The organism is Streptomyces thermoalcalitolerans (assembly GCF_039525155.1).
GTDB classification, from domain to species: Bacteria; Actinomycetota; Actinomycetes; order Streptomycetales; family Streptomycetaceae; genus Streptomyces; species Streptomyces thermovulgaris.
This window is the reverse complement of record NZ_BAAAHG010000053.1, coordinates 1-43,028: the sequence shown is the minus strand read 5'-3', so window position 1 is coordinate 43,028 and position 43,028 is coordinate 1. Positions and strand designations below refer to the sequence as shown.

Below are 43,028 nucleotides of genomic sequence, written 5' to 3'. Positions count from 1 at the left end.
GTCGGCGCCGTGCGCCGCGCCCCGGCTCTCGCCGCCACGGCCGCCGCGACCGCCCCGGCCGCCGGTCTCGCCCAGGTCCTCCAGCTCCTCCGCGTCCAGCCCGGCGCGAGTGCGCTCCGAGCGCGGCAGGACGCCCTTCGTCCCCTCGGGGATGCCCAGGTCCGAGAACAGGTGCGGGGAGGTGGAGTACGTCTCCACCGGCTCGTGGAAGTCCAGCCCCAGCGCCTTGTTGATCAGCTGCCAGCGCGGGACGTCGTCCCAGTCGACGAATGTGATCGCCGTACCCGACGCGCCCGCACGCCCCGTACGGCCGATGCGGTGCAGGTACGTCTTCTCGTCCTCGGGCGACTGGTAGTTGATGACGTGCGTGACGCCCTCGACATCGATGCCACGCGCGGCCACGTCGGTGCAGACCAGGACGTCGACCTTGCCGTTGCGGAAGGCGCGCAGCGCCTGCTCGCGGGCGCCCTGACCGAGGTCGCCGTGGACCGCGCCGGCGGCGAAGCCGCGGCGCTGCAGCTGCCCGGCGATGTCGGCCGCCGTGCGCTTGGTCCGGCAGAAGATCATCGCCAGCCCGCGGCCCTCGGCCTGCAGTATGCGGGCCACCATCTCCGGCTTGTCGAGCGAGTGCGCGCGGTAGACGAACTGCCGGATGTTCGCGACCGTCGCGCCCTCGTCGTCCGGCGTGGTGGCACGGATGTGCGTGGGGTGCGACATGTAGCGGCGGGCCAGCCCGATCACCGCGCCCGGCATGGTGGCCGAGAACAGCATGGTCTGCCGCTTGGCCGGCAGCATGTCGATGATCTTCTCGACATCGGGCAGGAAGCCCAGGTCGAGCATTTCGTCGGCCTCGTCGAGCACCAGGCACTTCACGTGCTTCAGGCTCAGCTTCCCCTGGCCGGCGAGGTCCAGCAGCCGGCCCGGGGTGCCGACGACCACGTCGACGCCCTTCTTCAGGGCCTCCACCTGCGGCTCGTAGGCCCGCCCGCCGTAGATCGAGACGACCCGCACATTGCGCACCTTGCCGGCGGTCAGCAGGTCGTTGGTGACCTGGATGCACAGCTCGCGCGTGGGGACGACGACGAGCGCCTGCGGAGCGTCGGTGAGGGCCTCGGGGGCGGCGCGCCCGGCCTCGACGTCGGCGGGGACGGTCACGCGCTCGAGGAGCGGGATGCCGAAGCCGAGCGTCTTGCCGGTGCCGGTCTTGGCCTGGCCGATGACGTCCGCGCCCGTCAGGGCCACGGGCAGCGTCATTTCCTGGATGGGGAAGGGGGTGGTGATGCCGACGGCTTCCAGGGCCTCGGCGGTTTCGGGAAGGATCCCGAGCTCTCGGAACGTCGTAGTCAGGGTGCTGCCTCTTCCGTGTGTGCGGCGCGAGGCGAGCGCGGGGGTCGTGTCACCTGACCGTGCCGGGGACGTCGGCCACCCTCACGGGGCGGACGGTGTGGCACGGGACCACAGCCGACGCTCCAGCGCTCGTACCGCTTGGAGGTTCCCTCCGGCCGTCGTACGCACAAAGCCGTACGGTCGGAGAGGGCTGTCGGGTCGGAGCCGATCGGGCCACCGACCGGGCATCCTCATACATGCGGCCTGTCGACGTACGCCGTTGTCACGGCGGCGTACTCAGCAGGCGCAATACCACCATACCCCGGAAACGCGCACACGCGATGGCTGATTCGGTCACGTAGTCGTCGTCACACTGGTCGTCCGGGTCCTTCGCCCGCACGGAGAGCGGGCTATTGTGCGCTTCATGACGAGCTCTGACAAGTCTGGCAACACCTCCGACACCTCCGACGCAGCGGCCGGACGCACCGGGATCGCCGCCCAGGACTGGGCGACGGCCGCCGCCGACCCGCAGTACCGCGCCGCGGTCGTGGACCTGCTCGGCGCGCTCGCGTACGGGGAGCTCGCGGCGTTCGAACGGCTCGCGGAGGACGCCAAGCTGGCCCCCACCCTCGCGGACAAGGCCGCGCTGGCGAAGATGGCGTCGGCCGAATTCCACCACTTCGAGCGGCTGCGCGACCGGCTCGCGGAGATCGGCGAGGACCCGACCGCCGCGATGGAGCCGTTCGTCGCCGCACTCGAGGGCTTCCACAAGCAGACGGCGCCCTCGGACTGGCTGGAAGGGCTCGTCAAGGCCTATGTCGGCGACTCGATCGCCAGCGACTTCTACCGGGAGGTGGCCGTCCGCCTGGACTCCGACACGCGGGAGCTCGTCCTCGCCGTCCTCGCCGACACCGGGCACGCCGACTTCGCGGTGGAGAAGGTGCGCGCGGCGATCGACAGGGACCCGCGCGTGGGAGGCCGGCTCGCGCTGTGGGCGCGGCGTCTGATGGGCGAGGCCCTGTCGCAGTCCCAGCGGGTCGTGGCCGAGCGGGACGCGCTGTCCACGATGCTCGTCGGTGGCGTCGCGGACGGCTTCGACCTCGCCGAGGTCGGCAAGATGTTCTCCCGGATCACCGAGGCGCACACCAAGCGGATGGCCGCTCTGGGACTGGCGGCGTAGGGCCCGGCCCCGCTCGGGGAACGCACCGCCCCCGGCGCCGGATCAGGCCGGGGCCGAGCGCCGGCTCAGTCCCCCCGAGGGACGCACCAGCAGCGACAGGGCGGCGGTCGAGACGGCCGCCGCGCCCAGCAGGGCCGGCAGCAGACCGCCGGAGCCGAGCGCGCTGTGGGTGACGAAGGCGCCGAAGAGGGCGCCGGCGACACCGGTCGACTGCACCAGGAGGCGGGACGGCAGACGGTGGGCGAGACGGTGGAACGCGGTCCAGCCGAGCAGCAGGCCGATCAGCGCGGAGCCGAGCGTTTCCCAGAGCATGTGACGGTTCCCTCCCACACGGTCGGCCGGTGCTGACGGTCGTAGCCCGTCATACCCCTGCCCTGCGGGAGGCAACCCTCTTCGCGAGGGGATTGTGCGCCACCCGTGGAGCCCGTGGAGAAACGCGGGGGAAGACAGGGAAACAACGCGGGGAAAGACGGAGAAGAACAGAGGAACGCGGCGAAGCGCGGAGAGACACGAGAGGGGCACGGCGGTCCCGTACCGCCGTGCCCCTCTCGCATTTCCTGTTCTCGTCCGCGGACGCCCGCAGGTGTCCCGGAAGCCGCCGGTGGCCGCTGGTGGGAAGCCGTCGGCCGTCGCCGCGGCCTGCGCCGCGGCGCAGGCTCACAGCGCGCCGAAGCCCACCCTGCGCGGGGCCGGCTCACCGACCTCGACGTACGCGAGACGGTCGGCCGGGACCAGCACCTTGCGGCCGTGCTCGTCCACGAGGGTCAGCAGCTGCGACTTCCCGGCCAGCGCCTCGGCCACCGTCCGCTCGATCTCCTCGGGGCTCTGGTTGCTCTCCAGAACGATCTCGCGGGGCGCGTGCTGCACGCCGATCTTGACCTCCACGGCTATGTCCCTCCGAACGGTCGGTGAAGTGCGCGACCTTCCGCGCCATACCCGCACACATTAGCCCGGTGAGGGGACGAGCACGGAGCGCCGGGGCTCGCCATGAGCGAACAGCCCGCGGCTCAGCGGTCCCGCTGCTCGCTCCCGTGCAGCGGGAAGCCCGCGATGCCGCGCCAGGCCAGGGAGGTCAGCAGCTGGACCGCCTGCTCACGCGGGACCTTGCGGTCGCTGTGCAGCCAGGAGCGGGCCACCACCTGCGCCAGGCCGCCGAGGCCGGATGCGAGCAGCATCGACTCCGCGCGCGAGAGGCCGGTGTCCTCCTCGATCACGTCGCAGATCGCCTCGGCGCACTCGTTGGTGACCTTGTCGACGCGCTCGCGCACCGCCGGCTCGTTCGTCAGATCCGACTCGAAGACCAGCCGGAAGGCACCGCCGTCGTCCTCGACGTACGCGAAGTAGGCGTCCATCGTGGCGCGCACACGCTGCTTGTTGTCGGTCGTCGACGCCAGCGCGTTCCGTACGGCCTGGATGAGTGCCTCGCAGTGCTGGTCCAGCAGGGCGAGGTAGAGATCGAGCTTGCCCGGGAAGTGCTGGTAGAGCACCGGCTTGCTCACGCCGGCGCGCTCGGCGATGTCGTCCATGGCGGCGGCGTGGTAGCCCTGCGCCACGAAGACCTCCTGGGCGGCGCCCAGCAGTTGGTTCCGCCGGGCACGGCGCGGCAGGCGCGTACCTCGCGGGCGTGCCGCCTCTGTCTGCTCGATGGCTGTCACGCCGCCTCCCAAAGTCGTCCATATGCGGTGTACGCCGCGCCGCCATCGTACTTTTCGGTAACCGCGCCGTGCGCGGTGCGAACGCAGAATTTCACGGACTGGACAGCGGCGAAAGCGGCGCAGAAGGTTGTGAACACATTCATTCCAGGCATGGCGCTGCGTTGTTCCTGGCCGACGACTTCTTCCGCGGGAGGCCTCGAACGTCTATTCGCATATCGCCGTGCGCCTCACCGGTAGTCGTCCTCGTCGAGGGAGACGATCCGCGCCTGTTCGATGAGATCCGCCTCGCTGGCCTGAGTCGGATCCCCGAGGGGAAGCTCGTCCTCCTCCGGTGTGATGTCCGCCTGCTGCTCGACGGCGTCGTGCTTCGGGGTCTCGACGTCGATCTCCGGGACGTCGTCGTTCTCGATCGTCTCGGGGTCGATGGGGTCGAATGTCATGCCGGGCTCCCTTCGTGCGACATGTCCCTGCGGGTGTCCCTGACGGAGGCAGGGGCCGAATGCGGGTGCCCTGTGTACGAGCGTAGGGGACACCGTGTACGAGCGTAGGAGACACCCGAAATGGACGCTATGCGATCCGTGGTCCGGGGGATGCGCGATCTGTGACAGCGGACACAGAGTCGCCGTGTGATCGCCTCGTAACATTGCCGCATGTCTTCGACCGAGCTGCCCTCCGCGCCGCCCGCCAATGTTCTTCCCAGGGTGACACCTGCCGGGGCCGAAGAGGGAGAGCACCTCCGCTCGGTCGAGCTTCCCGGGATCACCTTGGCGGTGCGCTCGCGCCCGCCCGCGCGGGAGGGACTGCCGCCCGCCCTGTACGTGCACGGCCTCGGCGGCTCCTCGCAGAACTGGTCGGCGCTGATGGCACTGCTCGACGACGTCGTCGACGGCGAGGCGCTCGACCTGCCGGGCTTCGGGGAGTCCCCGCCGCCGGACGACGGCGACTACTCGGTCACCGGGCACGCGCGCGCGGTGATCCGCTTTCTCGACGCCTCCGGCCGCGGGCCCGTCCATCTGTTCGGCAACTCCCTGGGCGGCGCCGTCTCCACGCGGGTCGCGGCACTGCGTCCCGACCTCGTGCGCACGCTCACCCTCGTCTCGCCCGCGCTGCCCGAGATCCGGGTGCAGCGCAGCGCCGTGCCGACGGCCCTGCTCGCGGTGCCGGGCATGGCCTCCCTGTTCACCCGGCTCACCCGGGAGTGGACGGCGGAGCAGCGGGTCCGCGGGGTCATGGCCCTGTGCTACGGCGACCCGAGACGGGTGACGCCGGAGGGGTTCCGCAACGCGGTGCGGGAGATGGAACGGCGGCTGCAGCTGCCGTACTTCTGGGACGCGATGGCGCGTTCCGCGCGCGGAATCGTGAACGCCTACACGCTGGGCGGCCAGCACGGGCTGTGGCGCCAGGCCGAGCGGGTCCTCGCGCCCACCCTCCTGATCTACGGCGGCCGTGACCAGCTCGTCGGCTTCCGCATGGCCCAGCGCGCGGCCCGGGCCTTCCGCGACTCCCGTCTGCTCGCCCTCCCGGACGCCGGGCATGTGGCCATGATGGAGTACCCGGATACGGTGGCGACCGCATTCCGTGAACTGCTGGCGGACACAGGCGAGTTGGAGGGCAGAGCGATGAGACGCACGAACGCGGCCGGGCAGGCCGCCGACAGGACGTCCGACGCGACCACGGGGGGTTGAGGGACCAGGTGGGACGCCACAGCCGCCGCGGGCCCGCCCCTCGGGGCAACACCGCGGACACGACCGCAGCACAGGACGGCCGCGAGCTGCGGCAGGGACGCGAGCCCGGGGGCGGCTCCGGGGAGGCGTGGGACCGTCCGGATCCCTGGCGCGGTCCCGGCGGCCGGCCGGGGCCGGGCGCGGTGCCCGGGGAACCGGCCGGTGCGGGGGGCCCGGTGCACGGGACGTCCGCCCGGGCGCCGTACTTCGGGGACGGGACCCCCGCCCGGGGCGTCCCGCGGTTCCCGGACGGCACTCCCGCGCACGGGCCCTACGGGGCGCCGGCTCAGGGCGCTCCGTGGCCGCCCGGCGGGACGCCCGCGCACGGGATGCCGACGTCCGCCGACGCGGCGCCCGCGTGGGACGCCCCGCGGGCTCCGGACGGCAGGCCGGTCCCCAGCGCCCCCGAGGTGCGGGGCGGACACCCCGAGCAGCGGGAGGCCGGGGGCGGCTGGGGACAGTGGGAAACAGGTGGCGCCGCGGCGCGGGGAGCGGAGGCCACCGGAGCCGGGGCCCCGGGGGGCATGGACGCCCTCGCGGAGGCCCGCGCCCCCGTCCCCCGGCAGCGGCAGTCGCCTCCCGCAGGACCCCGGCAGGAGTATGTGAACGCTTTTGACGAGGGCGCTCCCTTAACGCCCCGGCCCCGCGGGGGCGCGCCGTCCGCGCGCCCGGCCGCGGTGTCGTCCGTGCCGTCGGACGGGCAGGGCGCCGGGACCGGGCGCGGCCCGGGCACCACGGGCACCAAGGGGCGGACGTACACCGGCATCGCGGCCGCCGCCGTCACCACCGCGCTCGCCGTCGTCGTCGCCGGACAGGTCGCCGACGGCCGCTCCGGCACCGATGTGCGGGCGCACTCCGTGCCCGACCGCACGGGCCACGGGGCCGCGGACGTCGCGGCCGTCGACGGCAAGCCGGCGGAACCGCCGCCGAGCACGCGGGCGCTGACGTACGGCCAGAAGATGAACATGAAGTACGAACTCAGCCCCACCCTCAAGGGCCCGGGCGAGTTCGAGACGGTCCCGGGCACCGCCAGGGCACCCGGCAAGGGACGTACGTACGGACGCACGTACACCTACCGTGTCGACGTGGAGAAGGGCCTCGGCCTCGACGGCGAACTCTTCGCCGAGGCCGTGCACAGGACGCTCAACGACGACCGCAGCTGGGCCCACGGCGGCCGCCGTGCCTTCGAGCGCGTCTCCTCCGGCAGGCCCGACTTCGTGATCACGCTGGCCAGCCCCGGCACCACCGCCGTCTGGTGTGCCAAGTCCGGCCTGGACACCACCCAGGAGAACGTCTCGTGCGACTCGGCCTCCACCGAGCGCGTGATGATCAACGCCTACCGGTGGGCGCAGGGTTCGGAGACCTACGGCGACAAGATGTACGCCTACCGGCAGATGCTGATCAACCATGAGGTCGGTCACCGGCTCGGCTACGGACACGTCACCTGCGACAAGGACGGCGCCCTGGCCCCCGTGATGCAGCAGCAGACCAAGTTCCTGGAGTACAACGGAATCCGCTGTCTGCCCAACCCCTGGCCCTATCCCGGGAGTTGATCGCGGATCCGGGTGCGGTGCCCCGCACCCGGCCGATCTCCCAGGGCGTCGAACGCGTCCCGCGCGGGAAAGTTACGCCTCTTCACCCCTTTTGATGGCGCGATGGACAACCGTCCATCGCGCCACCCTCATGTCCGCATACGTTCGTCCCGCTGCGAGCCGTCGCACGACGGGCGGCTTCCCGCACGGAGGGAACGAGAGGGAACGGGGGTGCACGCGTGCGCATCGGACTGGTGACGGAGGGTGGCTATCCGTATGTGGACGGTGACGCCGGACTCTGGTGCGAACGGCTCGTGCGCGGGCCCGGGCAGCACGAGTTCGACCTCTACGCGTTCAGCCGCGACCGCCGGCAGGAGAAGGCGGGCTGGGTACCGCTGCCACCCCAGATCGGCCGGGTCCGTACCGCACCCCTGTGGGCGGCCGAGGACGACGGCATCACCCATGGACGGCGTGCGCGCCGGCGCTTCGCCGAGTGCTACGGCGAACTGACGTCGGTCCTGGCCGCGATGGGCGGCAGCCCCGGTGACCGCGCCGAGACGGCCGGCCGGGACCGTACCGGCGACGAGGCGGACCGTTTCAGCAGGGCGCTGTACGGGCTCGCCGAACTCGCCCGCGACGAAGGGGGACTGGCGGGCGCACTGCGCTCGGAGACCGCCGTACGCACGCTGGAGCGCGCCTGCCGCGCACCCGGCGCATCGCGTACGGTGCGCGAGGCCCGTGTCCCGGACCTGCTCGCGGCCGCCGGGCACCTGGGACGGGCGCTGAGCCCGCTCACGGTCGACTGGTACGAGGACGACGGCCTCGGTGCCGCCGACCTCTGCCATGCGGCGGCCGGCGGCGCCGCCGCCCTGGCCGGGCTGCTCGCCCGCCACTTCACCGGTGTCCCCCTGCTGGTCACCGAGTACGGCCCGCACCTGCGCGCGCACTACCTCGCCACCGACGCCGGCAGGACCGCCCCGGCCGTCCGCGCCCTGCTCGCCGCCCTCCACGGAGGGGTCGCCGCCGAGGCGTACCGGCGGGCCGCCCTCGTCACCCACGGCAATGCGCACACCCGCCGCTGGCAGGAGCGCTGCGGCGCCGACCGCGCCAAACTGCGCACCGTCCACCCCGGCATGGACGCCACAGGCTTCACCGAGGTCGGAGAGTCACCGGAGGCCGCCGACCCGGACACGCTGGTGTGGATCGGCCGCATCGAGCCCGCCAAGGACCTGGTGTCCCTGCTGCACGCCTTCGCCCAGGTGCGCACGCGGGAACCGAGGGCACGGCTGCGGATCGTGAGCACCGCGATCGGCTCCGACGGAGCGGCCTACCTGAGCCACTGCCGGGCGCTCGCCGCCCAGCTCTTCCCTGACGAGGCCGAGGGCCCGCACACCGTCGGCGACAACCCGGTGTCCTTCGAGGAGATCGGCACCCCGGAGGCCCCGACACGCGCCGAGGTGTACGCCTCGGGCGCCGTGATCGTCCTGTCGAGCGTCGTCGAGGGCTTCCCGGCCGGTCTCGTCGAGGCGATGTTCTGCGGCCGTGCGACGGTCTCCACGAACGTCGGCGCGGTCGTGGAGGTCATCGGCGGCACCGGACTCGTCGTCCCCCCGCGCAATCCGCGGGCGCTCGCCGAGGCGTGCGTGGCACTGCTGCGCGACCCCGAGCGCCGTGTGCGCCTGGGGGCCGCCGCCCGCGCCCGCGCGCTCGAACTGTTCACCGTCGAGCAGAACGTCGCGGCGTTCCACGACATGTACCTCGAGATCGTCTCGCGCTCCCCGGACCGGCGCGTCGCGCTCGGCGGGACCGACGACCCCCTTCCGTTCGCCACTCCGGCCGAGGCGCACCTGCCCGGCAGCTGGACCGGGCTCCCCGTCCGCGGCGCGGATCCCCCGGAGGCCGGCGCACCGGCACCCTGCCAGACCCCTGTGACCACCCTGGAGGTCTCCGGATGAGCGGCCCGGTGAGCGGCCCTGCGAGCGGCCTGGAAGAACTGGAAGAACGGGGGAACCGGGGAGGACTGGAAGACCGGGGGGACCGGGGAGAACGGGGAGAACGGAGGGACCGGGGAGGAGACGACCGCCCCGGCACCCCGGCCGTCCCCGCTCGTGCGGCCGGGGGTCCCGGCGAGCCGCCGGTTTCCGGCCGGAGCCCGTCCGGTCCCTCCCGGCGCGGCGCCGCCGACCCGGTCAAGACCCTGATGCACCGGCACCGCGACCTGTGCGAGCAGGCCGTCGACCCCCTGGAGATCGCCGCCGGCCTGGAGGCGCACGGCGTCACCGACCGCACTGCCGCCCGCTTCCGCCACCGCGACGTCTTCTCGCTCGCCGAGGAGATGTACGCCCGGATCTCCCGCGACACCGGGACACCTGTGCGCCACGAAGCCGCCGCCGCGCCCCCGATGGGCCTCGGCCCGGTCGCTCTCGGCCTGCTGCCCGGCGTCCTGGGCGCGGCCACCGTGGCCGGACTGCGCCTGACCGAGGGCCAAACGCGCCTGGCCGTCGCCGCGCTCGGCGTCCTCGCCGTGGGACTGGGCCTGCGGGCCATGCTCCGCCACGGCCCGCTGAGCACCGGCGGACGCACACCGGCCGGTGCGCACACGCCCGGCACGCGCGCGTGGACATGTCTGCTGCTCGCCTACGCCCTCCTCGGCGACGGCCTGCTCGGTGCGGCCGTCACCGGCGGTCCCGACGTACTGCCCGACGGCACCGCCGCCGGGGCCTGGCCGATGGCCACCGCTCCCGTGCTGGCCCTCGCCCTCGCCGGCGCCCCGGCGGTCTGGACCGCCCACCTCTTCGCCGCCGGAGCCCGGCGAAAGATGGCCACCAGTTGTGGCCTGGAGGAGTTCGCCGCCTCCGTACGGCCTCTTCTGCTCGGCACCTTCGGCCTGTTCCTGTGCGCCCTGGCCGCCCTGGCCACCGTGTGCGGGGCGGCCCTGGACGAGCCCGCCGGCCATGCGCAGACCCTCGCGCTGGGCGCGCTGCTGCTGCTCGCCCGCCTCCTCACCGTCCACGGCTTCACCCGGGCCCCGGCCGTCGCCCTCGGCGTCGCGGCCATGGCCGAGGTGACGGCCCAGGCGTGCGTCCTCGCCGCCCGCCTCCCCGGCTGCCGTCTCCTCGCCACCCCGGTGGACACCCTGGTGGCCCTCTGGGGGCCGGGCAGTGTGCAGGCCCTCGTCTGCGGAGCGGCGGCCCTGGCCCTGCTCGTGCACGCGAGCCGCACGCTGACCAGGGCCTCGGCCCATGCGCGAGCGGAGGAACAGCCATGACGGACCCCATGGCCGACCGCCCCGCGCACGCACCTCCGCACGGCCCGAGCCAGGGGCACGGCCCGCATCCCCCGGCCGGCCGCGGACACCCGGCCCACCGCCCAAGCCCGCCGCAGCACCTCCCCTGCCCCTGGGACACACCGCCGGCCCCTGGGCCGCACTGCCGGCCGCACCACGCCTTGGGCGCACCAGCGCTTGGTCGCACCACCCCGTGAAGCACCACCCCGTGAAGGAGAACACCAGATGATCACCGCCCGATCCGGGGCAATCGGAGTCGCCGGAGCATCCGGAGTCGCCGGAGCATCCGGAGTCACCGGAGCGCACACCCCGGGAGCCGCCCGATGAGGGTCCTGCTGATCGGAGCCAACGGATACCTCGGCCGTTTCGTCGCCGAACGCCTGCTCGCCGACCCGGCCGTCCAGCTCACCGCGCTCGGCCGCGGTGACGACGCCGACGTCCGCTTCGACCTCACGACCGGCAGCCCCGGCGCGCTCACCCGCTTCCTGGACGCGGTCCACCCCGGTGTCGTCATCAACTGCGCGGGCGCCACCCGGGGCGGCGCCCGTGAACTCATCCGGCACAACACCGTCGCCGTCGCCACCGTCTGCGAGGCCCTGCGCCGCAGCGGCTGCGGAGCCCGGCTGGTGCACATCGGCTGCAGCTCCGAGTACGGTCCCAGCCAGCCCGGCTCCTCCACGGCCGAGGACGCCGTGCCCCGCCCCGGCGGGCCGTACGGCGTCAGCAAGCTCGCCGCCACCGAACTGGTCCTCGGCTCCGGCCTGGACGCCGTCGTCCTCCGGGTCTTCTCCCCCGCGGGCCCCGGCACCCCGGCGGGCTCGCCGCTCGGCCGGCTCGCCGAGGCCATGCGCCGCGCCATGCAGTCCGGCGACAGCGACCTCAAGCTCGGCGGCCTCGGTGTCCAGCGCGACTTCGTCGACGTCCGCGACGTGGCCCGCGCCGTCCACGCCGCCTCCCTCTCCGCCGCCCAGGGCATCATCAACATCGGCTCCGGCCGAGCCGTCCGGCTGCGCGACGCCGCGGCGATCCTCGCCCGCGTCGCCGGATACGGCGGCACCCTCTACGAACTCGACGGCCCGCCCGGCGGCCACATCAGGCCTGCCATCGGGCACCCCCGCCCCGACCCGGACCACCACCCCACCCAGGTCGCCTTCCCCTACCCCGACGGCTGCGGCAGCTGGCAGCAGGCCGATGTGCGCACCGCCCGCGACCGGCTCGGCTGGCGGCCCCGGATCAACCTCGAGGAGTCCCTGGCCGACATCTGGATGGAGGCGGCATGCCGTATCTGACCAGCACACCGGCGGGCACCTCGGGCACCGAGATACGCACCGGCTTCGGTGCCCCCGGCTGCGCCCACCCCCTTCTCGCCCGGACCGAGTGGGCCGAGCTCGCCCGCCCCGGCACACCGCTGCACTGGGTCGTCCTCAATGTCGCCGACGGCCCTGGCATCCAGCCCGACCCGCACTGCCTGGACGCGGCCGGACGCCTGCGCAACGCGGGCGTCCGCGTCCTCGGCCGTCTCGACGCCGCGTACGGTGCCCGGCCCCTGGCCGAGCTGATCATGGATGCGCGCCGGTACCTCGAGTGGTACCGGGCCGACGGCTTCTTCCTGGGCCGCTGCCCGGCGGACCGGGCCACACTGCCCGAGATCCGCCGCGCGACCGGCGCGCTGCGGGCACTGCACGACGGTGCCCACATCGTCCTCGGCCACGGCACCCACCCCTACCCGGGCTATGCCGAGAACGCCGACCAGCTGGTGACCTTCCGCGGCCCGTGGAGCGACTACCGCTGGTCACAGGTGGCGGAGTGGACCGCCGACTACCCGCCCGAGCGCTTCTGCCACCTGGTGCACGGCCTTCCGCGCAGCCATCTCGACGAGGCACTGCGCATCGCCCGCTGGCAGGGCGCGGCGACGATCTGGTTCACCGACCGCACCGACCGCGGAGGGCTCGCCGACCCCTGGGAGAGCCTGCCCGGTTACTGGGACGACATCATCTCGCGCATCGGAACGGGTGTCTCGGAATGAAGAAGGGCGTGGCAGTGTTACGAAGAGAACAACTGTAGTGATTGACCGATCAACGGAGTCCCCGTGTCGCTGCCACCCCTGGTCGAGCCGGCTGACGAGCTCACCGTAGACGAGGTTCGCAGGTACTCCCGCCACCTGATCATTCCCGATGTCGGGATGGCCGGGCAGAAGCGGCTGAAGAATGCCAAGGTGCTCTTCGTGGGCGCCGGTGGCCTGGGCTCGCCGGGTCTGATGTACCTGGCCGCGGCGGGTGTGGGCACGCTCGGCATCGTGGAGTTCGACGAGGTCGACGAGTCGAACCTGCAGCGCCAGGTCATCCACAGCCAGTCCGACATCGGCCGCCCCAAGGCCGAGTCCGCCCGGGACACGATCAAGGGCGTCAACCCGTATGTGAACGTGGTCCTCCACCAGGAGCGGCTCGAGGCCTCCAATGTGAAGGACATCTTCAGTCAGTACGACCTGATCGTCGACGGCACGGACAACTTCGCGACCCGTTACCTGGTCAACGACGCGTGCGTGCTCCTGGGCAAGCCGTACGTCTGGGGTTCGATCTACCGCTTCGACGGCCAGGCCTCCGTCTTCTGGTCCGAGCACGGCCCCTGCTACCGCTGCCTCTACCCGGAGCCCCCGCCCCCCGGCATGGTGCCCTCCTGCGCCGAGGGCGGCGTCCTGGGCGTCCTGTGCGCGTCCATCGGCTCCATCCAGGCCACCGAGGCCATCAAGGTCCTCACGGGCATCGGCGAGCCGCTGGTCGGCCGCCTGATGATCTACGACGCCCTGGAGATGCAGTACCGCCAGGTCAAGGTCCGCAAGGACCCCAACTGCGCGATCTGCGGCGAGAACCCGACCGTCACCGAGCTCATCGACTACGAGGCCTTCTGCGGCGTCGTCTCCGAGGAGGCCCAGGCTGCGGCCGCCGACTCGACGATCACTCCCAAGCAGCTCAAGCAGTGGATCGACGAGGGCGAGAACATCGAGATCATCGACGTCCGTGAGCCGAACGAGTTCGAGATCGTCTCCATCCCGGGCGCCCGGCTGATCCCGAAGAACGAGTTCCTCATGGGCAGCGCCCTGGAGAGCCTCCCGCAGGACAAGAAGATCGTCTTGAACTGCAAGACGGGCGTCCGCAGTGCGGAAGTCCTCGCCGTGCTGAAGTCCGCGGGCTTCTCGGACGCGGTGCACCTCGGCGGCGGTGTGATCGGCTGGGTCAACCAGATCGAACCGGAGAAGCCGGTCTACTGATCAGCCCTTCCGCTGACCGGCGGATCTGACGAAGCCCACGGCTCTGACCAGTCCGGATGCCGTGGGCTTCGGTCGTTGCCGGTCGGTGTCGGACGGCCTCGGACGGCCCGGGGACGGCCCGAGCTCCTGGCTTGGCCACCGCCGGCTGGGAGGCACGACCTCTTCCTGCATGGGCAACCGCGGCAACGGTGTTCAGCTGGTTCGCCAGGGTCCGTCCGGCGGATCATTGCCGGCGGCAGGTGAGCTCGGGCAGTGATCCACCGGACGCGACCGGAAACGGGGCGTCAGGCCATGGAGAACTCGGCGACGTACTCGTCGAAGGGCTCGATGCCGACTTCCGCACGGAGTACGTCCATGCGCTCGGGCTCTTCACAGGGCCACGGAACCGGTGCCCCGCCCTTCACGCCGGCGATCTGGGTTCCGTAGACCTGCTTGCGGCCCTCGTTGACCAGCGTGCGGTCCCGCAGGAAGGCCGGCTCGCGCGGGCCGGCCGAGCCTGCCGACACCGCCTGCCGCATCAGCTGGAGGGCACGCCGCTGAACGTCGAGCTGCCGGTCGGCGTGCTGAGCGATGAGCCATGCCGCGCGTGCGGCCTCCTCGCCGACCGGTTCCGCCGTCGGCCGGCCGTACTCGTCCATGATCTCGTTGAGCCGGTCACCATGCCGGGCGGTCAGTCGCCGCCAGGCCAGCTGCTCGGCGGGGTCATCGCTGTTCGCGAGGACTGCCAACCGGTGATCGGCCACAGCCATGTCCGTAAGTTCCGCTGCCAGTGCGGCTACGCCGCTACCCGACCGGACGAGCCCGGCGTCAACCATGATCGGCAGGCACCGTACCCTCCTCGGGTGGACGACTTTCCTTGCTCCTGCCTCCTGTGCGCCCCTTCTCCGGACGGCCCGGTCCGGGAGGAACGCGACAGCCGCATAGCGGCAAACGTGTCCGAGTTCGGGTGGCACGTCATGGGGATCACTGCCGGAGACGACGCGCCGGCGGACTGGGCCTACTCGATCGGCCTGTGGCACACCCTGCGCAGCCCCGAGGTCTGCGTCTTCGGACTGCGGGTCCAGACGATGATGTCCATCCTCAACGTTGCGGGTGGCGAGATCCGCAACGGCCACCCGCTGGAAGCCGACCAGGTGCGCGACGACATCCTGAACGGCTGTCCGGTGACCGTCCGGCCGGTTCACCCGAGTTGGTACCGGGACTTCTTCGGCGCCGGAATCGACTACTACCAGGCTCCTCCGCTTCCGGTCATGCAACTGTTCTGGCCGGACAAGGAAGGCCGCTTTCCCTGGGACGAACAGGCCGACGAGTACTGCCGCGCGAGCCAACCTCTTCTGTGGATACCGAAGGAGGAAACCAGCGGACCGTGGGCCGACCTCGACTGAGACCACCGCTCGCTCCTGGGCAACGTGGTCCGGTGGTGAGCCCCGCTGAGGAGAGAAGCCGGGTGACCCGACGGCTGAGCTGTGGCCTTGCCAGCCGGTCCAGCGGGTACGGATGGACCTCCAGCGGCTGGTGTTGACCGTGGCTGTCCCTTGCATCCGACACGGCTGCAGCACGGCGTCCTATGCGTCAAGACCGCAATCGACAGCTCGGTTCGCCGATCAGGGCCTGAACAGCCAGCGTTCGATCTCGTCGACGCCTATACGGCGCCCGAGCCTCCTGCTCTCCTCGTGGGCCCAGCGGTCCAGGAGTGTGCAGTACCGGATGCAGGTGCTGGTGGGCCATTCGCTCTCACCGAGTGAGTCCCACTTGCAGGTGTTCTTGAGCGTGGCGGCCACCCGGGAGTCGAGGATCGCGCACGGGTGGTCGAGGGCCCCGCAGCCGGCGAAATACAGAACCCTGGTCGAGAACGCCGGACCCAGATACGCGATGGCATTGCGGTCCTTTGGGCGCAGAGCCTCGTACGCCTGCGCTGGATCCTCTCGGGCGGCCTTCAGGGCCTGACGCAGAGCCGCCATGGCTGAGGATCGGTCATCCGCCACAGCTTGTACGCGCTTGTGGTTGAGGCGGAGTTTCCTGCCGCTGCCCCAGGCGAGGACACGCCACAGAAACCGCAGAAGCTCCTCGTCGGAGTCCACATCAAGGTCGGCGGCATCCTTGAACAAGTCGCCACGACTGAGTCGCGTGACGCCTGGTCCGGCCACAGGCGCCAGGAAGGCGAGCGGCGGCTGTCTCGGCGTTCCACCAAGCGGTGGCTATGGGGACGGTGTGGCCGTCGATCCGCTCCGACCGGGGCTTGCGAAGAGCCTCACGGCACGCGTGCGGCAACTACAGGTGCGACAAGTCGGTGGGCGCCATGACCCCATCCCGCCTTGCGGGAGGGAGAAGAGAGACGAATCCGGCGCTCATGCCTGCCGATACCGACGAAGACTCTCAGCTCACGTTGCGGCACGGTGCTCGACGGTTCCCCGGCGAACGGTACGGCTCCGAAGGGTCTGTACGTTGGGTCTGTACGTTGCACACGCTTCAGCGGCGAGTTCTGCTCCTGCCTCATCGCTCGTTCGGACGCGCTGTTCGAGTCGGCCGATGTCATGTGGTACGGCGACGGGCCGGTGAGGTCACTGGTCGAGCTGTCCCTGGTGGGTGAACACCGCCCCCCGGGACGCAGATCCCTGCCACGACGTGCACACCCCCGCGCAACGCAGTCGGCAAACAGCAAAACGAGGAAGAGGCCGCCGGTTTCACACCTCAGGTGAGGCTGTCGTAGCCGGTGCCGGTCCTGCTTGCCCCTCAAGGCATCTTGGGGCCGTCGTAGAAGGTGCCGTCCGGGGCATAGGGCCAGGCGTTGGAGACGCAGCCGTTCAGCCCTTTGATCTGCTGCATCATGACCGGGGCCGGCTTGCCGGGCCCAGGACAGCCGCGGTGGCCGTAGCCGAGCCAGTGGCCGACCTCATGATTGATGATCAGTGCCCGGTACTCCTCGAGCGGTCCGTCGAATTCGGGTGAACCGAGCTGCCAGCGCTTGAGGTTGACCGCGACTGTCCGGCCGACCCGGCAGTTGAGCTCGCCGTCGGTGTCGAGGCCGCCGGCCGCGCAGATGGCGTCCGCGGTGTCCGGCGTGGCGATGCGGATCACCAGCGTGGCGCTGTCGTCGGCGACTTGCCGGAAGGTGACGTCGCCGCCGTGTGACCAGCCCTGTTCATCGTTCAGGATCGCGGCGATCTGCTCGGCGGCTTCGTCGGGATCGACACCGATACCCTCCTCGACCTCCACCCGGTACGGTCTGCCCCTGCGGGTGTTTTCCACTCCGGCGGTGGCGACGGCGAAGGTACCCGGACCGGACTCCGGTACGGCCGTCGGGGTGGGACTCGGCGTGTGTGTCGGGCTGGGGGCAGGGCTTGGCGCGGGGGATTCATCGGCGATGACGGCTGGTGCAGAGCCCCGGCCGAAGCGGTCGGGCAGTCCGGGTATGTCGGCGAGTCGGTGGACGACCGCCTGACAGGCCGAAGCGGCACCAAGGGCCAGAAGCGCCGTCAAGACGGCAGTCGTCCAGCGGCGGCGCCGGGTGGCCCGGCGGACGCGTGCCCTGGAACGGGGGACGGGAGGGGAGTCGGCACGGCGCCGGTCTGTTCTGGTGCTCACCGGGAAACTGCCACCTGCCTTGTGTCGAGCAAAAGTCCTGATCTTTTTTCGTGGAAGGTCGTCGGCACTTCGCGGGGACGCCGGACCGGGCGCTGGTTGCCGCGTCCGCCTGGAGCCGTCTGCCTGGAGCTACGAGGGAAGACGCCGTACTGACGCGGTGCCGTGTGCGGCGTGGGACGGGCGGCCGGACCGCGGGCGGGTCAGCCCGCCGGTACCGGGGCCGGCCGGGAGGCGTCGGTTGGCGCTGCGGCCGGGACGCGCCACCAGCGGCGGGACGCCATCGCGGCCAGGACGGCACCGGTGGCGTTGACCAGTACGTCGTCCACGGAGGACACCCGGTCCAGCCGCAGGACGTACTGGAGGGTCTCGACCAGGACCGAGCAGCCCGCCCCGAGCGCCAGGATCCGAGGCATCGACGCCAGCCCGGCGAACCGCATCGGGGCGAAGAAACCCAGTGCCGCAAACACCAGCAGGTTGCCGAGGATCCCGAGCGGCCCCATCGTGAGCAGGTCCACCACCGGCACCAGACTGAGGCGGCCGGAGACCTCACCGGCCCGCTCGCCCGGCATCAGGATCAGCCACACCCACGGCACCGTCCCGTGGACCAGGCCGACTTCGGCCAGCGACTTGCGCAGCGCCCAGGCCGGCTCGGCACCGGCGGCCCTCCGGCGGCGCGCCAGCAGCCACACCACCAGCGCGGACAACGGCAGCGCGGCCACCATGGTGAGCATCACACCATTGAAGGTGAACAGCCAGGCGCGCCAGCCACCGTGCATGACCAACGGCACGGACCTCACGAACAACCGCAGCACGAACTCGGCGACCGCCGCACCAGGGATTCCCAGACCGACGAGCACGATCCAGCGGACGATCCTCCGCGTACGACGGGTCGAGGCTGACAGTGGTGTGTGCTGGTTCATGCCTCCACTGAACGCGGAGAGCTGTTGCGGCGGCGTATGCGGTTTTCGATACGTTCGCGATACACGGGACTCCGGGCAAAGGGACCGGCGAACGCGAGGTGCATGACTCTTTTTGATCTGAGTTCGATGTGAGGGAACATGACGCCGCTGCGTCCACCGCGGCGTTGTGTCACTCGTGAGGGGGTGTCCCGCGTCGCCCGGGTCCGGGCAGCGCCGACCGCCGTCGTGGCGGCGCATCACCGCCAGGGTGCGAGGGCGTACTGGGCAGTTCCACCGTGATACGGAGCCCGCCGGCGGAGCGCGGGGTGAGGGTGAGGGTTCTGTGGTCGGGACGGTCGGCCGCGGTGAGCATGAGGACCGGCATGCCGCTTCCCGGGGCGACGGTGCGTTTGGTGATCTCGTCACCTGAGGGCCCGGGAATGTCGCGGTCGAGGACGGCGATGTCGTACGCGTTGATGCCCGGCATTTCCAGACCGTCGTCGACCTCGATGCCACACCGGCCGAGGCCCCGGCGCTCGCGGAACGTGCTCTTGGGTGGCTCGTGCGGGAGGGGATCGTGTGCGCCGAGCGGACCGACTGCGTGCTCGGAGCGCCGGTGGGAAACCCGCCCGGCGAGCACTGGGCGAAGGCCGTTGCCGAGCCGGACTGGGAGCCGATGGGCGGCCTCGACGTGGAGACCGGACGTACGGTCTTCCACGGCGGACAGGGCGACGCCCAGTGCGCGGTCTGTCCGCGGTGCGACGAGCGGGCCTGCTCCCACACCGAAACCTGGGAGAAGACCGAGGGCGCCGACAAGGCGTTCTTCGACGCCATCCACGCCTGGAACGCGACCGGGGAAGCGGCCGTCACATGTCCGCGCTGCGCGTCGGCCTCCGGCCTCCGTGCCTGGAAGCGGGCCGACGGCTGCTTCGCGTTCGCCTGCCTCGGCTTCGAGTTCTGGAACTGGCCCGAGTTCGCGTCTCGGTTCCTGGACGACTTCGCCCACGTGCTCGACGGTCACCGAGTGGTGCACATCTGGGGAAAGCTCCGAGCAGCGGAGGGAGCACCGCAGGCGGACCCCGCCGTCGTCATGAGCAGACCTTGCCGTCCTTCGGCACCGTGCCGCGCAGCAGGTACGCGTTCACCGTCGAGTCCACGCAGTCGCTGCCGCTGCCGTAGGCCCCGTGGCCCTGGCCCTTCCAGGTGAGCAGCACACCGACGCCCTTGCCGAGTTCGTCGGCCATCCTCCGTGCGCCCTCGTAGGGGGTCGCCGGGTCGCCGGTGTTGCCGACCAGCAGGATCGGTGCCGCACCCGGTGCGCTGACCCGGGGTGTGTCGTACTGGCCGGGCACCGGCCAGGCGTGGCACCAGCCGGCCGTGTCCCAGGCCATGGAGGAGCCGAACACGGGTGAGATCTTCTCGAACTCGGGCAGCAGCTTCCGCGCCTGCTCCAGGGTCGGCCGCTGCTTGGCGTCCAGGCACGATATGGCCCGTTGCGAGTGGGTCGTCGTGCCGTAACGGCCCGACTTGTCCCGTTCGTTGTAGATGTCGGCGAGGGCCAGCAGTGCGGATCCGTCTCCCCGCTCCGCCGCCGACAGGGCGAGGGTCAGGGCCGGCCAGCTGCTCTCGCTGTAGAGCGCCAGGGCGATGCCGGTGAGCGCCAGTGTCTGCGTCAGCTTCCGCCCGGAGGAGGCGGGCAGCGGCTTCGCGTCGAGGCGCTCCAACAGGTCGGCGATCTTGCGTGAGCCCTGCTCGGGATCCTGTCCGGTCGACTTCAGGTAGCCGTTCAGCGCCCGCTGGAAGCCTCGGGCCTGGTTCCGCGCATGGCCCACCGAGTCCGCGGTCGGGTCGACCACCGCGTCCAGGACCATGCGTCCCACGCGCCGGGGGAACAGGTGGGCGTACACCCCGCCGAGCTCGGTGCCGTAGGAGAAACCGACGTAGTGCAGCCTGGAGTCGCCGAGGACCTGGCGCATCAGGTCCAGGTCCCGGGCGGTGTCGGTCGTGGAGACGTGCGCGAGGAGCTTGCCCGCGGCCTTCTTGCAGCCCTGGCCGAAGTCGGCCGCGTCCCGGAAGTAGGCCCGCTCCTCGGCCGGGGTGTCCGGTGTCGTGTCGATCGCCTCGGCGGCCTGGATCCGCCGGTCGCTGCGGCAGCGGATGCCCTCGCTCCGGCTCACCCCGCGCGGGTCCCAGCTCACCAGGTCGTAGCGCTGCCGCAGGGTGCCGAGCACGGGGCCGTACGACGGCAACGTGTCCACGCCGGAGCCGCCCGGCCCGCCGAAGTTGAACAGCAGCGAGCCGATGCGCTTGCCGGTGGCTCTGGCGCGGATGAGAGCGAGGTCGATGGTCTCCCCGTCCGGCCGGGACCAGTCCAGGGGCGCCTTGAGCGTCGCGCACTGCCAGTCGCCGTCCGGTGCGGGGGAGCCGGCGGTGGCCTTGCAGCGGCCCCAGGCGAGCCGTTGGGAGGTGAGCGAGGAGGGCAGCTCGGATGCCGGCGTCGCGGCCGACGGGACCGGCGCCGGGGCGGACCGGCCCTTTCCCTCGTCCCGGCCGGTGTCGGACGGTCCCCCGCTGCATCCGGCCAGCAGCACCGCGGCGGCCAGCGCGGCCGCCCACTGCGTCAGACGTGACACGTGCTCCCCCCTCACGGGCTCCCGCGGATCGGCCGCGGGAGCGGTCACGTCATGGTAGGCGGATCCCGCCGCACCCCGTGCGGGCCTGTGGACAACCTTCCGGCCTGCCGCATCCGTGCGGAATCGGGTCTTTCGTCCCTCGTCGGGCGGTGCGGGGCCGTGGCCGCTCGTACGGACCCCGGGGACGGGCTCCGGGACGGACTTTGGGCGCCGGACCGTTCCGTCAGGCGCAGACCGTCCCGTTCGCGGGCAGTTTCCCGTCGAGGAGGTAGCTGTTCACCGCGTTCTGGACGCAGGGGTCCTTGCTGCTGTACGCGCCGTGGCCCTGGCCCTTCCAGGTGAGCAGCACACCGACGCCCTTGCCGAGTTCGTCGGCCATCCTCCGTGCGCCCTCGTAGGGGGTCGCCGGGTCGCCGGTGTTGCCGATCAGCAGGATCGGTGCCGAGCCGGGGGCGCTCACCTCGGTGCGGTCGGCCGCGCCGGGCACCGCCCAGCCGACGCAGCTGAGGTTCCCCCAGGCCAGGAAGTCGCCGAACAGCGGAGAGGCGGCCCGGAACGCGGGCAGTGTCCGCTCCACGTCGGCGGGGGTGTACCGCTGCTTCTGGTCGGCGCAGTTGATGGCGGTGTTCGCGGCGACGAGGCTGTCGTACGTGCCGTTCTCGTCACGGCCGTGCATGGCGTCCGCCAGCAGCATGAGGATCTGGCCGTTGCCGGCGTACGCCTGGTGCAGTCCCTCGGTGAGGGCGGGCCACAGCTCCTTGGAGTACAGGGCCTGGGCGATGCCGGTGGTCGCGGCGCTCTGGGTCAGCCGGCGCGGGAAGATGCCGGGGATCGGATTGCTGTCGAGTTTTTCGAGCAGGGCGGCGATGCGCTTCTGGATGTCCTGCACGCTGCTGCCGATCGGGCACTGGGCGGCGCCCTTCGACACGCAGTCCTTCGCGAAGTTGTCCAGGGCCGTCTGGAAGCCCTTGGCCTGGCTGAGCGAAACCTGCTCGGGGCTCTGTGTGGGGTCGACGACCGCGTCGAAGACGGCGCGGCCCACGTGCCGGGGGAACAGGTGGGCGTACACCCCGCCGAGCTCGGTGCCGTAGGAGAGCCCGAAGTAGTGCAGCCTGGAGTCGCCGAGGACCTGGCGCATCAGGTCCAGGTCGCGGGCCGCGTCGGTGGTGCGCAGATGGGGGAGGAGCTTCCCGGAGTTCTTCTCGCAGGCGGCGTTGAACCGCTTGGTGCTGTTCAGGAACGTGGTGCGCTCGGCGGCGTCGTCCGGGGTGGCGTCCTGCTGGAAGTACCGGTCGAGCCAGGCGTCGCTCTCGCACTTCACGGCCGTGCTGCGGCCCACCCCGCGCGGATCGAAGCTCACCAGGTCGTAGCGGGTGGCGAGCTTGGCGTAGTCCTGGGCGATCAGCGGCAGGGTGTCGGTGCCGGAGCCGCCCGGTCCGCCGAAGTTGAAGATCAGTGAACCGATCCGCTTGCCGGGCCCGGTCGCCTTCGCCCGGACCAGCGCGATGTCGATCGTGTCGCCGTCGGGCTTGCTCCAGTCCAGCGGTGCCTTCATGGTGGCGCACTGCCATGTGCCGCCGTTCGGCGGCGGGGAGGGCGTCGCACCGCCCTCGGACGCGGACGGTGCCGGGCAGTCCTTCCAGGTCAGCTTCTGGGCGGCCAGGTTCCCGCCCGTCGTGCCCCCGCCCGCGGCGTCCGCACCCGTCGCACCGCCGCAGCCCGTCACCAGGGCGGTCAGCAGGGCAGCGGTCACGGTCAGGGAGGCGGCGCGCGGTCCGCGGGGATTCCGCATGGTCTCATCCTCGCGCCGTTGTCCGGTCCGCGCGCGGGCCGGGGGCCGTTCGGGGGAGGCGGTGTGGTCCTGAAGAGCGGTTCCTACAGGGCGTCCTTGCGCGTCAGGTGGTTGAAGGCCAGCCAGCCGGGCAGGACCGGCAGCCACAGAGTCAGCAGACGGAACAGCAGCACCGCCGGTGCGGCCACCTCCTTGGGCAGACCCACGGCGATCAGACCGACCGTGAGGGTCGCCTCGACCGCGCCCACACCGCCCGGCGTGGGGGCGGCCGAGCCGAGCGCGTTGCCGGCGAGGAAGACGACGGCGACGCCGGCGATGCTGATCGAGACCGACTCGTCGCCGAACGCCCGGATCGAGGCGTCCAGACACATCACGAAGCAGAAGGTCAGCAGCAGCATGCCGCCGATGCCGGTGACGAGCTTCTGCGGCCGCTGCAGCACGTCCAGCATGCGCGGCACGACACCCGCGAACAGGGAACGCACGCGCGTGACGACGAACTTCCGCAGGAACGGCACCGACGTGACCACCAGCACGAGCACCGCGACCGTCAGCAGTCCCGCGATGACCGTCCGGGACGGCGACAGCGACGGCGTCTTCTCGGTTCCGGTCAGATAGCCGAAGGCCAGCAGCAGCAGGATGTGGCAGCCCAGGCCGAACAGCTGCGAGGCACCGACACTGGCCACCGCCAGCCCGGGGCGCACGCCCGCGCGCTGCAGGAAGCGTGTGTTGAGGGCCACCCCGCCGACCGCGGCCGGTGCCACGATCTTCACGAACGACCCGGCGACCTGCGCGGCCACGGTCCGCACGAACGGCACCCGTTCGGGCACGAAGCCCAGCAGCGCCATGGCCGCCGCGACATAGCTGAGCGCCGAGAACAGCACCGCCGCCGCCACCCAGCCCCACTGGGCGTTGGCGAAGAGCGTGCCGAACTCGATGTGGGTGAGCTGCGACAGCAGGTAGTACGCACCGATGGCACCCGCGATGAAACTGATCAGGGTGCGTGGCCGTACCCGTTCCAGCCGGGCGGGCTCGACCGGCGCCTGCGGCCTGATCCGCAGCACCTGGTGGCGGATCTGGGTGAGCAGATCGTCCTCGCGGGCCTCCTCCAGGGCCTCGTCGATGGCCCGCTTCTCCGCCCGCGCCTCCGCACGCTCGGTCCTCTTGTCCTTCCTGCTGTCCTTCCTGCTGTCCTTCCGGTCGGGCCGATCGGGCTTCTCCCACGTCCCGCGACCGGCGGGACCGGCCTCCGCGGCGGACTGCTCCAGCCGGGCCTGCCTGCTCTGCCGGGACGCCTCCAGGACGGCCTCCCGCTCCCGCTGCGCCCGCTCCCGGGCCAGCCGGCGCAGGGTCGCGCGCGTGGAGCGCGTCAGCGCGATGGGCTGCAGCATGGGCAGGCAGTCGGCGACCGCGTCGGGCCCGAGGACGCCGACCGCGGAGGCCACGGCGCGCTCCGCGCCCACCCTCAGGCCGAGCGTCGTCAGCAGCTGGGCGATGTCCATGCGCAGCAGCAGATCACCGGCCGCGATCTCGCCGCCGCGCAGATCGGTGAGGAAGACCCTGCCGGAACGATCCACCAGAATCGCGTCACCGGCCAGCCTGCCGTGCGCGATGCGCCGGGACTGCAGCGCCCGCACCTGCTGCCAGGTGTGGCGCAGCAAGGCGTCGGTGATCTCCTCGTCCGCCAGTGAGTCGAGCGTACGCCCGTCGATGTGCTCGTAGACGAGCATCACGGCGTCGGGGCCCAGCTCGGAGGTCGCGATCAGCTTGGGTGCGTTGGCGCCGGCCGCGATGGCCGCGTAGGCGAGCAGTGCCTCCTGCTCCAGGGCCTGGCGCAGCGACTGCAGACTGCTGCGGGTGGTGAAACCGCGCAGCGTGAGGTTGCGCCACAGACGGTAGAAGAAGCCCTGCGCCTGCTGCTCGCGGTCGACGACCGTGACGTCCAGCGGGGGGCCGTCCTTCAGGGTGACGAAGTAGCGCCGGCCGCGGTCGCCGTTGTCGGCGTCCGCCACGTCCACGCGGGCCGCGCTCACCGGATGGAATCCGACGGTCCGCAGCCCCGCCACCAGGGTCCGCCCCGTGGGACGGACGTTCGGCGAACCGACCGCGTACAGGGTGCCGTAGGCGATGGTCCAGCCGATCAGCACCGTGAGGATGATCGAGAACGGTGTGGTGTAGCCGGTGACCAGCATCGAGAAGGCGTCGAGCAGCAGCACGATCCACAGCACCGCACGCCAGCGCGGCCTCCGGGACATGCCCACGGCTGTCATGTATGCGATGACAGGGGCGAGATAGCCGTGCACCGGATCGGTCAGCGAGTGCAGGTCGCCGGGGGAGGGCTGGGTGAGCGCCTCCTGGATGGAGCTCGGGGCGCTCTCGGCGACCCACAGGTCGGTGGCGAGCGTCACTCCATGGGCGAGGACCGCCGCGAGCACGCCGTCGGCGATCCGCAGTCCGTCCCGTTTGATCAGCCGTTCGATCGCGAACGCGACCGGAACCAGCAGGATCGCGATGCTGGACGCCAACCCGGCGATCTTGATCAGCAGGTCGGGTGCCTGACCGGTGCCCTTGTTGATGTCCTGTTCGAGACCCGAGGTGGTGCCGTGCGCGAACGCGGCGATCGCCAGCAGCACCACGATGGCGAGCGCGCCCACCAGCAGCCGCATCAGGTCCGGGGGGCGGTGCACGCGCGCGGGGAGCAGCGGTTCGTCGCCCTCCAGTTCGTCGATGTGGGCCACGTCCCTGTCCTCGGGGGGCTTCCTGTCCGCCTTCTCCGCCTTCCCTGTCTTGTCCGTCTTCGTCTGGTCCGTCTTGTCCGTCTTCTGTGTCTTCTGGGGTGTTCCCGCCTTCGGACCGTCCGTGTCCCCGGTGCCCGGGCGCGACGAAGCCCCAGAGGTGCCCTCCGCGCCGTCGGGGTGCACACCCTGCTGCTTCATGATCTCTTCTTGGTCTCGTATCACCGGTCACCGCCCGCACGATGGTGGCATGTCCCACCGACACACGGAGGCGGCAGGGTGCATGTGCGGGGCGCACAGTCTGCCGGAAGTGCCGCCCAGGAGCGAGGGCACGGCCCCGTGTCCGGACACCTCTTGCTGTCGGTGGGATGGGGCAGGATGAGGCGGATGAGCACAGCGAGCCCTCCGCACGACGGTCGTCCGGAACGCCCCGGCCATGCCGACGCACTGCCCGAGTACGCCGAGCGGGTTCTCGAGGTCGTCGACCTGATACCGCCGGGGCGCGTCATGACCTACGGGGACGTCGCCGAATGGCTCCAGGAGGGCGGCCCCCGCCAGGTGGGCCGGGTGATGGCCCTCTACGGCGGAGCCGTCGCGTGGTGGCGGGTCGTCCGCGCGGACGGCGTTCTGCTCCCGGGCCACGAGCTGCGTGCTCTCGCCCACTACCGCGCCGAGGGCACGCCCCTGAAGGAGGCGGGCAGAGCGGCCGAGGGGCATCTGCCGCGCCTCGACATGCGGCGGGCCCGGTGGGACGGCGGTGAACATGCACAGGGTCACACCTGACAGCTTCCGCCATTCGAGGGATCCGCGAGGATCCCGTGGTCCGTACGGGTGAATCGGGACACGTGTACGCGATGTCGTACGTTCGTGAACCGAGGGACACACGTGACGGCTGCGCACAGGGAGGGTCCCGGGAAGAGGGGGAGGCCCTGCCTCCCCGCCCGCCCTCGGTGCGGCGCCGGCTGCGTGCGTCCTCCTCACCCCGCGGCCACCGCTCCCTCCGTCGGCCCGCGCGTCCCCGCGACGACGGTGCCGCGCGTCGGCCGTGACAGACCCCAGCACACCCACCAGGACCGGCGAACCACGTGAGCTCCTCTTCCTCCACCAGACGCCTGCCGCACCCCCAGGCGCGCCAGGAGAACCGCGGCGCCTACCGACTGGTGCGTACCCCGCCTCTCAGACCGGACCCCCCTCTTCTGGACGCCGCGCAGCGTGCCGTGGTTGACCACGAGACCGGACCGTTGCTCGTTCTCGCAGGTCCGGGCACCGGCAAGACCACCACCCTGGTGGAGTCCGTGGCCGCGCGGATCGCCCGCGGCGGGGACCCCGAACGGATCCTGGTGCTGACGTTCAGCCGCAAGGCCGCCGTCGACCTGCGCGACCGCATGGCGCTGCGCACCGGAGCGGCCCGCGCCCCGCAGGCGACCACCTTCCACTCGTTCTGCTACGCCCTGGTCCGCGCCCACCAGGACAGCGACCTGTTCGCCGAGCCGCTGCGGCTGCTGTCCGGGCCCGAGCAGGACGTGACCGTCCGTGAGCTCCTGGCGGGTCAGATCGACCTGGAGCGCCTGGGGCTGGGCACGGTGCGCTGGCCGGACGAACTGCGCGCCTGCCTGACCACCCGCGGCTTCGCCGACGAGGTCCGCGCGGTCCTCGCCCGCAGCCGCGAACTGGGCCTCGGCCCCGGGAACCTGGCGGCCTTCGCGCGCCGCATCGGCCGCCCCGACTGGCAGGCGGCGGCCGCCTTCCTCGCCGAGTACCTCGACGTCCTCGACCTGCGGGGCGTCCTCGACTACGCCGAACTCGTCCACCGCGCGGTGCTCCTCGCCCGCCGCCCCGAGGTCGCCGAGCAGCTCGCCGCGCGGTACGACGCGGTCTACGTCGACGAGTACCAGGACACCGACCCGGCCCAGGTACGGCTGCTGCGCGCGCTCGCCGGGGACGGCCGCACCCTGCTCGCCTTCGGCGACCCCGACCAGTCGATCTACGCCTTCCGGGGCGCGGACGTGAACGGCATCCTCGAGTTCCCGCGGACCTTCCCGTGCGCGGACGGCAGCCCGGCCCCCATACAGGTTCTGCGCACCTCCTACCGCTCCGGCGCCGCGCTGCTCGCCGCGACCCGTCTGCTGACCCGGCGGATGCCGCTCACCCGCCTCCCCGCCGACCAGGTCCGCGCCCACCGCGAGCCGGTCCCGGTGCACGCCGGCGGCCGTGTCGAGGTCTGCACGTACCCGACACCGGGCACCGAGGTGGACAACATCGCCGACATCCTGCGCCGGGCCCACCTGGAGGACGGGGTCCCCTGGAGCGAGATGGCCGTCCTGGTCCGCGCCGGCGCGCGCACCATCCCGGTCCTCCGCCGTGCCCTGACGGCCGCCGGGGTGCCCCTGGACGTCGACGGGGACGACGTACCGCTGCGTCACGAACCGGCGGTGGCACCCCTGCTGACGGCGCTGCGGGCGGTGGCGACCGCGGAAGCGGCGCGGCGCGGCGCGGCGAAGGCGGCCGGCGAGGAACCGCGAGGGCGCCTCGGGGAGCGGTCCGCAGAGCAGCCCGGGGAAGGGGCCGAGGGGCGGGCCGAGGAGCAGTCGGAGGAGCAGTCCGAGGCGGACGCCTGCTGGCTGGACACCGAGACCGCGCTCACCCTCCTCACCTCACCGCTGGCCGGCATGGACGCCGCCGACCTGCGCCGCCTGGGCCGTGCGCTGCGCGAGGAGGAACGCGCCGCCGGCAACCCCCTGCCCCCGCCCTCGGACGAACTGCTCGCCCGGGCCCTGGCCGAACCCGAACGCCTGGTCGCGCACGACCCCACGTACGCGCGTGGCGCCCAGCGCCTCGGCGCACTGCTCAGAAAGGCCCGCGAGCGCCTGGCGAGCGGCGGTACGGCCGAGGAGGCGCTGTGGGACCTGTGGGAGGGCACCCCGTGGCCCGCCCGTCTGGAGCGGGCCGCCCGGCGCGGCGGCGCCGCGGGACGCAACGCCGACCGTGACCTGGACGCCGTGTGCGCGCTGTTCGCGACCGCCGCCCGCGCCGAGGAGCGCACCGGAGGCCTGGGCGCCCTGAACTTCCTGGAGGAGATCGAGGCCGAGGACATAGCCGCCGACACGCTCACACGGCGCGCCGTACGCCCCGACGCGGTGCGCCTGATGACGGCGCACCGCGCCAAGGGCCTGCAGTGGCGCCTGGTCGTGATCGCCGGCGTCCAGGAGGGACTGTGGCCGGACCTGCGGCGCCGCGGCTCCCTGCTGGAGGCGGACCGCATCGGCCGCGACGGACTCGCCCCGCCGCTCACCCCGGGGGCACTGCTGGCGGAGGAACGCCGCCTGTTCTACGTCGCCGCCACGCGCGCGCGTGAACGTCTCGTCGTGACCGCGGTGAAGGCACCCTCGGACGACGGCGACCAGCCCTCCCGCTTCCTCGCCGAACTCGGAGTCGAACCCAAGGACGTCACCGGCCGTCCGCGCCGCCCGCTGTCCGTGGCGGCACTGGTCGCCGAACTGCGCGCCACGACCGTCGACCCGCGCGCCTCCACCGCCCTGAGACGGGCCGCCGCGCACCGGCTGGCCCGGCTCGCCGCGCTCGCCGACGACGAGGGCCGCCCCCTGGTGCCCTCGGCCCATCCCTACCGCTGGTGGGGCATGGCCGACCAGACCGAGAACAAGGTGCCGCTGCGCAACCGCGACCAGCCCGTCGTCCTGTCCGGCAGCGCCCTCGACCAGCTCGCCAACACCTGCGCCCTGCAGTGGTTCCTCAGCCGCGAGGTCAGGGCGGACCCTCCCGCGAGCGCCGCCCAGGGCTTCGGCAACGTGGTGCACGTGCTCGCCGACGAGGTCGCCTCCGGACGCACCCCCGCCGACCTCGAGGTCCTCATGGAACGCCTGGAGACGGTGTGGAACGCGCTCGCCTTCGACGCGCCGTGGAAGTCGGAGCAGGAGAAGGAGAACGCGCGCGTGGCACTCGAACGCTTCCTGAGATGGCATGTCCTGGACCGCTCCGGCCGCACGCCCGTGGCCGGCGAGCACGCCTTCGACGTGACCCTGGAGGCGGGCGACCACCAGGTGCGCATCCGCGGCTCCATGGACCGTGTGGAGACCGACGGCGCGGGGCGCGCCTATGTCGTCGACTTCAAGACCGGCAAGCAGGCCCCCAGCGCGGCGGAGGTGGCCCGCCATCCGCAGCTGGCCGTCTACCAGCTCGCCGTCCGCGAGGGCGCCGTCGACGGGATCTTCGGCGGCACACGCCCCGAGCCGGGCGGCGCCGAACTCGTCCAGCTGCGCCAGGGGGCGGCCAAACGGGACGGCGGCGACGGCCTGCCCAAGGTGCAGACCCAGGGGCCGCTGGAGGGGGAGTGGATCGGTGAGCTGCTGGCCACCGCCGCCGGAAAGGTCCTCGACGAGCGGTTCACGCCGACGGCCGGGCAGCACTGCGCGCACTGCGCGTTCCGCGCGTCGTGCAGCGCACGGCCGGAGGGACGCCACGTCGTCGAGTGAGCCGTCGAGTGAGCCGTCGGGCGGGCCGCCGTGCGGCCTGCGTGACGAACGGCACCAGCCGGTACCGACCCGCGTTCTCGCCGATCCGGAGGATGCCGTGGCCCGCGCTGTCCGTGTCCGCCGCTAGCCTCTGGTGAGTGCCCGCCCGTATCACCGATCCCGAGCAGCTCAAGGAGCTCCTCGGGATTCCGTTCACCCCGGAGCAGACGGCCTGCATCACCGCGCCGCTCGCTCCGCAGGTGATCGTGGCCGGCGCCGGATCCGGCAAGACCACCGTGATGGCGGCCCGCGTGGTGTGGCTGGTCGGCACCGGACAGGTCGCCCCCGAACAGGTCCTGGGCCTGACCTTCACCAACAAGGCCGCCGGCGAGCTCGCCGACCGCGTCCGCAAGGCGCTGGTCAAGGCCGGTGTCACCGACCCCGACGTCATCGACCCGGACAACCCTCCGGGCGAACCGGTGATCTCCACCTACCACGCCTTCGCCGGCCGTCTCCTGACCGACCACGGACTGCGCATCGGTCTCGAACCCACCACCCGGCTCCTCGCCGACGCCACCCGCTACCAGCTCGCCGCACGCGTCCTGCGCGAGGCCCCCGGCCCGTACCCGGCGCTGACCCGCTCCTTCCCGGACCTGGTCGGTGACCTCCTCGCCCTCGACGCCGAGCTCTCCGAACACCTCGTGAGCCCCGAGGAGCTGCGCGCGTGGGACACCGGACTGCTGCACACCCTGGAGGGCGTCAGACTCACCAACGCCGACCTGCGCAAGGTCCCCGAGACGGCCGCCGCCCGCCGTGAACTGGCCGACCTGGTCCTCCGCTACCGGGCCGCCAAGCGCGAGCGCGACCTGCTCGACTTCGGCGACCAGATCGCCCTGGCCGCACGGCTCGCCCGGCTGCCCGAAGTGGGCCGCATCCTGCGCGAGGAGTTCCGGGTGGTCCTCCTCGACGAGTACCAGGACACCTCGGTCGCCCAGCGCGTCCTGCTGGCCGGCCTCTTCGGCAACGGCACGGGCCACCCCGTGACCGCCGTCGGCGACCCCTGCCAGGCCATCTACGGCTGGCGCGGCGCCTCCGTCGCCAACCTCGACGACTTCCCCGAGCACTTCCCCCGCGCCGACGGCCGTCCCGCTGTCCGCCAGGCCCTCAGCGAGAACCGCCGCAGCGGCGGACGCCTCCTCGACCTCGCCAACGGCCTCGCCGCGCCCCTGCGCGCCATGCACGCGGGAGTGGAGGCCCTGCGCCCCGCCCCCGGCGCCGAGCGCGACGGCCTGGTGCGCTGCGCGCTGCTGCCCACCCACGCCGAGGAGATCGAGTGGATCGCCGACTCCATCGCCCACCTGGTGCGGACGGGGAAGGAACCGGGCGAGATCGCCGTCCTGTGCCGTACGGCCAACGACTTCGCCGAGATCCAGGGCGCCCTGGTCGCCCGTGACATCCCGGTCGAGGTCGTCGGCCTGTCCGGGCTGCTGCACCTGCCCGAGGTCGCCGACCTGGTCGCCGTCTGCGAGGTCCTGCAGGATCCCGGCGCCAACGCCTCCCTGGTGCGGCTGCTGACCGGACCGCGCTGGCGCATCGGCCCGCGCGACCTCGCGCTTCTCGGCCGCAGGGCGAGACTGCTCGTCGCCCACACCCGCGCGGACGCCGGCGACGACCCCGACAGCCGGCTCGCCGGGGCCGTCGAGGGCGTCGACCCGGCCGAGACGATCTCGCTCGCGGACGCCCTCGACACCTTCCTCGAAACCCCCCTGCACGGAGGCGGGGACGACGACGGGCTGCCGTTCTCCCCGGAGGCACGGGTGCGGTTCGCCCGGCTCGCCGCCGAGCTGCGCGACCTGCGCCGCTCCCTGGCCGACCCGCTCATGGACGTCCTGCACCGCATCCTCGCCGTCACCGGCCTGGACGTGGAGCTGTCGGCCTCCCCGCACGCGCTGGCCGCCCGCCGCCGCGAGACCCTGTCCAACTTCCTGGACATCGCCGCCTCCTTCGCCGCCAACGAGAGCGAGGCGTCGCTGCTGGCCTTCCTCGGCTTCCTGCGCACCGCCGCCCAGTACGAGAAGGGCCTCGACAACGCGCTGCCCGGCGGCGAGAACACCGTCAAGGTGCTCACCGCGCACAAGTCCAAGGGCCTGGAGTGGGACGTGGTCGCCGTCCCCGGCCTGGTCGCCGGCACCTTCCCCAGCGCGCAGGGCCGCGAGAAGTGGACCAGCCAGAGCAGGGTCCTGCCGCACGCCCTGCGCGGCGACGCCGGCACCCTCCCCGACGTCGGCAGCTGGGACACGCGGGGGATGAAGGCCTTCCACGAGGCCATGAAGGACCACCAGTACACCGAGGAGCTGCGCCTCGGCTACGTCACCTTCACCCGCCCCCGCTCCCTGCTGCTGGGCTCCGGCCACTGGTGGGGCCCCCGCCAGAAGAAGCCGCGCGGCCCGTCCCCCTTCCTGCAGGCCCTTCACGACCACTGCGTCGCCGGAGGGGGCGAGATCGAGGTCTGGGCGGAGGCGCCCGGACCGGACGAGGAGAACCCGGCCCTGCACCGGGCCACCGTCGGCCAGGCGTGGCCCCTGCCCCTGGACGAGGCCGCCCTGGCCCGCCGCCGCGAGGCCGCCGCGATCGTCCTGGACCACCTGGAGAAGCTCGCCGGCGACCCGGACCACCACCCGACGGCCGTCCACCGTCCGGACACCCCTGACGACCCCGAATGGCCCCCGCCCCCGGAGGACGACGCACCGCCCCACGACGAGGACATCCCCTTCGAGCCCTTCGCACCTTTCGAGGAGGACGCCCCTGTCGAGGAGGACCTCGGCGACTGGGACTCCTGGAGCAGCGACCGCCCGGCGGTCCCGCACCAGGCCACCGCGCCCGAACCGCACTCCGCCCCGCCGGCCGGACGCCCTCACCCCGGTGAACGCACCGGTGAACGCACCGTCGAGTCCGAGCCCCTCACCCCGGAGGAGGCCCGCCTCGTCGCCTCCTGGGACCGCGACCTCGACGCGCTCACCGCGGAGCTCCGGCACACCCGGCAGAACGTCACCGACGTCCCCCTGCCGACGACTCTGACCGCGTCGCAGCTGCTGCACCTGGCGTCCGACCCCGACGGGTTCGCGCGGGAACTCGCACGCCCCATGCCGCGCCCCCCGCAACCCGCCGCGCGCCGTGGCACCCGCTTCCACGCCTGGGTCGAATCCCGCTTCGAAGAGCTGACGCTGCCCATGCTGGAGCCCGAGGAACTGCCCGGCGGCGACGCCGAGATCGACGACGAACGCGACCTGGAAGCCCTCAAGGCGGCCTTCGAGCGCACCGAGTACGCACATCGCACGCCCCACCGCGTCGAGGCGCCCTTCCAGCTCGCCCTCGCCGGCCGTGTCGTCCGGGGCCGTATCGACGCCGTCTACAAGGAGGGCGACGGGGACACGGCGACGTACGAGATCGTGGACTGGAAGACGAACCGCTCTCCCACCGCCGACCCGCTCCAGCTCGCGGTGTACCGGCTGGCCTGGGCCGAGCAGCACGGCATCCCCCTGGAGCGCGTCACCGCCGCGTTCGTGTACGTACGCACCGGTGAGGTCGTACGGCACGACGACCTGCCCGGCCGGGCGGAGCTGGAGAGGCTGCTGCTCCAGGAGCCGAGGCCCGGCCCACAAGGTGACGAACCGCCCGAACGGGATGCCGTCGCGGGCCGATAGGCTCGGACGCATGAGCCAGACCCCGGACAGCGCCGTCCGTACGTACATCGCACAGCACCGCGCCGCCTTCCTCGACGACCTCGTCGAGTGGCTGCGCATCCCCTCCGTGTCGGCCCAGCCCGAGCACGCGTCCGATGTACGCCGCAGTGCCGACTGGCTCGCCGGCGCACTGCGGGAGACCGGGTTCACCACCGTCGAGATCTGGCAGACCCCGGGCGCCCCGGCCGTCTTCGCCGAGTGGCGCTCCGACGACCCCGACGCCCCGACGGTCCTCGTCTACGGACACCACGACGTCCAGCCCGCCGCCCGTGAGGACGGCTGGGACAGCGAGCCCTTCGAGCCCGTCGTCCGCGAGGGCCGCCTCTACGCGCGCGGGGCGGCCGACGACAAGGGCCAGGTGTTCTTCCACACACTCGGCGTCCGCGCCCACCTCGCCGCCACCGGCCGCACCGCCCCGGCGGTCCACCTCAAACTCCTGATCGAGGGCGAGGAGGAGTCCGGCTCCCCGCACTTCAGGGCGCTCGTCGAGAGCCGTGCGGACCGCCTGGCCGCCGACGCCGTGATCGTCTCCGACACCGGCATGTGGTCCGCGGACACGCCCACGGTGTGCACCGGGATGCGGGGGCTCGCCGAGTGCGAGATCCGGTTGTCCGGGCCCGACCAGGACATCCACTCCGGCTCCTTCGGCGGCGCGGTGCCCAACCCGGCGACCGCCGCCGCCCGCCTGGTCGCCGCCCTGCACGACGAGCACGCGCGCGTGGCGATCCCCGGCTTCTACGACGGCGTCGTGGAGCTCACCGACCGCGAGCGCGAACTCTTCGCCGAGCTTCCCTTCGACGAGGAGCAGTGGCTGCGCACGGCCAAGTCCTACGCCACCCACGGCGAGGCCGGGTACACCACCCTGGAGCGCATCTGGGCCCGCCCCACCGCCGAGGTCAACGGCATCGGCGGCGGCTACCAGGGCCCCGGCAGCAAGACGATCATCCCGGCCGACGCGGTGGTCAAGCTGTCGTTCCGCCTGGTCGCCGGCCAGGACCCCGGCCATGTGGAGAAGGCCGTGCGCGCCTGGGCCGCCGAGCAGGTGCCCGCGGGGATCCGGTCCGAGATCACCTTCGGCGCGGCCACGCGTCCGTGCCTGACTCCGCTGGACCACCCGGCCCTGCAGTCCGTGGTCCGCGCCATGAGCCGGGCCTTCGGCACCCCCGTCCGCTTCACACGCGAGGGCGGCTCGGGTCCGGCCGCCGACCTTCAGGAGGTGCTCGGCGCGCCCGTGCTCTTCCTGGGCATCTCCATCCCGTCCGACGGCTGGCACGCGCCGAACGAGAAGGTCGAGCTCGACCTTCTGTTCAAGGGCGTGGAGACCAGCGCGTACCTGTGGGACGACCTCGCGGAGCACTGGCGTGGCGCGCCCTGACGGGCGACCGCCGGCAGGGGCGGCCTCGGACCAGGAGCACACTGGAAAGGCCGCCGCGCAGCCTCAGGCCCCGCCGCACGCGGACGTCTCCTGTCGCGCGCCCTGCTGAACCACAGCCGAAACAACCGTTGCACCGGGGGAATGGGAAGCACTCGTGACCACCTGGACCGATCACACCGCCGACCGACCCATCTCGCTCACCGCGCCCAGCGGCATCGACCGGGCCGCCCACCACCGGTTCGACGAGGCCTGGCTGGCCGCCGCGTGGAGCCACCCCTCGACGCGCTGCTTCGTGGTCTCCGGCGGCCAGGTCCTGATCGACGAGACGCCCGACGGCCGGACCGTACTCGTCACGACCCCCACCTTCGAGGCCCCTCCCACCGAGGCACACCGCTACTTCCTGGGCACCGACAAGGACGGCGTCAGCTATTTCGCCCTGCAGAAGGACTCCCTGCCCGGCCGCATGGACCAGTCCGCCCGCCCGGCCGGCCTGCGCGAGGCCGGCCTGCTGCTGTCCCCGCGTGACGCGGGCCTGATGGTGCACGCGGTGGCCCTGGAGAACTGGCAGCGCCTGCACCGCTTCTGCTCCCGCTGCGGCAAGCGCACCGTGATCGCCGCGGCCGGCCACATCCGCCGCTGCCCGGCCTGCGGCGCCGAGCACTACCCGCGCACCGACCCCGCGGTGATCATGGCTGTCACCGACGAGGAGGACCGCATTCTGCTCGGCCGTCAGGTGCACTGGCCCGAGGGCCGCTTCTCCACGCTCGCCGGTTTCGTCGAGCCCGGGGAGTCCGTCGAGCAGGCGGTGCGCCGCGAGGTCCACGAGGAGGTCGGCGTCACCATCGGCCAGGTCGAGTACGTCGCCAGCCAGCCCTGGCCGTTCCCGTCCAGCCTGATGCTGGGCTTCATGGCCCGCGCCACCTCGACCGGCATCACCGTCGACGGCGACGAGATACACGAGGCCCGCTGGTTCTCCCGCGAGGAACTCCGCGCGGCCTTCGACTCCGGCGAGGTCCTGCCCCCCTACGGCATCTCCATCGCGGCCCGCCTCATCGAGATCTGGTACGGCAAGCCGCTGCCGACACGGACCACTGTCTGAGGCGAGGGCGCCGAAGAGAACAAGAGAACGAGCGAACGGGCGAACGGGCGAGCCGAGACGGGCGGGCGCGACGGCCGGGCAAGCGGGCGGGAGAACCGAGAGAGCCGGGAAACCGGGGAAGGCCGGGGAAACCGGGGAAAGCCGGGGAAACCGATGAGACGATGAGAAGGCGGCTTCCCGAGAGGCCTCGGGAAGCCGCCTTCCGTGCATGTGTGAGACGCGCCGGGGTCAGATGCCGAGCTTCTGCTTGACCTGCGCCAGCGACGGGTTCGTCAGGGTCGTGCCGTCCTCGAACAGCAGGGTGGGAACGGTCTGGTTTCCGCCGTTCGCCTTCTCGACGAAGGCCGCGGACTCCGGGTCGTGCTCGATGTTGACCTCGGTGTAGGCGATGCCCTCGCGGTCCAGCTGGCTCTTCAGCCGACGGCAGTAGCCGCACCACGTGGTGCTGTACATCGTCACAGTGCCCGGCATGTCTCGTGCGCTCCTTCAGCAGGTTGAGGACTTGGGGACAGCACTGGGGAAACGTACGCCATCGGCTCGGCATTCCCGCCGGGGGTATCCAGGACCGACACGAGCATGACATCTGTCATGTCCGTCGCCGCATATGTCGTATCCGCCGTATCTGTCGTATCAGTGTGACTGTGAAGGCTCGCCTGTGGACAACCGGCTCGCCCGCCTCCTGCGACCTGGCAGCATGGCTGTGTGACAGCAGCAACGCACTCCCCGCTCTTCTCGCAGATCCCGGACTCCGCCGACGCGGTGCTCGACGGGCTCGACCCGGAGCAGCGCGAGGTGGCCACCTGTCTGCGCGGGCCGATGTGCGTCCTGGCGGGTGCCGGCACCGGCAAGACCCGTGCGATCACCCACCGCATCGCCTACGGGGTGCGGGCGGGGATCTACCAGCCCTCCAGCGTGCTCGCCGTCACCTTCACCAACCGGGCGGCCGGCGAGATGCGCGGCCGGCTGCGCCAACTCGGCGCGCACGGTGTGCAGGCCCGCACCTTCCACTCGGCCGCCCTGCGTCAGCTGCAGTACTTCTGGCCGAAAGTGATCGGCGGCGTCATGCCCCGGCTCGTCGACCGCAAGATCCAGCTCGTCGCGGACGCGGCCGCCGCCTGCCGGATCCGACTGGACCGGGGTGAGCTGCGGGACGTCACCGCGGAGATCGAGTGGGCCAAGGTCACCCAGACCGTCCCGGCCGACTATGCCCTCGCCGCCGCGAAGGCCGGCCGTGAGACCCCCCGCGACCCGGCCGAGATCGCCCGGCTGTACTCCGTCTACGAGGAGCTCAAGCAGGACCGCTCCGTCATCGACTTCGAGGACGTCCTGCTGCTGACCGTCGCCATCCTGCAGGACCGGCACGACGTGGCGGAACAGGTCCGTGCCCAGTACCAGCACTTCGTGGTGGACGAGTACCAGGACGTCAACCCGCTCCAGCAGCGGCTGCTGGAGCTGTGGCTGGGCGAGCGGGACAACCTGTGCGTGGTCGGCGACGCCAGCCAGACGATCTACTCGTTCACGGGGGCGACCCCGGACTATCTGCTCGACTTCCGCACACGGCACCCCGGGGCCACCGTCGTCAAGCTGGTCCGTGACTACCGTTCCACCCCGCAGATCGTCCATCTCGCCAACGGGCTGCTCGCCCAGGCCCGCGGCCGGGCCGCCGACCACCGGCTGGAACTGGTCTCCCAGCGCGCCCCGGGCCCCGACCCCGTCTACACCGAGTACGCCGACGAGCCCGCCGAGGCCGAGGGCGCCGCCCGCCGTATCCAGGAGCTCATCGCCTCCGGTGTCCCGCCGAGCGGGATCGCCGTCCTGTTCCGGACGAACTCCCAGTCCGAGACCTACGAACAGGCGCTCGCCGACCTCGGTGTGCCCTATCAGCTGCGCGGCGCGGAACGCTTCTTCGACCGGCCCGAGGTGCGCAAGGCGGTGATCGCGCTGCGCGGCGCCGCCCGCTTCGGCGGCAACGACTCCCTCCTCGACGACGCCGTCGACCTGCCCTCCCAGGTGCGTGCCGTGCTGTCCGCGGAGGGCTGGACCCCGCAGCCGCCGGCCGGCTCCGGCGCGGTCAGGGAGCGCTGGGAGTCACTGGCCGCCCTGGCCCATCTCGCCCAGGACTTCGCCGCCGCCAGACCGGACGCCACCCTGAGCGACCTCGTGACCGAGCTCGACGAGCGGGCGAACACCCAGCACGCCCCCACCGTCCAGGGCGTCACCCTCGCCTCGCTGCACTCCGCCAAGGGCCTGGAGTGGGACGTCGTCTTCCTGGTCGGGATCACCGAGGGCATGATCCCGATCACCTACGCCAGAACCGACGAACAGATCGAGGAGGAGCGCCGTCTCCTCTATGTCGGTGTCACCCGCGCCCGTGAACAGCTGTATGTCTCCTGGGCGCTGTCCCGCTCGCCCGGCGGTCGTCCCCACCGTCGCCCGAGCCGTTTTCTCGACGGGCTGCGGCCGGGCTCGGCCGGCACCGCGGGCCGGGGCGTGCCCGGCGCCTTCGGGGGCATCGAGCGGGGCTTCACCGCGACCGACGGGGCCGCAGCGGCCGCGGGGACCGTGGGAGCCGTGGGGGGCATGGGGGCGTCCGTTCCGCGCCGCGTCCGGCGCGCCCCCGCCCGGTGCCGGGTCTGCGGACGCACCCTCACCGGCGGCGGCGAACTGAAGCTGATGCGCTGTGAGGACTGTCCCTCCGACATGGACGAGGGCCTGTACGAACGGCTGCGCGAGTGGCGGGCGGAGCAGGCCGGGCGCAGCGGACAGCCCGCCTTCTGCGTCTTCACCGACAAGACTTTGATGGCGATCGCCGAGTCCGTCCCGGACGACGAGTACGAGCTGGCACGCATCCCCGGGGTCGGGATGCGCAAGCTGCGCCGGTACGGAGCGGATGTTCTGGCCATCTGCGCAGGTCAGAAGCCTGTGACAGAAACAGGCGAGAACTGATGCGAACTCGTCGAGAAAATAGTTTGCGCGCGCCCCGTCAAGCCCCATAGGTTCTTGGTCACGGGAACGGTGGCCTTCCTGAGGCCGCGATTCCGTGTTGTACTTGTGCATCCGTCCACATGGACTGGCTCATCCCAGTCCCCTCAGACGCCGAGAGGAGGCGAGTCCAGTGATCAGCATCAAGAGCAGCTTCTTCAGCAGCGTCAAAATGGCCGATCGCTCGATTGCCTCCCTGCGCATGCCCGGCGTCTCGCACCAGGGCACCGGTCTGTCCGGCGTGCGTGCCGTGCGTCCGGCGTCCTTTGCGGCTCTCGCGGGTTTTTCCGTCCGTGAGCGCGATGAGCGACCGACCAAGGCACTGGGAGCAGTAGCGGCGCAGGCGCAGGCCTATGCCTTTGCGGCGACCGGTGCCGAAAACCGGAAGCAGACGACGCAGCACCACCTGATGTGGGCCTTCCGTGGGCCAAAACCCTGGAGTGATCCATCCTGATCGCTGATCAGGTCGGCGCCTTCAGGGCCGCGGAACCCCATCCGGGATCCGCGGCCCTTCTGTTTTCCCCGAACGGGGAGAGCGGAGCAGAAGGTGCCTCGGGACAAGTGAAGAACGCGGTACCCAGCCGACATCCGGCCTACCGGCCGGTCCGACCAGACGAGGAAGACGAACCGTGCAACTCGAAGCGCACGCCCCGTCCGCACCACCTTCCGGCACGATCCCCAAAACCGGTCTCACGGAGGACCCTGCTTTGACCGCGCTCACCGCGCTCACCGCGCTTGACGACGCCATCGAGAAGCTCGACGTACCCGTCCCGTGCCGTACCTACGACCCGGAGGTCTTCTTCGCCGAGTCGCCGGCGGACGTGGAGTACGCCAAGTCCCTGTGCCGCACCTGCCCGCTGATCGAGGCCTGCCTCGCCGGAGCCAAGGAGCGGCGTGAGCCCTGGGGTGTCTGGGGTGGCGAGCTGTTCGTCCAGGGTGTTGTGGTCGCCCGGAAGCGGCCCCGTGGCCGCCCGCGCAAGAACCCGGTCACGTCATGAACACCCCCGGAACGATCGACCGTCCCCTCGCGCACGATCCCCAGAAGCAGGCCTCGATGAAGCCGTCCACCCGTGAACCCGCAGGTTCCGCGACCGAAGACGTCACCACCACCGGCGCGATCGACTCGCGCCAGAACAGGACCCGAGAGATGCAACTCATCCCAGAAGCCCTGGCCCGTGCGCATATGCAGGAGCGGTTGCGCGAGGCGGAGCGGCAACGCCAGGCCGTGCGCCTGGCTGCCGCCCGCCGGATGCAGCGCCGTGCCGAGCGTGCCTCGCTGCGCGCCCGCCGTGCGCTCGCCATGGCGGTGATGCAGTAACCGACCGCGCTGCGCACACCGCCCGGTGACGGCCTCCCCGTCCGGGAGGCCGTCGGCTCCGCCCGTGGGGGCCGGTCCGTGGTGAACGGACCGGCCCCCACGGTGCGTTGCGTCCGCCGCATTATGGTCCGGAGGTATCGTCGCCGGGTGACGAGTCTTTCCGATCTTTCCGAAGGGACGGACCACAGCGACTTCGGCCCGGAACGTCCCGCTTGGGAGTGCTCGCGCTGCGGCACTCCGGCCGACGGCCCGCAGCCCACCTGGACCTGTTCCGTGGAAGGCGGCGTACGGCGCTACTTCTGCGACGCCTGCTCCCGGAAGAACCTCCGCTCGATCGAGGGCCGGCTCGACTCGGCCTGGTGGTAGGTCCCGTCCGAGCTCAGGCCTCGGCGGCCGTCCGCCCGGCCTCCGCATCCCCGTCGTCCGGGCCGGCGGGGCCGGCGGTGAAGCCCGGCAGCCACTGCTCCAGCTCCTCCCTCAGCCGCACGGTCGCCCCCAGCTGGCACAGCACTCCGATCGTGCTGAGCGTGACGCGGTGTATCAGCAGGTACGCCGGCGGCAGGTTGAGCTGCTTGCCCAGCTGATAGGCGGGGGAGCGGGGGTCGGCGATCCGGACCGCCTGGCTGCGCATCCAGTCACGGGTGAAGGTGAACTCCTCCACCCGGGCCGGCTCGATGATCGGCAGCAGATAGTCGAGAACGGCGTCGGGGTCCAGCTCGATGGACTCCTTGACGAAGCCCTCCGCGCACAGCATCCGGTAGACCGCTTCCGCCTCTCCGTCCAGCGCCATGCGCAGGGACTGGCCTATGGGCGTCGGCAGCCCGCCGGGGAGCCGGTCGACGGTGCCGAAGTCCAGGACACCCAGCCGCCAGTCGTCCTCGCCGCCGGGTCCGCCGGGCAGAAGACGGAAGTTCCCGGGATGCGGATCGGCGTGCAGCAGACCGGTGCGGGCCGGGCCCGAGAACAGGAAGCGGGCCAGCAGCTGGCCGGCGCGGTCGCGTTGTTCCTTGGAGCCGTCCGCGATCACCTCGGACAGCGGGATGCCGTCCATCCACTCGGTGACCAGGACTTGTTCGCGCTGATGGACGACCGCGGGGACCACGACGTCCGGGTCGCCCTCGAACTCCTCGGCGTGTGCCTGCTGGGCCTGTGCCTCCAGGCCGTAGTCCAGCTCCTCGGAGACCCGGTCCTTGAGCTCGGCGATCAGCGGCTTGATGTCCATGCCGGGAATCAGCGGCCCCAGCAGCCGGGCGAATCTGCTCAATTGGTTCAGGTCGGACAGCAGGGCCTCGCCGGCGCCCGGGTACTGGACCTTGACCGCCACCTCGCGGCCGTCGTGCCACACCGCCCGGTGCACCTGCCCGACGGAGGCCGCCGCGGCCGGCTTGTCCTCGAACTCCTCGAACAACTCGCGCCAGTTCGCACCGAGCCGCTCCTCCAGCACGGCGTGCACGGTGCGGGTCGGCATCGGCGGCGCGGCCTCCTGGAGCTTGGTCAGCGCGGCCCGGTAGGGCCCGGCGATCTCCTCGGGCAGCGCCGACTCGAAGACGGACAGCGCCTGCCCGAACTTCATCGCCCCGCCCTTGAGCTCGCCGAGCACCTTGAACAGCTGCTCGGCCGTGCGTTGCTGCAGCTCGCGGCCGACGAGTTCCGCGGACTCGCCGACGATCCGTTTGCCGAGTCCCCAGGTCGCTCTCCCGGCGAAACCGAGCGGGAGCGCGGCGAGCTTGGCGGTCCGGGTGACCGCTTTCCGGGGAAGATCAGACATGCGCCCTCCAAGTCCCAGCAAGCCGCGCCGCGTCTGCCACACGGCAGGGCGTCGATGACGGCCCTTGCCCAGACATTGTCCCGCGTGCCGCCCCATCCCTTGAGGCCTGTTCCCCCTCGGTTTTCCCCGCCGCTCCGCACGGGCAGGCGGGATGCGGCGGCAACGGCCGCGCCCGCCAGTGCAGACCCGGTACGGACACCTCCCAGCGGGTGCCCGCGCTGGAGGGCGACTCCCCGTCCAGAAAGGCCAGTGCGTGCCCGGCCGCCAGGGCGGCCACCGTCGTGGCGAGAGATACGTCACAGGGACGTACCGGACGCGGTCCTCCCGAACGCCACTGTGCCACCAGACGCGGCCAGGCCGGGTCCCGGTCCGTGCGGTCCAGGTGCAGACAGCCGGCGCAGCTCGTCTCGCCGGGCAGGACGAGCGGACCCACGACGCCCGTGCCCTCCACCACCCCGGCGTGGAGATGGGGGACGCCGGACTCGACGAGGGGAGCGGTCTGCGCCGGGTCGGGTGCGTGCACGGCGACGTCGTCCCGCGGGGCGAGGACCACCAGGGAGAAGCCCTGCTCGGCGGAGGCGTCCTGCTCGGCCGGCCCCCGGGGGGTGCGCCGGGGCGGACGGCCGGGCGCGGCCCGGTGCACGGCCCGCCGCGCCGCGGCG

General features: G+C 72.0%; 34 protein-coding genes and 1 pseudogene. 19 read left to right on the top strand and 16 right to left on the bottom strand.

Annotated elements, in window-relative coordinates; translation table 11 throughout:
• The coding region (locus ABD224_RS24075; protein WP_344053351.1) for a DEAD/DEAH box helicase at positions 1-1,254 on the bottom strand (1,254 nt) is incomplete at its 3' end.
• 496 nt (positions 1,255-1,750) lie between these two features.
• On the opposite strand from ABD224_RS24075, the gene ABD224_RS24070 reads away from it, so the two are divergent.
• Entirely contained in the window at positions 1,751-2,506 is a 756-nt protein-coding gene (locus tag ABD224_RS24070) for a ferritin-like fold-containing protein (RefSeq protein ID WP_344053349.1), read from the top strand.
• A gap of 42 nt (positions 2,507-2,548) precedes the next feature.
• Here the strand turns inward: ABD224_RS24070 and ABD224_RS24065 are convergent, their stop codons facing one another.
• From ABD224_RS24065 to ABD224_RS24050, 4 genes are all read right to left on the bottom strand, one after another.
• Complete coding sequence (locus tag ABD224_RS24065; RefSeq protein ID WP_344053347.1) at positions 2,549-2,818, bottom strand: hypothetical protein; 270 nt, start codon at positions 2,816-2,818, stop codon at positions 2,549-2,551.
• Positions 2,819-3,163: 345 nt separating this feature from the next.
• Positions 3,164-3,391, bottom strand: coding sequence for a DUF3107 domain-containing protein (locus ABD224_RS24060; RefSeq protein WP_344053345.1), 228 nt, complete (start codon positions 3,389-3,391; stop codon positions 3,164-3,166).
• A 122-nt stretch (positions 3,392-3,513) separates the two neighbouring features.
• The gene (locus tag ABD224_RS24055; protein ID WP_067391719.1) at positions 3,514-4,161 is read right to left on the bottom strand and encodes a TetR/AcrR family transcriptional regulator; all 648 of its coding nucleotides are present in this window, start codon (positions 4,159-4,161) and stop codon (positions 3,514-3,516) included.
• 227 nt (positions 4,162-4,388) lie between these two features.
• Positions 4,389-4,601, bottom strand: a complete 213-nt coding sequence (locus ABD224_RS24050; protein WP_344053342.1) for a hypothetical protein — start codon at positions 4,599-4,601, stop codon at positions 4,389-4,391.
• Positions 4,602-4,811: 210 nt separating this feature from the next.
• On the opposite strand from ABD224_RS24050, the gene ABD224_RS24045 reads away from it, so the two are divergent.
• From ABD224_RS24045 to moeZ, 7 genes are all read left to right on the top strand, one after another.
• The gene (locus tag ABD224_RS24045) at positions 4,812-5,846 is read left to right on the top strand and encodes an alpha/beta fold hydrolase (protein ID WP_344053340.1); all 1,035 of its coding nucleotides are present in this window, start codon (positions 4,812-4,814) and stop codon (positions 5,844-5,846) included.
• 8 nt (positions 5,847-5,854) lie between these two features.
• Positions 5,855-7,438 (top strand): DUF3152 domain-containing protein, encoded by a 1,584-nt coding sequence (locus tag ABD224_RS24040; protein ID WP_344053339.1) that lies wholly within the window; start codon positions 5,855-5,857, stop codon positions 7,436-7,438.
• A 218-nt stretch (positions 7,439-7,656) separates the two neighbouring features.
• The gene (locus tag ABD224_RS24035) at positions 7,657-9,372 is read left to right on the top strand and encodes a DUF3492 domain-containing protein (RefSeq protein WP_344053338.1); all 1,716 of its coding nucleotides are present in this window, start codon (positions 7,657-7,659) and stop codon (positions 9,370-9,372) included.
• Positions 9,369-10,685 carry a hypothetical protein gene (locus tag ABD224_RS24030; RefSeq protein WP_425581040.1) on the top strand — a complete coding sequence of 439 codons (1,317 nt, stop codon included), beginning with the start codon at positions 9,369-9,371 and terminating at the stop codon, positions 10,683-10,685. The genes ABD224_RS24035 and ABD224_RS24030 overlap by 4 nt, the downstream gene beginning before the upstream one ends.
• Positions 10,686-11,026: 341 nt before the next feature.
• Positions 11,027-11,992 (top strand): NAD-dependent epimerase/dehydratase family protein, encoded by a 966-nt coding sequence (locus ABD224_RS24025; protein WP_344053336.1) that lies wholly within the window; start codon positions 11,027-11,029, stop codon positions 11,990-11,992.
• Positions 11,980-12,729: a spherulation-specific family 4 protein gene (locus ABD224_RS24020; protein ID WP_344053334.1), complete on the top strand. Its 750-nt coding sequence runs from the start codon at positions 11,980-11,982 to the stop codon at positions 12,727-12,729. The genes ABD224_RS24025 and ABD224_RS24020 overlap by 13 nt, the downstream gene beginning before the upstream one ends.
• Positions 12,730-12,792: 63 nt before the next feature.
• Entirely contained in the window at positions 12,793-13,971 is a 1,179-nt protein-coding gene (moeZ, locus tag ABD224_RS24015) for an adenylyltransferase/sulfurtransferase MoeZ (RefSeq protein ID WP_344053332.1), read from the top strand.
• A gap of 284 nt (positions 13,972-14,255) precedes the next feature.
• On the opposite strand, the gene ABD224_RS24010 is transcribed toward moeZ, so the two are convergent.
• A complete protein-coding gene (locus ABD224_RS24010) occupies positions 14,256-14,720 on the bottom strand; it encodes a DUF6624 domain-containing protein (RefSeq protein WP_344053330.1) in 465 nt (154 codons plus the stop codon).
• On the opposite strand from ABD224_RS24010, the gene ABD224_RS24005 reads away from it, so the two are divergent.
• Positions 14,631-15,356, top strand: coding sequence for a DUF4262 domain-containing protein (locus ABD224_RS24005; RefSeq protein WP_344053328.1), 726 nt, complete (start codon positions 14,631-14,633; stop codon positions 15,354-15,356). The genes ABD224_RS24010 and ABD224_RS24005 overlap by 90 nt on opposite strands.
• A 219-nt stretch (positions 15,357-15,575) precedes the next feature.
• Here the strand turns inward: ABD224_RS24005 and ABD224_RS24000 are convergent, their stop codons facing one another.
• The 7 genes and pseudogenes from ABD224_RS24000 to ABD224_RS23970 form a co-directional block, all read right to left on the bottom strand.
• Positions 15,576-16,052, bottom strand: coding sequence for an 8-oxoguanine DNA glycosylase OGG fold protein (locus ABD224_RS24000; RefSeq protein WP_344053353.1), 477 nt, complete (start codon positions 16,050-16,052; stop codon positions 15,576-15,578).
• 652 nt (positions 16,053-16,704) lie between these two features.
• Positions 16,705-17,556, bottom strand: coding sequence for a DUF3152 domain-containing protein (locus ABD224_RS23995; RefSeq protein WP_344053326.1), 852 nt, complete (start codon positions 17,554-17,556; stop codon positions 16,705-16,707).
• A gap of 200 nt (positions 17,557-17,756) precedes the next feature.
• Positions 17,757-18,476, bottom strand: coding sequence for a VanZ family protein (locus tag ABD224_RS23990; RefSeq protein ID WP_344053324.1), 720 nt, complete (start codon positions 18,474-18,476; stop codon positions 17,757-17,759).
• A 319-nt stretch (positions 18,477-18,795) separates the two neighbouring features.
• Positions 18,796-18,957, bottom strand: a pseudogene (locus tag ABD224_RS23985) (response regulator); the annotation flags it as partial.
• Between the two features lie 586 nt (positions 18,958-19,543).
• Positions 19,544-21,088, bottom strand: coding sequence for an alpha/beta hydrolase (locus ABD224_RS23980; protein WP_344053322.1), 1,545 nt, complete (start codon positions 21,086-21,088; stop codon positions 19,544-19,546).
• A gap of 223 nt (positions 21,089-21,311) precedes the next feature.
• Complete coding sequence (locus tag ABD224_RS23975) at positions 21,312-22,880, bottom strand: alpha/beta hydrolase (RefSeq protein ID WP_344053320.1); 1,569 nt, start codon at positions 22,878-22,880, stop codon at positions 21,312-21,314.
• Positions 22,881-22,963: 83 nt separating this feature from the next.
• Positions 22,964-25,813, bottom strand: coding sequence for a lysylphosphatidylglycerol synthase domain-containing protein (locus ABD224_RS23970; protein WP_344053317.1), 2,850 nt, complete (start codon positions 25,811-25,813; stop codon positions 22,964-22,966).
• Between the two features lie 186 nt (positions 25,814-25,999).
• Here ABD224_RS23970 and ABD224_RS23965 point away from each other — a divergent pair, with 186 nt between their 5' ends.
• The 5 genes from ABD224_RS23965 to nudC all read left to right on the top strand — a co-directional run bounded on the left by ABD224_RS23965 (position 26,000) and on the right by nudC (position 36,298).
• Entirely contained in the window at positions 26,000-26,395 is a 396-nt protein-coding gene (locus tag ABD224_RS23965; protein ID WP_344053315.1) for an MGMT family protein, read from the top strand.
• Between the two features lie 302 nt (positions 26,396-26,697).
• Positions 26,698-30,102: an ATP-dependent helicase gene (locus ABD224_RS23960; RefSeq protein ID WP_344053313.1), complete on the top strand. Its 3,405-nt coding sequence runs from the start codon at positions 26,698-26,700 to the stop codon at positions 30,100-30,102.
• A 137-nt stretch (positions 30,103-30,239) separates the two neighbouring features.
• Positions 30,240-33,785, top strand: coding sequence for an ATP-dependent helicase (locus tag ABD224_RS23955; RefSeq protein WP_344053311.1), 3,546 nt, complete (start codon positions 30,240-30,242; stop codon positions 33,783-33,785).
• Between the two features lie 10 nt (positions 33,786-33,795).
• Entirely contained in the window at positions 33,796-35,199 is a 1,404-nt protein-coding gene (locus ABD224_RS23950; RefSeq protein ID WP_344053309.1) for a dipeptidase, read from the top strand.
• 154 nt (positions 35,200-35,353) lie between these two features.
• Positions 35,354-36,298: an NAD(+) diphosphatase gene (nudC, locus tag ABD224_RS23945; RefSeq protein WP_344053307.1), complete on the top strand. Its 945-nt coding sequence runs from the start codon at positions 35,354-35,356 to the stop codon at positions 36,296-36,298.
• A 228-nt stretch (positions 36,299-36,526) separates the two neighbouring features.
• Here nudC and ABD224_RS23940 read toward each other — a convergent pair whose 3' ends face one another.
• The gene (locus tag ABD224_RS23940; RefSeq protein ID WP_344053305.1) at positions 36,527-36,769 is read right to left on the bottom strand and encodes a mycoredoxin; all 243 of its coding nucleotides are present in this window, start codon (positions 36,767-36,769) and stop codon (positions 36,527-36,529) included.
• Between the two features lie 231 nt (positions 36,770-37,000).
• Here ABD224_RS23940 and ABD224_RS23935 point away from each other — a divergent pair, with 231 nt between their 5' ends.
• The 5 genes from ABD224_RS23935 to ABD224_RS23915 all read left to right on the top strand — a co-directional run bounded on the left by ABD224_RS23935 (position 37,001) and on the right by ABD224_RS23915 (position 40,964).
• On the top strand, positions 37,001-39,244 hold the full coding sequence (locus ABD224_RS23935; protein WP_344053303.1) for an ATP-dependent DNA helicase UvrD2: 2,244 nt from the start codon (positions 37,001-37,003) through the stop codon (positions 39,242-39,244).
• 169 nt (positions 39,245-39,413) lie between these two features.
• Positions 39,414-39,734: a hypothetical protein gene (locus ABD224_RS23930; protein ID WP_344053301.1), complete on the top strand. Its 321-nt coding sequence runs from the start codon at positions 39,414-39,416 to the stop codon at positions 39,732-39,734.
• A gap of 175 nt (positions 39,735-39,909) precedes the next feature.
• On the top strand, positions 39,910-40,278 hold the full coding sequence (locus ABD224_RS23925) for a WhiB family transcriptional regulator (RefSeq protein WP_344053299.1): 369 nt from the start codon (positions 39,910-39,912) through the stop codon (positions 40,276-40,278).
• A complete protein-coding gene (locus ABD224_RS23920; RefSeq protein ID WP_344053297.1) occupies positions 40,275-40,598 on the top strand; it encodes a hypothetical protein in 324 nt (107 codons plus the stop codon). The genes ABD224_RS23925 and ABD224_RS23920 overlap by 4 nt, the downstream gene beginning before the upstream one ends.
• 147 nt (positions 40,599-40,745) lie before the next feature.
• On the top strand, positions 40,746-40,964 hold the full coding sequence (locus ABD224_RS23915; RefSeq protein WP_344053295.1) for a hypothetical protein: 219 nt from the start codon (positions 40,746-40,748) through the stop codon (positions 40,962-40,964).
• Between the two features lie 13 nt (positions 40,965-40,977).
• On the opposite strand, the gene ABD224_RS23910 is transcribed toward ABD224_RS23915, so the two are convergent.
• Both ABD224_RS23910 and ABD224_RS23905 read right to left on the bottom strand, forming a co-directional pair.
• A complete protein-coding gene (locus ABD224_RS23910; RefSeq protein WP_344053292.1) occupies positions 40,978-42,366 on the bottom strand; it encodes an ABC1 kinase family protein in 1,389 nt (462 codons plus the stop codon).
• The coding region (locus ABD224_RS23905) for a TOMM precursor leader peptide-binding protein (RefSeq protein ID WP_344053290.1) at positions 42,359-43,028 on the bottom strand (670 nt) is incomplete at its 5' end. The genes ABD224_RS23910 and ABD224_RS23905, both read right to left, overlap by 8 nt.

What these genes read in the sequence shown, in the direction of transcription:
- ABD224_RS24070 (WP_344053349.1), top strand. Translation starts at nt 1,751, where the DNA reads ATGACGAGCTCTGACAAGTCTGGCAACACCTCCGACACCTCCGACGCA.
- ABD224_RS23940 (WP_344053305.1), bottom strand. Translation starts at nt 36,769, where the DNA reads ATGCCGGGCACTGTGACGATGTACAGCACCACGTGGTGCGGCTACTGC.
- ABD224_RS23910 (WP_344053292.1), bottom strand. Translation starts at nt 42,366, where the DNA reads ATGTCTGATCTTCCCCGGAAAGCGGTCACCCGGACCGCCAAGCTCGCC.
- ABD224_RS23950 (WP_344053309.1), top strand. Translation starts at nt 33,796, where the DNA reads ATGAGCCAGACCCCGGACAGCGCCGTCCGTACGTACATCGCACAGCAC.
- ABD224_RS24025 (WP_344053336.1), top strand. Translation starts at nt 11,027, where the DNA reads ATGAGGGTCCTGCTGATCGGAGCCAACGGATACCTCGGCCGTTTCGTC.
- ABD224_RS24010 (WP_344053330.1), bottom strand. Translation starts at nt 14,720, where the DNA reads ATGGCTGTGGCCGATCACCGGTTGGCAGTCCTCGCGAACAGCGATGAC.
- ABD224_RS24005 (WP_344053328.1), top strand. Translation starts at nt 14,631, where the DNA reads ATGCCGGGCGGTCAGTCGCCGCCAGGCCAGCTGCTCGGCGGGGTCATC.
- ABD224_RS24030 (WP_425581040.1), top strand. Translation starts at nt 9,369, where the DNA reads ATGAGCGGCCCGGTGAGCGGCCCTGCGAGCGGCCTGGAAGAACTGGAA.
- ABD224_RS24065 (WP_344053347.1), bottom strand. Translation starts at nt 2,818, where the DNA reads ATGCTCTGGGAAACGCTCGGCTCCGCGCTGATCGGCCTGCTGCTCGGC.
- ABD224_RS23920 (WP_344053297.1), top strand. Translation starts at nt 40,275, where the DNA reads ATGAACACCCCCGGAACGATCGACCGTCCCCTCGCGCACGATCCCCAG.
- ABD224_RS23990 (WP_344053324.1), bottom strand. Translation starts at nt 18,476, where the DNA reads ATGAACCAGCACACACCACTGTCAGCCTCGACCCGTCGTACGCGGAGG.
- ABD224_RS23970 (WP_344053317.1), bottom strand. Translation starts at nt 25,813, where the DNA reads ATGAAGCAGCAGGGTGTGCACCCCGACGGCGCGGAGGGCACCTCTGGG.
- ABD224_RS24045 (WP_344053340.1), top strand. Translation starts at nt 4,812, where the DNA reads ATGTCTTCGACCGAGCTGCCCTCCGCGCCGCCCGCCAATGTTCTTCCC.
- ABD224_RS24050 (WP_344053342.1), bottom strand. Translation starts at nt 4,601, where the DNA reads ATGACATTCGACCCCATCGACCCCGAGACGATCGAGAACGACGACGTC.
- ABD224_RS24020 (WP_344053334.1), top strand. Translation starts at nt 11,980, where the DNA reads ATGCCGTATCTGACCAGCACACCGGCGGGCACCTCGGGCACCGAGATA.
- ABD224_RS23975 (WP_344053320.1), bottom strand. Translation starts at nt 22,880, where the DNA reads ATGCGGAATCCCCGCGGACCGCGCGCCGCCTCCCTGACCGTGACCGCT.
- ABD224_RS23965 (WP_344053315.1), top strand. Translation starts at nt 26,000, where the DNA reads ATGAGCACAGCGAGCCCTCCGCACGACGGTCGTCCGGAACGCCCCGGC.